A 55,815-nucleotide genomic window follows, 5' to 3' on the forward strand; every position below is an offset into this window, starting at 1 on the left:
CGCCGCACGCTCCAAAGTCCCCATGTCCGTGAAGCACATGAGCACACCGGCGCCGCGATATCTCTCCTCGTCGGTTTTCTGCATCGGCTTTCGCCCATCGCGCGGATAAAGAGCGGCTTTCACCACGGCGGAGAATGGGGCGCAAAATGCGCCAATAGTCGCGGCGACACCAATTGCCGCAAAAAGCGCAAGGGCAATTCCCAAGCCGGCGCGAGGTAGCCGATGACCGTCATTCTGGCTTTCAAAGGCGAAGCTGCGAGGATCTAGCTTGAGCATTCTTCCAATCTTGTACTCCCTTCCCGGATTTTGCCAGAGGCTCGCCGACCTCCATCAACGCGGATGCTCCATGCGTCGCCTCGGCGATTCTTGCGAGCAGACCGACGTGCAAGCGCAATCGGAAGCTTCCGTTTGTCTTCCCGCATTCATCGTTTCCGGGAATGCTTTTCCCGGAATTGCCTGAGTTTCCCGGCGCAACTTACCGATAAATCATGAAGACACCGATTGATCGACCAACATATATGAACTCGGATCGCTTTTCTCCTGAAGAGCCGCACAAGTGCTGCGCTGGAGAGCCGACCATCAAAAACAAGGTGGCTTGCCGCTCGACGGCACAATGCCATCGCTTTCAGGGGCGACGGGGCGTTCGCAACAACTGCCGCAAAGGCGCGCGCGCTCGTCGCAGGAGGACTCGTCCATGAGAAAGCTGGTGAATTCCGTTTCGTTGTTGTGTCTCTGCCTAGCCGCGCCACTCGCGATATCCCCGGCCCGGGCTGAAGATAAGCTCGAGGCCCTGGCCAAAAGCGAAGACAACTGGGCGATGCAAGGCAAGAACTACAGCGCAAATCATTATAGCACGCTGACGCAGATCAATGCCGGCAATGTCAAGAATCTGAAGGTCAGCTGGTCCTTCTCCACCGGCCTGCTCAGCGGTCATGAAGGCGCTCCGCTCGTCGTCGACGGCAAAATGTTTATTCATACATCATTCCCCAACAACACCTTTGCGCTGAGCCTCGACGATCCGACTCGCATTCTCTGGCAGGACAAGCCGAAGCAGAACGCCGCCGCGCGCGCTGTCGCCTGTTGCGATATCGTGAACCGAGGCTTGGCCTATTGGGCCGGAGACGACAAGACGCCGTCGCTCATCATCAAGACTCTGCTCGACGGAAACGTCGTCGCGCTGAACGCCGAAACCGGCAAGCTTTACTGGAAGGTCGAAAACTCCGACTACAAGGTCGGCTCGACGCTGACCGTCGCCCCGCATGTGTTCAAGGATGTCGTCCTGGTCGGCAGCTCGGGCGCCGAGCTTGGCGTTCGTGGCTATATGACAGCCTATGACGTCCGCACCGGCGAGCAGAAGTGGCGCGCTTACGCGACGGGACCGGACTCCGACGTTCTCATCGGCGACGACTTTAACAAGGCCAATCCGCACTACGGACAGAGAGGCCTGGGAACCTCCACCTGGGAAGGCGACGCCTGGAAGATCGGCGGCGGCACCAACTGGGGCTGGTTCGCCTATGACCCGGACACGAATCTCGTCTACTACGGCAGCGGCAATCCAGCGCCGTGGAACGAGACGATGCGTCCCGGCGACAATAAATGGACCATGACCATCTGGGGTCGCGACCTCGAGACCGGCGCGGCAAAGTTCGGCTACCAAAAGACTCCGCACGACGAGTGGGACTTCGCCGGCATCAATTTCATGATGCTTTCCGAGCAGAAGGACAAGGACGGCAAGCTGCGCAAGCTGCTGACGCATCCTGATCGCAACGGCATTATTTATACCCTCGACCGCACCGATGGAACGCTGGTCTCCGCGGACAAGATCGACGACACGGTCAATGTGTTCAAGAAGGTCGACATCAAGTCCGGCCTGCCGGTGCGCGATCCCGAATATGGCACTCGAATGGACCATCTGGGCAAGGACATCTGCCCGTCGGCGATGGGCTATCACAATCAAGGGCTCGACTCATACGATCCCACGAAGGAGCTGTTCTTCCTCGGCGCGAACCACATCTGCATGGATTGGGAGCCCTTCATGCTGCCCTATCGCGCGGGTCAGTTCTTCGTCGGCGCGACGCTGAACATGTATCCGGGTCCAAAGGGCGATCGTCAGAAGGGTGAAGGTCTCGGCCAGATCAAGGCCTACAACGCCATCACCGGCCAGTTCAAATGGGAGAAGATGGAGCGCTTCGCCGTTTGGGGCGGCACCGCCGCCACCGCCGGCAATGTGGTGTTCTACGGAACGCTCGACGGCTTCATCAAGGCCCGCAACAGCGACAGCGGCGAGCTCTTGTGGAAATTCAAGCTGCCGTCCGGCGTGATCGGCCATCCGATCGTCTTTCAGCACAAGGGCGTCGAATATGTGGCGATCCTGTATGGCGTCGGCGGATGGCCGGGAGTGGGTCTCGTGTTTGACCTCCAGGATCCGACCGCCGGACTCGGAGCCGTCGGCGCCTTCAAGCAGCTCGCCAATTACACGCAAATGGGCGGCGGCGTGATGGTGTTCTCTCTCAACGGTCAGGGTCCCTACGACGATCTGAACCTGGGCGAGTACAAGCCAAACTGACGCGCTCGGCTGGCTCGATACAGTCGCCGCCTCACAAGACCCCTCCCCGACGCGGCGACTCCTTCGCCGGCCCAGATAGGCGACATGCCTGTCCGGGCCGGCAAGCCCCTCGCGTCAGCGCTCGCCGAACAGAACTTCAGAAGGTCATCCATGCTGCGTAGCCTCAAAATCCCGGCTGGGATCACCATCGCCGCGATCGCCGCTTCTTGGAGCGCCGTTGCTTTCACCGCCTCCCTCGGTCTTCCTTCGGAGCCTCAGGGCGCTGAGTCCGAAGCGCCGGCCAATGCTCGACAAGCGAGCGACTCGAAGTCATTGCGAATTTGCGCGGCAAGGAAGCAGCCGCCGCTGTCTCTGGAGGACGGCTCCGGCCTCGAGAACAAGATCGGCGCAGCGCTCGCCGAGGCCATGGCGCTCAAGCCGCAATTCGTTTGGAGCGATCGTCCGGCGATCTACATCGTTCGGGATTACCTCGACAAAAAGCTCTGCGACGTCGTCATCGGCTTGGACACGGGCGACCCGCGCGTTGCGACCTCAATGCCCTATTATCGATCTGGCTACGTCTTCATCACGCGCGCCGACAGCGATCTCGACATGAAGTCCTGGTCCGATCCGCGCATCGCGCATCTTGGACACGTCGTTGTTCCCTTCGGATCGCCCGCCGAGGTCTTGTTGAAGGACAAGGGCCTCTATGAAGAGGACATGGCCTATCTCTATTCGCTGGTGAATTTCCGCTCTGCACGGAACGAATACACGCAGATTGAGCCCTCGCGCCTGGTCTCCGAGGTGGCCTCTGGCTCGGCTGGAGCGGCCGTGGGTTTCGCGCCCGATGTCGCCCGCTATGTGAAGTCGTCGCCGACCCCGCTGCGAATGACTCTCATCGAGGATGACGCCGTCAAGTCGAGCGGCGAGAAAGTTGCGCAACGCTTCGATCAATCGGTCGGCGTGAGGCGGGAGGACGCCTCCTTGCTGCAGCAGGTCAACACGGCGCTGACCAGAGCCAAGCCGAAAATCGACGCGATTCTGCAAGCAGACGGCGTGCCGCTCTTGCCGGTCGCCAACTGACGCAATCGACGAACCGCTTTAAGCAGAAAGAAACTGTCGTGAAGAAAAGCATCAGGCCTCTGGTCTCTGGCCTCGCCGGCTTAACCGCCATCTTAGTGTGCGCCGCTTATGCGCAGACTTCAGGAGTTACATTTCACAACACCGTCACCGGCGAAACTCTGAACTTCGATGACGCCCTGCCGGAAGGTCGCGATACGGATGGCGTGAAGAAGTTCATGCAGACCGGCGCCAACCCCTACAATGAAGATCCGAGCTGCCTGAAGAAGGGCGAGCAGATCTTCCTTTCCGCCTGCTCAGGCTGTCACGGTCACCTCGGCGAAGGCAAGATCGGACCGGGGCTCAACGACGACTACTGGACCTATCCCGAGAATGAGACGGACGTCGGCCTGTTCTCGACGATCTTCGGCGGCGCCAAGGCGTCGATGGGACCGCAATATCAGAATCTGAAGCTCGACGAGATGCTTTTGGTCATGGCCTGGGTGCGTCATCTCTACAAGGATGACGTGAAACACGCGACCTGGCTGACCGAGGCGCAAAAGACGGCCTACAAGCCTTACAAGCACGACGAAACCTTCCCCGATAACTCGCCCGGCCTCTGCGCGGGGAAATAGACTGAGTTCGACGCTCGCCTGCAACTACACCTAACCAGGAAATGGGAGGAACAAGCATGAAGAACAGCACAATCGGTCTCCTCGTGCTCGCCGCGCTGATCGGCGCGCCGACGGCTTCCGCGCTCGCTTACGATGGCACCAACTGCAAAGCGCCAGGCAACTGCTGGGAGCCGAAACCGGGCTTCCCCGCAAAGATCGAAGGCTCGAAATACGACCCCAAGCACGATCCCAAAGAGCTCGCTAAACAGCAGACGTCGATCCAGGCCATGGAGGAGCGCAACAGGAAACGCGTCGCCAATTTTAAGAAGACCGGCAAATGGATCTATGAGGTCGATAAGATTCCTGCCGACGTCGCTGAGCCAGCTCCCAAGCCTTCAAGTGAAGCTTCCAGCAGCTCCACTCCCGCTGGATGGACGTCGCCGACAAAGTAGCCGATTTGACGAAATGCGCGGCCGCGGTCGGGAATGATGTTCACGCCATGAGCTCATCCCTCCGCAACCCAAGATCGCGGCCGCTTAGAGCATGTCACGGAAATGTGCGAAGCGGTTTTCCGATCATGCCATGCTCTAACTATTTGACCTGGCGCGCTTTTCCTTGACATGCTCCAGACTCCTCCGCGCAGGTGCGAATTGATCGACCCCCGAAACCGCGACGCCGCCCTCGCGGAGTGGCGAGAGCAGGCGCTCGCCTTTGAGCAGGAGATCGCGAAAGCGGTCGTTGGACAGGCTCAGGCCATCCGCCTTCTCACCATTTCCGTTTTTGCCCGAGGGCACGTGCTGCTCGAAGGCGATGTCGGCGTAGGAAAAACGACACTCCTGCGTGCGGCCTCGCGCGCGCTCGGCGGCGAGTTCAACCGCCTCGAGGGCACGGTCGACATGATGCCGACCGACATCATCTATCACACCTATCTTGCGGAGGACGGCCGACCGCGCGTCGAGCCGACTGCCGTGCTCGATTGCTCTGATCGCTTATCCGTTTTCTTTTTCAATGAGATCAACCGGGCTCGCCCCCAGGTGCATTCGCTTCTGTTGCGCCTCATGGCCGAGAGAACGCTCTCCGCCTTCAATCGAGAATATTGGTTTCCCTATCTTCAGGTCTTCGCCGATCGCAACATGATCGAGCGAGAAGAGACCTTCGAGTTGCCGGCCGCCGCGCGCGATCGTTTCCTGATGGAGATCACGATCGCCGCGCCAAAGGACCCGGCCATCCGCAAGCAGCTCATCTTCGATCCGAAATTTCAGGACGTGGATGCGCTGATCGAGCAGGTTCGCCCGGGAACGATCGATTTTCGCGAGATCCCCATGATCTCGCAAATCCTTCAAGAGAGCGTCTCCGCAAGCGACGCGCTTAAGGACTATGTGGTGAGGCTTTGGCAAGCGCTGGTGGACCCGGCCTCGGCCGGCATATCGCTGGCCGACCTCGACGTCGCCCATCTGGTCAGAGGCGGCGCGAGTCCGCGCGGGCTGGCCTATCTGATCCGCGCGGCGCGGGTGAGGGCGTGGCTCGAAGGACGCTGCTACCTCACGCCGGACGACGTCCGCGCGGTCTTTCTCGAAGTGGTCGCGCATCGGATCTTCGTTGATCCGATCCACGCACTTCGTGGCGACGATCCCGTGAAGAGGCTCTGTCTCGCGGCCTTCGAGGCGACACCTGCGCCATGAACGCTCCCCGCGAAATCCTCTATCACCCGCGCGGTCGATTTCGTTCGAATCATCTGGGGCCGCACGCTTCCACCGAGGTCGGCGGCTTCGGCGTGTTTCGCGACCAGGCTCCGTTCCTGCGCTATCCCGACGCCCGACGTATCGACATCAGGGCCAGCTTGCGCGATCCATTCGAGCAAGTCTACGTCAGACGCTTCGAGCAACGACAATCCATCGACGTCGTCGCGATCGTCGATGCGTCGGCTTCCATGGGATTTACGGGAGCCGGCGACAGCTTCGCGCTCGCCTGTCGTACAGTCGAGTCTCTTGCTTATTCCGCGACGAAGATTGGAGACCGCTTCGGTCTGATCAGCTGCGACGAGCGCGTCAGGAACAATATGCTGCTTCCTCCAACACGGTCGAGAAGCCTTGCGCTCCGCGCCGCCTGGCGACTTCGAGAGGAGCGACCCGACGGCAGAAACGCTGAAGGGTTCCTGGCCGCTGCGAAGGCGCTGGGCGTCACCCGCAAGCTTGTGTTTCTGATCTCGGATTTCAGATGGCCGCGGCGCCTTCTCGAACGCGTCTTCGACGCCTTCGCCCTCCATGACGCATCCCCGCTTGTCATTCTCGATTCGGCGGAAGAATCGCCGCCTGCCTGGGGTCTGCTAGAGCTTATCGATTCCGAAAGCGGCGCCAGAAGGCTATGGGCCATGCGTCCTAGCCTCCGCGCACGCTGGATCGAACAGGAGAAAGGGCGACAAGCGTTCTTGACGCAGCTTGCGGCGGATCGTTGCCGCGCTCCCATTTTTATGCGCGACAGTTTCGACCCGGAGGTTCTCAGCCTTCAGCTCATGGCCGCGTGAGCTCGCGAATGCGCCTCTCGATCCTTCTTCTTGTCTGGATTGTCTTCTCGCCGTCGGCGAGGGCGAACGAGTTTGCGATCGAAATCAGGTCGGAACGCTCCTTCGGCTATTTCGTCGGCGACCTCGTGAAGACTGTCGTCGACATCCGAGGGCCGTCGAACGCCGAGCTCATACGTGGGTCGCTGCCCGATCCCGTTCCCTTGACGGTCTCACTCGACCTTCGAGATGTCTCTGTCGAAGAATTCAAGCAAGGCGATCAGCGATTGTGGCGAATACGCCTAGCCTATCAGAATCTCTATGCAGCGCTGGACGTGAGAAACATCGAGGTTCCCGCTTTCACGGTCAGCTATCAGCTAATGGGAGAGCAAAGCCAGGTCACCGTGCCCGCGTGGCGTTTCGGCGTAGCGCCTCTTCGTGAGATTGCGCCGGAGCCAAAAGAGCGCGGAGAAGACTATCTGCGACCCGACCCCGGTCCGGCGTTCGTCGACCAAGAGGAAAGCCTTCGGCTAACGGCTCTCTTCGCCGCGCTCACCGTCTTGCTCACCATCGCGGTCGCCTGGGACCATGGGTGGCCGCCCTTCCATCGCCGGGCTGCGCGCGAGTTTTCAGTCTTGGTGCGCCGTCTCGAGGCCCTCGCGCGTCGTGACCAAAGCATGGAAGGATTGCGCAAGGCCGCCTGCGAGCTGCACCGCGCCTTCAACGCCGTTGGCGGAAAAAGCCTATTGCGCTCCGATCTGGACGAGTTCTTCCGTCACCGCGCGGAGTTTGCAAGCGTGCAACCGACGACGGAGCGCTTTTTCGAGGCTTCGGAAAGACTCTTTTTCGACCCGGAGCAGGCGTCGAGCGCCTTCACCATGGCGGAGCTCGTCGGTTTCGCCAAGGCGCTCGCCGCGCAAGAGAGGTCGCGATGATCGACTTCGATTATCCGCTGGCCTTGTGGTTCACGCCATTGGCTCTCAGCCCGCTTTTTCGACTGCCGTTTCGCGGCGCAATTGCGCCGTCGATCATGGAGGGCCCCGTCGATCCGCTCTCGCGCTGGATCGCGACCGCGCTGAAGATCTGCGGCGTTTTGGCGATTTCCTCCTTCATTCTCGCTGCCGCAAGTCCGCATCAGTTCGGCGGCGGCGTCGAGCGCGTCGGAGAAGGGGCCGAGATCGTCTTTCTGATCGACCGCAGCGGCAGCATGAACGAGACTTTCGCGGGACGCAGCCCCAGCGGTGGAGAGGAATCGAAAGCTTCCGCAGCGAAGAGGCTGCTCCAAAACTTCATTGCGGGCGATCGTCACGATTTCGTGGGCATCGCGGCTTTCTCGACAGCCCCGATGCTGGTGACGCCGCTCACCGATCGCCGCGCCGCGATCAAGGCGGGCATCGACGCCGTGGACAGACCCGGGCTCGACTACACCAATATTGGCCGCGGTCTCGCGATGGCGCTGTCGATGTTTCCACCCGGGCTTTCGGATAGCTCGCGGGCGATCATTCTCGTCTCCGACGGCGCCGGCGTCATCGACCCACGCATTCAGGAGGACCTGCGCGCTGACTTCAAGAAGGCCAACATTCATCTCTATTGGCTTTTCCTGCGCACCAGCGGAAGTCCAGGGATTTACCAAATCCCCGATGCCGGCTCCGATACGCCGCAGGCGGCGCCCGAGCGTCATCTGGATATCTTCTTCAAGTCGCTCGGCGTCTCCTATCGCGCCTTCGAAGCCGAAGGCGCCGAGCAGATCGGGGCGGCCGTCCAACAGATCGAGCGACTGGAGCGTCATCCCGTTCGCTATGTTGAAGCTCAGCCGCGCGAAGACCTTTCCCCGGGACTCTTCGTCATCGCCGCTGTAGCTGTGCTCATTCTGCTTCTCGCCAAGCTCGCGGAAGTCCGCATGTTTCGTCCCCGAGGCGCCGCATGATCGATCGTAACGCTGCGGCGAAGCTTGGCGCCCCACAGGACCGCAAGCGGTTCCCCCTATGGCAAGAGGCCGGCCGATGGTGGCGACGCTCACGATCGACCCTGCTCGTCCTGGCTGCGATTTTCAGCGCCGCGGCTACGCTCCACGCGGCTTGGCTCAGGCGCGTAATGGAGATGACGAATAGAGAGATCGCGGCGCTACACGCTGGCCATGACAGGCCTGTGGCTAATGACGCCGCGCCGGAGCTCCTCCTGGCGAGGATCGAGTTCCTTGCAAAGCGCGATGATGTCGACAACGCCCGCCCCCTCCTGGTGACGCTCGATGCAACGGCGCAGGATGACCTCGCGGCAAAAGCTCATTATGCGCTCGGCAACGCTCTCCTACGCAGGGCTTTCGAACTGATCGAGCGCGGAGATCTCGATGAAGCGGGGCCTTTTGTTAATTTGTCCAAGCGCGAGTATCGACGCGCTCTTCAGCTGTGGCCGTCATATTGGGACGCCAAGTTCAATTTCGATGTCGCCGCGCGACTGATCCGCGACTATCCGGCGTTCGAGCAAGAGAACGGCGACGTTCTCGAGGCCGAGCCCAAGAAGCTTTGGACCGACGTGCCCGGCGTTCCCAAGGGGCTGCCCTGATGCGCCACTGGGACATGCGCGACCCGCGCTTGCTGCTTCTGGCGCTCGCCCTATCACTGTCGCTCGTCGCGCTGATCGCGCCGACCGCCGAAACGATGCGGAAGAGCTTCGACACGCTGGTCATCGTCGATATCACCGGAAGCATGAACACGCGTGATTACACAGCGAGAGGCAAGCCTGTCTCCCGGCTCGAGCACGTCAAGGGAGTCCTGCGAGATTTCATTGCTGACCTGCCTTGCGGTTCTCGATTTGCGCTCGGCGTCTTTACCGAGCGACGTCCCTTTCTGCTGTTCGAACCGATCGAGGTCTGCGACAATTATGCGCCGCTCACGCACACGATCGAAGCGCTCGACTGGCGCATGGCGTGGGAGGGAGACAGCCGCATTGCCGCCGGTCTCTTTCGCGCCATCGAGATGGCGCGCGACCTCAATACGGACCTCGTCTTCGTAAGCGACGGACAAGAAGCGCCGCCCTTACCCTTCTCAGGTCCGCCGCCGTTCGAAGGACGCAGCGGCGAAGTCCGCGGATTGATCGTCGGCGCTGGCGGCTACGAGCTCTCTCCAATCCCGAAATTCAATGACGAGGGCCGCGAAATCGGTTTCTACGGCGTCGAGGACGTTCCTCACGACAATCGCTTTGGTCTTCCGCCTCCCGGCGCCGACCAAAGAGAGGGATACAACGCTCGCAACGCGCCATTCGGAGCCGCGCTCACGGTCGGCGAAGAGCATCTTTCTTCTGTGCGTGAGCCCTATCTCCAATCTCTCGCGGGAAAGACGGGGCTGTCCTACGCGCATCTCGTCGGTGCGTCGGATCTGCTCCACGATTTCAAGCAGGCGGCCTCCCCGCAATACCGGGCGGTCGCGCTCGATCTCCGTCCCATGCTCGGCGCGACCGCAGCCACGGCGCTGATTGCGATTTTCCTTCTCCTTCCCGCGCTCGAACGGCTCGTCGACAGTCGGGCGCGGCGCATTCAAATCGCCAAACCTCAAAAAATGGGAGACAGAAATGAGAATCATCTGGGCGGCAATCGCTACCCTGCTCGCGGCCCCGGCGCTGGCGCATGGCCCGACGCCCATCAAGGTCGATGAGTCGATCGTCATCGCCGCCGACCCCAAGGTCGTATGGGCGGTGGCCGGCAAGTTCGACAGCATCGCCACTTGGCATCCAGAGGTCGCGAGCGTGAAAGCCAAGGGCGGCGACGCCGTGGGCGCGGAGCGCGAGATCACTTTTCGTAAAGGCGGGGCGCTGAAAGAAGGTCTCGACGAATATGAGCCGTCGTCCTTCAAATACTCCTACCGTATGTCAGATCCCAATCTCGACGTGCTGCCGATCAGCTCCTACTCGACCACCTTCGCGATCACGCCGGCGGCGGGCGGCGGCAGCGAGGTCCACTGGTATGGACGGCTCTACCGCGGCGACACCGGCAATGAGCCCCCGGAGAATCTCAACGATGACGCGGCGCGAACCGCCATGTCAGGGTTTCTTCGCACGGGGCTGGAAGGACTGAAGAAGAGAGTCGAGGGAAAATAGCCGGTGGCCGTGCGCTGGCGAGACTGGGCCGTTCTGTGCCTGATGGCCTTCGGCGCTCAAGCTGCAAGCGCGGAGGATCTATACATCGTCTGTCAGGACGATGCGGCGCTCCTTCACTTCGACACGGAGCGCGCAGAGGTGAGCGGCCGGGTTGGCCTCTCGCCCAAGCCTGCAATGATCGCCGCTTCGCTGGAAAACCAACTGCTCTTTGTTTCTCATCCCGAGTCGGGACGAATTTCTCGACTCGAGATGTCACGCCTCGACGCGCCTAAAAGCCTTGAGATCGGGGGGACTCCTTTCGGGCTCGCCGTAAGCGCCGACGGTCGATTTCTCTATGTCGGCGATTGGAAACGCAATGTTGTGCGCAAGCTCGACGCGGAAACTGGAAAGCCGCTCGCGGAAGCTTCGGTCGGTCGTGAGCCGGCTGGCCTCGCTTTGGACTCGCGGGAGGAGCATCTCTATGTCGCCAACCGCGAAAGCCGATCGGTAACGGTCGTCGAGCTTGCGTCAATGCGCGCTGTGAAGACCATCGAGGTTGGAGAAGGACCTTTCGCTCTGGGCTTCGACAGCGCCAATAATCGCTTGTTCGTCGCCTCCGTCCGGAGCGGCGAGGTCACGGCGATCGACGGCGCAACGCAGGTCGTTACAGCAAAGATCGCAGTAGGAGGCGCGCCTTATGGCGTCGCGATCGACAGCGAAGGCGGACGCGTTCTCGTCACCAATCAGCATGCCAATCGCGTTTCCATCATTGACCCAAGCCACCTTCGTCTGATCGGGAGCATCGGCGTCGGACGCTATCCCGAGGCGGTCGCGACATGGCGCGGTAAGGCCTATGTCGCGAATTGGTTCTCCGGCGACATTTCGGTCGTTGATCTCGCCACGGGTGATCGCCTCGCAACCGTCAGGCTCGGAGAGGGTCCGCGCTCCATGATTCTCTCCGGAGCGAGGGAAGCTCGGTGAATGGTCGGCGCGCCGCGCTCATCGGGCTTGCTTGCCTGGCCCTCTCGTCGCGAGAGCATGGCAAGCCTGAAAGCGCACCAGCGCTGTTTCCCCGCGATCGGGACGCTCTAACGGATTTTAACGCCCTCTCCGCGCCGCGCGATTCTCGACGGCCATGCGGATTAGATCAGCCCGGGAGCGAGCGCCGAGCTTCGCCTTGAGCAGTGTGCAATTATTCGCCACGGTCTTATAAGACACCTTGAGGAGATGCGCGATCTCGACCATGTCTTTCCCCTCGGCGAGGTTGTGCAGGATCTCGATTTCGCGCCCGCTCAGGCTCTCGAAGGGATTGCTTCCAATTTTCTGCTCGGCGAAAGCGAGCTTGAGAGCCAGGCCGCTGGAGAGATAACGTTCGCCGTTTGCGACCGAGCGAATCGCCTGAATGAAAGCCTTGGGATTCTCGTTCTTGGTGATGTAGCCTCTTGCGCCCTGCTCGATGGATCGCGCGGCGAAGGCCGGGTCCTCGTTCATTGTGAAGATGATGATCTTCGAGCCGGGTTGGCGCTTAAGCATCCTGCGCAACGCCTCAAAGCCGGAAACGGCCGGTAGATTCAAATCGAGCACGACGACGTCGGGAAGTTGGGACGCATGCATCTCCAACGCCTCCTCGGCGTTGTGCGCCTCTAATACCTCCATGTCCGCCTGCCCGGAGAGCATCGCGCGGCAGCCCGCGATCACCATAGGATGGTCGTCGACGATCAGGATCCGCATTGGCCTTTCCGCGTTTAAGATTCTTGACCAGACTATGTTGAACGAAGCTCGTTGCTGTCAATCATGCCGTACTTTCCCGACTGTATCGGGAAATTTTGGAGAATGAGCGGCGAAATCGAGATTCTTCTAAAGGCGCCGCTCCTCGCTCTGATAGAGCCGTTGAATCTTCCCCTTGCATCGATTTGGCGGCGCCGTAGGAAGCCTCATCAGGCGCGTCTTTCGCCCCAAAGCCTTCCGGCTTCCACTCCGCAGCTCTTTCTGCGCTCATACTCCAGGAGGCGAATCTTCATGCGCTGCCTGTCTCTAAAATCCGAGCTGAGTTGGCTCATCGGCCTTGTCATGGTCGTCACTTTAGCCATCAACCTGTGCGTTCTGGTCGTGCATGCCGGCCCTCGCATCCGCGCCGAGGACGAAACCAGTGTGCATCTGACGCGTGAGCTGGTGGTCACCGCCATTGGCAGCCTGCAAGAGACCAGCGATCCGCTGCCGGCGCTCAATCGGTTTTATGAGAGCCTGGGAAAGCTTCGCCATGTCGACGTCAAGGTCATGAGTAGCGGCGACACGGGGGTTCCGGCTCCCGGACACGCGGGCGCAAGAAACCAAGGCTCGGTTCCCGGCTGGTTCGTCGATCTCGTTCACACGCCAGCTCGAACTCTGATCGTTCCCGTTATCATTAAAGGAATCGACTACGGCCGCATCGCTATCGTCTCCAATCCGGTTGATGAGCTCGAGGAGGTCTGGTCGGACGTTTCCTGGCTCGCGCTGATGAGCCTCCTCATCACGTCGGTGATCATGGGAGCAGTGCTGCTGCTCGTGCGACAATCGTTGAAGCCGTTCGAGGGCTTGAAGCGCGGTCTGGCCGATCTGGAGGCGGGCAAAAGCAATGTGCGAATTGAACAGCGTGGCGCGAGTGAATTCAGAGCCATCTCGGCTGCGTTGAATTCGCTGGCTCAAACGCTGGATCACGTTAAGACCGAGAATCGCTCCCTGGTGGATAGGCTCATCCGCGTTCAAGATGACGAGCGGAAGGAAATTGCTCGCGACCTCCATGACGAAGCGGGTCCCTGTCTCTTTTCCATCCGCGCCGGCGTGGTCGCTCTCATCGAATTGTCGGCTGACGCGAATCTCGACGCCGAGAAGATCCAGAAGACTTGCAACAGCGTGAACCAGGCCAGCGAAGTTCTACAAAACCTGTTTCGAGCGTTGCTCGGCCGGCTTGCGCCCCGGGAACTGACAGAATTTGGATTACGTGAGGGGCTCATGGGGCTGATCAAGTCGTGGCAGGTCAGTCGATCAGACGTGACCCTTTCCCTGGCCTGTCCTCATGATCTGTCGATCCTCGACGAGCCAACTGCGCTTACGGCCTTTCGCGTGGTGCAGGAGTCACTCACCAATGTATTCCGCCATGCGCATGCCGCCGCGGCCAGGGTTCGTGTCGAGTTCGGCTCGATGCCGGCCGTATCACCAGATCACGCTGTGTTTGAGCGGAATCGCTCAAACGCAGATAACGTGATCGACTCAAAATTAGAGCGCGATTCGCGCGAAAAACCGACTTCCACTTTTTCGCATCGCGCTCTACCGGACCAAGAAGCCGAAGACACGCCTGCGCTGTTGATCGAGATCGAGGACGACGGCGTCGGCATTTCCGAGCACCCCAAGCTCAGCCTCGGCCTCCTCGGCATGAGGGAGCGGGTGCAGGCCTTGGAAGGCACGATCTCTATCGGCAAGCGCCCTGAAGGAGGCACTTGCGTCGCCGCCGCTTTGCCGCTGCCAAAAGACAATGAGGTCGACCCATGAGCACCCGGCAAAAGCGAGCACGGGCATTCGAATAAGCCAGAGACGGCGCCCGCAATCGAAGAAATCGGGAAATTTTCCCAGCCGTTCGGAGACTAATTCAAGATGCGCGAGAAGCGGAGCGCTTCTATGATGCTGTTTATCGGAGCGCTGCGCTCTTCGCGAAGCCTCCATTATAAGGAGCCTAAAACATGACTTGGACGCACCCGGAAATCATCGAAATCTGCGTTGGGATGGAGATCACGAGCTACGAATCCGCTGAAATCTGATTTGCCTATGAACGCCAGTCCGCGGCGCAGTGCGAAAGCGGCCGGTCGTCATCCGACGCCCGCGGACTGGACGTTAGATCACGCTGCGTTCAGGCGGACACGCCTGAACGCAGAAAACGTGATCGATTCTAAAAGCTTAGAGCGCGATTTGTGCGAAGAACCGGTTTCCACTTTTTCGCATCGCGCTCTATGGTGAGCAGCAAAGTCATCGGAACCCCGATCAGCCGGCTATTGGGATTCCGGCGTATTGTCGCGCTGATTGGGGCCCTGGCCATCTCTGCGCCGGCGCCCGCCCAATCTGTTTCGAGCCCCTCCGACTCCTTGCCCATTCGAAGACCGGGATTATGGAGGATATCGACCCTCTCTCCCGCCACAGGCCTTCACGTCAGCGTGACATGTCTTCGGCCGGAAGACAGTATCGTCGGGGAAAGAGATGCTGCATGCGCCGCCCCGCGGGTCATCGCAGCAGGAGCTCAAGTGGTGGTCACGATCGCCTGCGAGGAGAATGGACAGCGCATTGTCAGCAGCCTGCTTTTCACCGGAGACTTCACCACTTGGTACCGGGCGCAGGGAAAGATCACGTCGCAAGGGCCGACGAAAGACTCAGAACGCCATTCCGGCTTCACGATCGACGCAAAGTTCGTGCAATCTGACTGCTCCGAATGACCTTTCGGCCCCGCGATCGGCGCGCGAGCGCGCCAGGAATGGGAAGCGGCTGCCCGCGGCTTACGCATGCTGGGTCACATCTTCCTTGCCTTGCGTGTGATCCGCCTGCCGCCCCATAACGAACAGCAGATCGCTTAGCCGATTGAGATAGGCCAGAACGCTCTTTGGCGGCGCAGGCTCGGCGAGAGCGGCGACGGCGCGCTCGGCGCGGCGAGCGACTGCCCGGGTCATGTGAAGGCGGCAGCTCGGCTCCGCGTCGCCGGGAAGGATGAATTCGCTCAGCTCGGGCAGTTCTGCGGTGAGACGATCAATCTCGACCTCCAGGGCTTCGACTTCGGCCGCGTCGAATTTGACGTCGATGGACCTCAGCTCGGCGCTCACAATGGCGCTGATGACGTAGAGAGCGCGCTGAATCGACCGCAGCAGATCGTTCGACGGCGGATAGGCGATGCGCGCCAATCCGATGCTTGCGGACAATTCGTCAAGGTCGCCGACCGCGGCGACGCGCGGATCGAATTTTTCCGCGCGGCGTCCGGAGAACAGACTCGTTTTTCCGCCGTCGCCCTTCCTCGTGTAAAGCTTTGCCTTCATAGCGCTCCTCGCGTCCTCTGAACTGCCGGGTGCGGCGTCGCTTCCACCCACCACTGAGTCGCGCCCGCGAAGATCGCGTCATAGACGGCGGCGCCGATCGCCTCGCCGATATCGGTGTGAAGCCCCGCGCAATCTGCAGGCCTGCCGCCCTTCGGAGCGGCGATGATGATGCAGTCGGTTCCTGTGCCGGTGACAGGGCGCACTTGCTGCACGGGACTCGTCTCCATGACGGCAGCGGTGCGAGCCTGCGCTGCGATGGAGACCGCCTCGATGAAGGCGCCCAACGCGAGCGGACAGGACACATGCACGAGCGTGTTGATGGTCCCGAAGGCTCCTCGGCACTTGCTCGCACGTCGCGAGCCCACTCTCTCCGCATTGGAGAGGCCCACTGTGGCGACGCATGTCGCTGCAACCGCGCCGACGCCGCAGTGCTTCACGTAATGGCGCCGTATGTCGCGAGACGTCATGAAAGCGGCAGCCTCAACGAGGCTCTCCGCTGCGAGCTTCTCCTTCAAGAAGGCGACGGCATCGACATGGATCGGCAAATCGCCGTCGTGGACCTCCAGCCAGACGATCTCGCGCGCCGAGGCGAAGCCGGGCTTGAGCACCGGCCAACCCAGCGTCTGCATCGGCTCGTCGAAGCGAACGACCAGCAAGGGAGGTTCGCAGGAGAGTCTGAAAAGAGGACGCGTCGGCATGCTGTCACCGGCTTCCCGCGAAGAGCGAAGAGCCGGCTGCCAGCTCCTCGACTGCTTCGAGCTTCGTTCACGCGTGGCGCGCAGAGAGCCCCGCCGTGAGCTTGCGTCCGACGCTCGTGGAGGAAGCGATCGTCTTCAGCGCCCAAAAGCCGCCGAAGGCGCAGGCGTTGATGAGGAAGATGCGCAGCGTGCCGAGGGCGTCGACGCGCTCGAGCAAGCCGATCGCCGCGTCGATGAGGAGCAGCGAGCCCTCATAGGCGACGAAGGCGGCGAGGAAAGCCGCGACGGCGCCGGCGACGCCGGTAAGGCGGCGACTCGCAAGACGCGCCGCCTCGCAGGAGAGCAACGCGATCACGCCGAGCGCGCCGCCCCAGGCGAGCGTTTCGCCCTCGAGCGGATAATGCATGAAGCCGAAGCCGATAGCCTGATTGGCGAGCCACACGGCGCCCGTCGCGACGAGCGCATTTCGCCGGTCGAAGGAGATGGCGGAGATCGCCGCGAAGGCGGCGAGCGGAACCGCGCAGGCGAAGCCGAGCGTGAAGAGCAGGCTGAAGACGGCAAGCGCGCCGATCGACAGTGTCGATCGGGACGCGGGAGAAGAAAGCGCGAAAACGGTCATGGCAGGTCTCCTTCAGTAAGATAGATGGCGGCGCCATCGCTTGGGCCCGTCGTCACGTCGACGACGGGGATTGATGTGGGCTGCGATCAGGGGCTTAGGAATCTTGTCGCTGAGCGGTCGATCGGATCGGGTTCGGTCATTCCGAACCAGCGCTCCCGCAGCCTGTCCCAAAGCGCGAGACGCGACCAGTCGGGCTCCGGGAGGAAGTGGTCGGTGTCGCGGTCGAGGAACGGATTGGGGAGGAACACGGTCATCCTGCGCCGTTGAAGAGCCGCAGTCCCCAGGACATCGGCACGCAGGCGCGTCGCATGCGTCGGTAGAACTCGGCGCGCGCGGTGCGCCGGCGCTGCGCGAGCTCAGGTGGCGTGGGATTGTTGGGGAATCCCTTCGTCTCACCGATGCAGATGTGGAAATGCGGGACACCAAAAGCCACGGTGATGTAACCGTCGAGCACGCCAATCTTCGACGGCGGGCCGTCGGCGCGCATCTCCCAGGCCGCGCCTTCGATGAGCGTGCCGAAGACGATGTCGCGCCAGTGGTTCTCGAAGAGATCGCGAATGAGCTCTTCGAGACTCGCGGGGTCGGTCGGGAGCGGGAACACGTCGAGCGGCGTTCCATCGGGCTCCGAGACGCGTTTCGGGAGAACCTCAGTCGACAGCGTCATCGCCACTCCCTTTCGGTTGATCGGCGCATCGCATCAGAACGCCAGCTTGATCGAGCCGCGCAACGTGCGCGGCGCGCCGATCACGTTGAAGTTATATGTGTTCGTTTGCCACCCCGGCGTCAGCGGGCCGAAAATCTGGCCGTAGCCATTCGGATTGAAGGCGTTGAAAGGCGCAGGCCCTAATCCGCCCGTCACGAAGTAGCTATGGTCGAGAAGATTGTCGACATTGAGCTGAGTGGTGATCTTGCATCCGTTGTAGTTGAACTCATAATCACCGAAGACGCCGACGAGCCCGTAACTCGGGGTCGGCGCGGTGTAGATGTAACTGCCGTCATTGGCGTAGGGAAGGAAGGGCAGATAGCCGGCATAGTCGTAGCGCGCACCAAGCTTCAGGCCTTTGAGATCGCCTTGCTTGAACTCATAGCTCGTGGAGAGCGTCGCGACATTGCGCGGAGAGAAGGGGATCGGCGAGCCCACCGGCAGAATGCTGAGGTTCAGCGGAATCGACTTCGTTGTGATGGCGTCGGTGTTGGCGTAGGCGAGGTTGACGTTCCAGCCGGGCAGCAGCTCGCCCTGAATGTCGAGCTCGGGTCCTTCTGAGCGCCCTTCGCCGATGAGCAGCACCTTATTGAAGTTATGAGGAATGCCCACGGGAATGTTGGTCTTCACCAAATGATACCAGTCGGCGGTGATCTGCAGCTTGTCGTTTAGCAAAGACAGCTTGACGCCTCCCTCGACCTGCTTGCCGAAGCTCGGCGGCGTCGGCTGGTTCGTGCCGTAAACCAGCTGGCCATTGTAGTTCGGGCTATAGGACTCGGTGAAGTTCCCATAGAAGCTGATCCATTCGAGCGGCCACCACAAGAGACCGAAGCGCGGCGTGACCCTCTGATCGATGAATTGGCCTCGCGTGGTGATCGTGTCGAAGTTGCAGGGAATGCCGGTCCAAGGATAAGCAAAGGCTCCACAGACCGTCGAGTCGGTGGCTCCCGTCCGGTTGTTGATATATTGATAGCGCGCGCCCGCCAGCACATTGAAGCCGTAGGGCAGCTTGATCTGATCCTGGATGTAGAGGCCGACGTTATCGGCGTATTGTTCGTTGGCGATAGATGGCACCAGGCCGTAGGCGGCTGTAGGAAGCTGAGCCTGCCCCAGCAGCGTGAGCGTCGAAGGATAGTATGCGGACTGGTCGATACCCCTGAAATTGTATCGATAGTAGTCTCCGCCAAACAGCAAGGTATGCTTGACCGGCTCGGTGGTGTCGAAATGCCCGACGAGGTTGACCTCCGTCGCATATTCCGCCTGCCTGTCGTCGATGGGCAAGGAGGTTTGGGTGAGGACGACGCTGCTCGAATAGGGAAAGGCGCTCGGAAAACAGGCGCCCGGAACGGCGTAGGCCGCGTTAGTGATGCAGTCGGATATATAGCTGGAGCCGCCGACGTTCTGCGAGTCATTGCGCAAGTTCATCATGAAGGCGGTCTGCTGGATAGACCAGTCCTTGTTGAAGTCGTGATGCCAGGTGATCTCGCTGAAATTCTGCTGCTGGTTGTAAGGCGACTTCGCCCCGAAGTTGTAGCTGCGTCCCAGCCAGAGCGGGAGGACGTTGTTGTAGTAGGGGATGAAATACTGGTCCTGGTTGAAGCTGTTCTGCTGATACTGGTCCGAGACTCTGACCCAGCTGCCGGCGTCGACGTTCCATTTCACGACCGGGTTGAACATCAAATTTCGGTTGTAATCGAAGGTGCGGAACGAGCCGTCGTTCTCATAGGACATGGTGAAGCGATAGAGCAGTTCCTTGTTCTGGGTGAGCGGCCCCGTGGCGTCGACCGATGTGCGGTAATTGGCGTAGCTGCCGATCTGCTGCTGGATCTCATAGGCCGGCTTGTCGAGTGGCTGCTTCGTATTGATGTTGACGATGCCGCCGGGCTCCACCGCGCCATAGAGGATGGCGGCGGGGCCTTTCAGCACCTCGACGCTCTCCACATTGGCCATTTCGACGCTGCCCGGCCCCGCGAAGTTGAAGCCGAAGCTGTCGATGCGGAAACCGTCGCGGAAATAGTTCTGCGTCGGGAAGCCGCGGATCATGATCCTCGAGAAGGAATTGCCAACGGCTGCGTTGCCGCCTCCCGAGGTGGTGACGCCGCTGACGTTGCGCAGCGCCTGATCGAGCGTGACGACCTGCTGGTCCTCGAGCATCTGATGCGTGACGGTCGTGGTCGTGACCGGCGTGTCCATGACCGCCGTGTTGACCTTGGTTCCGACCGATTGGATGGGTGCGGCATAGGATTTCGGATCGTTGCAGACCCCGCCAGCGCAGAGCTGGCCGTTGGCGCCCGGCCCTATCTCCGTCCCGTTGTCGCCGACGCCCCCGGCGCTTCCCTGACCGGCGACGCCGGCTCCTTCGCCTGACGCGCCCTGGGCAGGCTGAACGGGCCCTGCGCCCACGTCTCGCTGAGCAGCGTGGCGAAAGGGCTTCGGCTTGCGAAGGAAGATCGTAGGCAGCGTCTCTTGCGCGAGAGCCGGGACCGGGAGAACGGTGCTCGAGAGAGCGCAGAGGACAACAGGGGATGCGCGCCGCAGCAGCGCGCGGAAGCCGCCTGTGGCGGCTCTTGAGGACGGGGATGGCATGAGCCTGGACTCGCAGCAACGTGGGCCGTCACTGCGAAAGGTCTCGCTCCGTTATTGGCGCAACGCGCTCAACAACCGGTCTTGACCGCCTCGGTGCACCCCGCCCGACGCTCTCGCGCGTGACCACGAATGATGGCAGGTCTCCTGGCTCGCGGGTCACCGTCTTGGACCGCCTTCCCAGGGATGCACCCCAGTGGCTTCATGGCCCTAAGACTCACCGCTTACAGTTGCGGGGGCAGCCCCGGCATTGCGCAATTCTGCGCGCACCGGCTTCCCTTTTGATCCCCGAAGGGAACCATCGATTGAAATGTGCGCTCGATGGTTCAGTCTTGTCAAGCTCCAGGGATCGCGCCCCGCTCGCTCCGCTTCTCCAGCGCTCTATTCGCTCAGAACGCGGGCGCGAGTGCTGGGACCGTCCGCTATCGCTTATTGTTCGATCGCGCCGCCGCTGTTCTTCCAGCCGCCCGTGCCCAGCGCATAGTGACAGATGTCTCGGCAACCGGCGTCCAGCGCCTGCTGCAGCGCCTTCGCCGAGCGGCCCCCCGCCTGACAGATCAGCACGACGGGCTTGCCCTTCGGCAAAGCGGCTGGCGAAAATTTCGACAGCGGCATGTTGACGGCGCCCGGAACATGGCCCGCCGCATATTCATGCGGCTCGCGCACGTCGACGATCGCGGCTGTCTTTTGCGAGACCGCTTGCGTGAAGGCGCCGTGCTCGATCGTCGGCAGCGCGCCGCCTCCTTGCAGCTTCGAGAGTAGTCCTCCGAACATCGTCTCCTCCTTGGGAATTTAGACCTCCGCCTTGGCGGCGGCGAACTGCGAATAGGCTGCGAGCGCATGGCTCGCATACATGGCGGAGGGGCCCGCGCCCATGTAGATCGCCATGCCGAGCGTCTCTAAGATTTCATCGCGAGTCGCGCCGCGGTCCACGGCCGCCTTCACATGGAAGGCGATGCAATCGTCGCATCGCGTCGAAACCGCCACCGCGATGGCGATCAGCTCTTTCGTCTTCGCGTCGAGGGCCTTCGCCGCGCTCGCTGTCACGGCGAGGGAACCGAAGGCCTTCATCACCTCGGGCGCGCCCATGCGCAGCTCCCGCAAATCGGCGCTGAGAGATTTCGTCAGCTCCGGCCAATCCTGAATTTGAACCATGGTTTGTCCTCCTTGCCAGGCGGGGGTAGTTCATCGTCGCGCAGCACGACATAGATCGCTGGGATCACCAGCAGCGTCAGCGCCGTGGACGATGCGAGACCGAACACGAGAGAGATCGCCAATCCCTGAAAAATGGGATCGGTGAGGATGAAGGCGGCGCCGATGATCGCGGCGGCCGCCGTCAGGAAGATCGGCTTGAAGCGCACCGCGCCAGCCTCGATCAAGGCGGCCCGCAGGGGCATGCCTTTCTCGCGCAGATGTCGAATGAAATCGACAAGCAGGATGGAGTTGCGCACGACGATGCCGGCAAGCGCAATGAAGCCGATCATCGACGTAGCGGTGAAGGCGGCGCCGAAAATCCAGTGCCCGAACATGATGCCGACCAGCGTCAGCGGCACCGGCGCCAGAATGACCAGCGGCAGCTTGAAGGAGCCGAATTGCGCGACCACCAGGAGATAAATGCCGAGGAGCGCCACCATGAACGCCGCGCCCATATCGCGGAAAGTCACATAGGTCACTTCCCACTCTCCGTCCCACAGCAGCGTAGGCTTCGAATCGTCGAGCGGCTGCCCGTGATATTTGATCGTCGGCGGGCCTTCCTTGCCCCAATCCATCGCCTTGATCTGATCCTCGACGGCGAACATCCCGTAGATCGGCGCCTCGAAACGCCCTGCAAGCTCGCCTGTGATCATCTCCGCAAATCTTCCGTCGCGACGGAAGATCGGATAGGAGCTGAGCTCACGCGTCACTCTGACGACGTCGCCCAACTCCACATTGGCGCCTTGGCGGACGGTGCCTCCCGCGGGCAAGGGGGTTGAGAGGATACGCTCGTTTTCGGCCATCGCTGAACGTGGCAGCGCGACCGTGATGTCGACAGGTTTTGCTCCGCCGCCGCGCTGCGAGTAGCCGATCTTCACCCCGCCCACGAGCGCGGCAATCGTGTCATAGACCGCCTGCTGCTCCACGCCGTGAAATTCGAGCGACTCTTGATCGATGGAATAGCGCAGCCGCTCTTGCCGAACGCCGAAACTGTCGTCGACGTCGACGATGAAGTCGACCGCCTCAAAAGCTTGGCGTACCCTCGTCGCGATCTCGCGACGCGCCTCCGCCGTAGGTCCGTAGATTTCGGCGAGCAGAGTTGAAAGCACCGGCGGTCCCGGCGGGACCTCGACGACCTTGATCGAGGTGCGCGCCGGCCTCTCCAATCCATCGAGACGCTTGCGGATGTCGAGCGCGATCGCGTGGCTTGCCCGCTTTCTCTCGTCCTTGGACAAAAGATTCACCGCGAGATCGCCCATATTGGGCGCATTGCGAAGATAGTAATGGCGCACGAGGCCGTTGAAATTGAACGGCGCCGCTGTGCCGGCGTAGGACTGGATCGAGGTGAGCTCCGGCAAGTCCTTCAATCTTTCCGCCGCGGCCGTGAGCAGCCGGTCCGTCGCTTCGAGCGAAGCGCCACGCGGCAAATCGACGACGACCGCGATTTCCGACTTGTTGTCGAAAGGCAGGAGCTTCACGCGAACGCTCTTGGTCACAAAAAGGCCGAGCGCCGCCAGAGTCGCGAGCCCGACAAAAAGCAGAAAGCGCTTGGAGTTTTCTCGGCCCTTCAACAAACGCGAGGCGACGCCTTTATAGAAGCGCCCCATCACGCCGGGGTCAGGCTCCAAATTCTCCGGCCCCAAGTGCTCATGGGCCTCCATTTTCTCGAAGCGGCTTCGCGCGATCATCATCAAGAGCCATGGCGTGATGGTCATGGCGACGAAGAAGGAGAACACCATTGCGAGCGAGGCGTTTGCCGGGATCGGGCTCATATACGGGCCCATCAGGCCGGAAACGAAGAGCATCGGCAAGAGCGCGGCGACGATCGTGAGCGTCGCAACGATTGTCGGATTGCCAACCTCCGCGACGGCCTCGATTGCCGTCTCGGTCAGGCCGCGGTCGCCTCGCATCTCCCAATGTCGCACAATATTCTCGACCACGACGATGGCGTCGTCGACGAGGATGCCGATCGAGAAGATGAGCGCGAAAAGACTCACGCGATTGATCGTGTAGCCCATCATATAGGAGGCGAAGAGCGTCAGAAGGATCGTCGTCGGGATGATCACGAAGACGACGACGCCCTCGCGCCATCCCACCAAAAATATGATCAACGCGACGATCGAGAGCGTTGCGAGAGCCAGATGGAAAAGCAGCTCGTTAGCCTTCTCGCTCGCCGTCTCGCCGTAGTTGCGGGTAACTTCGACGTCGAGATCCCCCGGCACGATGCGGCCTTTGGTGATCTCCAAGCGATGCAGGATCTCCTCGGCAAGCACGACGGCGTTAGCGCCCTTGCGCTTGGCAATCGCCAAGCTCACGGCGGGGCGCTTCTCCAATTCTCCCTTTGCGCCTTCCCCTTTTGCGCCCTCTCCCTTCTCGCCGCGCGTGAATGTCCAGGCGAAGTGCTCGGGCTGCGCCTCTCCGACGCGCACGGTCGCGACATCCTTGACATAGATGGGACGGCCGTCGCGCGAGGTGAGCAGCAATTGACCAATGTCGGGGACGCCCTGCAGCGTCTGTCCCGCGACGACGGAGATTGATTTATCATTGCCTCGAAAGGCGCCGACCACCAGGGAGCGATTGGCGTTGGTCAGCTTATCGACGAGCTGGTTCAGCGTGATCCCAAAGGCCGACAACCGTTCCGGGTCGGGCTCGACGCGGATCTGGTTGGGGCTGCCGCCAACAATATAGGTCAGGCCAATATTGTCGACCTTGGAGAGCTCGTGCCGCAGCTCCTCGGCGACTTGAAACAGTCCGTTGGCGTTCCAATTGGCGGCGCGTTCGGGCTTCGCCGAAAGAGTTAGGACGACAATCGCCACGTCGTCGATCCCACGCCCTATGATCAGCGGCTCGCCGATTCCTTTCGGTAGTCCCGTGATATTAGCCCGGATCTTGTCGTGCACGCGGAGGACCGCATTGTCCTGGGGAGTGCCGACGAAATATCGCGCCGTGACCACGACATTGTCGTCCTGGGTCTGCGAATAGACATGCTCAACGCCGTTGATGCTCTTGATGAGGTCCTCGAGCGGCCGCGTCACGAGCTCGATCGCATCCTCCGCCTTGTAGCCGTTCGTCGGAACGATGATGTCGACGAGCGGCACGGAGATTTGCGGCTCCTCCTCGCGCGGCAGCGCCTGCAGCGCGAGGAGCCCGACGAGGAGGGAGGCCATGAGCAGAAGAGGAGTGAGCGGCGAACCGATGAAGGTCCGCGTCAGGGCTCCGGATATGCCAAGCTTCATGGCGCCGTCACCACGTCGCCGTCTCTCAGTCCGGAGAGAACTTCGATTTCCTTTCCGCGCGCCTCACCCGTCTGCACGACGATCTCGGCCCCGTCTTTGAGGCGCACGAAGTCCACGCCCGCGCGCCGATAAACCGCTGCGCGCGGGACGAAGATCGCCTTGCGCTTGCCCGTGGGGACATAGATGCGCGTGCGCTCGCCGACGAAGTAGTCGCCGAGGCCATTCACCTCTACGTCGGCGACGACGCGCCCGCCTTGAATCTGGGGATAGACGAGGAGCACACGGCCCGAAGTCCGCGCGTCCTGGCCGCTCTCCTCGACACCGCGCCCGCCGATTTGGACCGTATCGCCTGCACGGATGAAGCGGGCGTGTCGCTCAGGGAGCTGCAAGCGCAGAATATACTTGTCTTCGGTGACCGTTGCGATGGTTTCTCCGGGCATGACGGCGCGCCCGACCGAGACGGGAACAGTCAAAACCCGTCCCGCGCCCGCGGCCAAAACCTTCCCTTCGCTCGCTTGCTGCTCGACGACTCCGCGGTCGCTGCGCATGGCCGCCAGGCTTTTTTCGGCGACATCGAAGGCAGTCCTGGCCTGGTCGCGGAGAACCTTTGTCGTTACGCCATGTTGGAGGAGATCTTGCGCGCGATCGAGATCGGCCCTGGCCTTGTCGCGTTGCGCCTGCAGCGATTGGATCCGCTGATCGATCCCCTGGATCTGCAGATAGAGCTTTTGATCCGTGACGAGGGCGACCTCTTCCCCTGCAGCGACGCGATCGCCTTCCTTCACCTTCAGCGCCGAGATCGTGCCGCCAATTCGCGCGCGCAAAGTCTGGACGTGCACGGGCTCGACGGTGGCGATCACCGATTTGAGGTCGTCGACCGGCGCTGCGCGGACCGTGATCTCGCTCGCCAAGCTGGCGCTTCCGCAAATCATCGGCATCGCTGAGAGCAGGCCCAGGATCAATCGCTTTCGCATGGTCGCCGTCACCCCCCGGTCCCCTCTCATTGCGCTATTGACTCATACATTAGCAATATATACATTAGCAAGTATGAATTTTTCTGAACTCGCCCCCAGAGCAGCGGAAGCGGAACAATTCCTGAAGGCGCTGGGCAACCGGCATCGGCTGATGATCCTTTGTGAGCTCCACAATGGAGAGGCGGGCGTCTCTGAGTTGCAGCGGGCTTTAGGCCTCAGCCAATCGTCCCTGTCCCAGCATCTCGCGCGATTGCGGAGAGACAAGCTCGTCAAGACTCGCCGCGAATCGCAAGCCATATACTACTCGCTCGCCACCGCCGACGTGACACGCTTCATAGCGCTGCTTGCCGACCTGTTCTGCGCAGGGGACGCAGAGCGCGTGAAAGTAGCAAAGCTTAAGCGCCGCGGCGAGGCGAAAGCGAGCTGCTCCCTCGCTCCCGTCGCCTCCAGAGGACAAAGAACATGAGCATCGACCGAATCGTCATGGCCTTCGCGGGAGTCGTGATTCTGCTGAGCCTGTCGCTCGCGCATTATTTCAGCGACTGGTGGCTGCTGCTCACGGCCTTCGTGGGGCTCAATCTCCTTCAATCCGCTTTCACGGGAATTTGTCCCCTCGCGATGCTTTTGAAGAGGTTCGGCTACGCTTCAGGCGCCGCATTTTGACGATTGGCATTGCGACATTGTCGCTTTCGATCACGTAGCGAGCGCCTAATGTCGAGATTGCGATGTGTCGCCTCTGGCGATGGATCGACAGACGCCAGGCGCGACTTTACGACCTGGCGAGATCAACAAGGCAGGGACTGCGCGCCGATCGACTCCTTCAATCGGATGGCGCGCGGACATGGCGTTCAAGCGTGAGACGGCTACCGCGCCAGCCCTCTTAGACACCCTCGTCTCAAACAAACGCCCGCGAAGCGAGAAAGCGAGCGCGGCACGGAGAGAGAAACGCCATGACTAAGATTGTCGTGCTGGGCGCGGGCATCGGCGGTGTGCCGCTCGCCTTCGAGCTGAAGGACATGCTGGGAAAGCAGGCCGAAATCACCGTCGTCTCGCAAACCGACTATTTCCAGTTCGTCCCCTCAAATCCTTGGGTCGCCGTCAAATGGCGCAAGCCGACGGATATCAAGGTCAGCCTCACCGAGGTGTTTAAGAGACGCAAGATCGGCTTCACCTCTGTCGGCGCGAAGCGTCTAAAGCCCGTCGAGAACCGCGTGGAGCTCAATGACGGAAGCTCTTTGCCGTACGACTATCTGGTCATCGCGACAGGCCCGCATCTCGCCTTCGACGAGATCGAAGGTCTGGGTCCCAAGGCGAACACCAAATCCATTTGCCAGGTCGAGCACGCGGGGCCGGCGGGCGAGGAATGGGAAGAGTTTTGCAAGAACCCCGGACCGATGGTCATCGGCGCCGTGCAAGGCGCCTCCTGCTTCGGGCCCGCTTATGAATATGCGCTCACCGTCGTATCGGACCTGCGCAAGCGCAAGATCCGCGACCGCGTGCCGATCACCTTCGTGACCTCCGAGCCCTACATCGGCCATCTCGGCCTCGGCGGTGTCGGCGACACCAAAGGCATGCTCGAATCGCTCATGCGCGATCGCGACATCAAATGGGTGACGAACGCCAAGATCGATCGCGTCAACCCCGATTCGGTCGAGGCGACTGAGCTCAACGAAGACGGCTCGGTGAAAAAGACGCATAAGATCGCCACCAATTTCACGATGCTGTTGCCGGCCTTCCGTGGCGTCGATTGCTTGAAGGACGAGGACGGCAAGTGGATCGACGGCCTCACCAATCCGCGTGGATTCATCGCCGTCGATCGCAAGCAGCGCAGCGCCAAATATCCGAATGTCTTCGCCATCGGCGTCTGCGTCGCTTTGCCGCCTTTCGAGGCGACTCCGGTCCCCGTCGGCATGCCCAAAACTGGCTATATGATCGAATCCATGTGCACCGCCACGGCCCACAACATCCGCGATCTCATCGTCGGCAAAGAACCCACGCATGAGGGCACTTGGAATGCGGTCTGCCTTGCGGATTTTGGCGACAGCGGCATCGCCTTCATCGCGCAGCCGCAAATTCCGCCGCGCAACATCAACTGGTCTTCAAAGGGCTACTGGGTGCATCTCGCCAAAGTCGCCTATGAATTCTACTTCCTGCGCAAGGTGCGCAAAGGGCATTGCGAACCCTTCTACGAGCGCATCATCATGAAGTGGCTCGGCATTGTCCGACTGAAGGGAAGACATGCGTAAGACTGCGTCGATTGGCGACGTCCTTCGAATCTTGATAAAGTCCCAAAGACGATCCGCTGGGAAGGCGACCGCCAGGGGCGGTATTGAGGTCGGATGAACATCGCCGCGCAAAAATTCGCATGGTGCTTGCCGGATCGGAGGATGAAACGCCTGCGATCCGGCGTCTTCGCGAGCTCGCGAAGCGGTGCGCGGCCTTCAATCCAATCGGTCGGCGCTCTGTTAATCCTGGCCGCCGCCGCGAGCAGTTCCTTTCCGACCCAAAACGCTTCGGCTGAGACGATCAATTCCGCGCTCATTCGCGCCTACACCACCAATCCCGAGCTCAATCGAGACCGGGCCGGCGTGCGCATCCGCGACGAGGACGTCGCAAAGGCCTGGTCCGGGTTGCGGCCGAGCGCGGGGCTTCAAGGGAACGTCGGGGTGGAAAACTCCGATTGGAAGTTTCCCATTCCGGATCTGCGGGTTCCCTTCATCTGGACCACGAGCATCGCGCCGGTGAGCCCGATCAACGGCAAGCGCCTCGCTGTGCAGCAGGCGTACTCAGGCGTACCGCGCGGGGGAGCCTTCAGCGTCTCGCAAACGCTCTTCGACGGCGGTCGAACCACGAACGCTGTCGGCGAGGCCGAAGCCGGCGTATTCGCGGCGCGCGCCATGGCGGAGCTCAGCGAGCAGATGATTCTGCAAACTGGCGCCGCCGCCTACATGAATGTGCTGCGCGACACCGCAATCCTGTCGCTGCGCAAGAACAACGTTTCAAATCTCGAGTTGCAGCTCCAACAGACACAGCAAAGGCTACGCGTCGGCGAGGTCACCAATACCGATTTGGCCCAGGCCGAGGCGGCCCTAGCCCAGGCCCGCTCGGAATATGCCGCCGCGCAGGCGCAACTGAAGAACAGCGTCGCCGACTACCACCAGGTCATCGGCGTGGATCCAGGCCGATTGGAGCCGGCGTCCTCTGTGGAACGGTTGCTGCCTGGCTCGGTGCAGGCGGGAATTGATATCGCCATACAAGAGCACCCCGCTGTCAGAGCGGCGATGAGCGAGGTGGATGCGGCGGAATTCGCCGTGCACGCCGCCGAAAGCGCCCTGGCGCCGACGCTCTCGCTCGATGGTCAGGTTGCGCACCAGGACGACTTCTGGGGCTATCACGGGGCGCGGCTCTTTACCGCCGACGTGCGCGCTTCTCTGAAGGTTCCCCTGTACCAGCGCGGTGAAGAATACGCTTCGATTCGCCAGTCAAAGGAAAAGCTGGGACGGGCTAGACTCGAGCTGGACGTTCAACGGAGCAAGGTGCGCGCAAATGTCGTTTCGAGCTACAGTCGTCTCGACGCCGCCAAAGCGCAGATCAAATCCGATCAAGCGACCGTGAAAGCCGCGGAGAAGGCCTTGGACGGCGTACGCCGAGAGGCGGAGCTGGGCCAGCGCACGACGCTCGACGTGCTGAACGCCCATCAAGCGCTGCTCAATGCACGTACCAATTTGCTGATTTCGCAATCCGACCGCGTGGTCGCCTCCTATATGACGCTCGGCGCCATCGGAAGGCTGTCGTCTCAAAGTTTGAATCTCGATGTCATACCGCATGATCCCGCCCTCCACTTCGAAGAAGTGAAGTTCAAGAGCTTCGGAGTCGATTCCAGCTCCAGGTGAATCCCGCGAGCGGCCAGCGCGCAGCGAGTCTCGACGCTTCTAATGCTGCGTCATACGAGTTTCGATTTTCTCCGCTTCAGGCAACGACGCACGCTGTTTCGAAGCATCTCTCAGTTGATCGGCGAGGAAGAGACGCAACACAATGAGCTGGTCAGCTGCGAACTGTCGTGCGCCGATCTCGAGATAGCTGCGGAGGTCGTGAACCAGAAGCGCCTGGACCCTGCGGGCATTGCCTCGACACAATCTCAGATAGCCTCGGAGCGTCGAGTGGTGACGCGGTGACGTGCTGACCCCCAACAGGATCTCCCGACCCGAGAGTCCCGTGAGCTTGCGGCACATCTTGATCCCGACCAGCATGTCGGCGCTGTCCAACAGCATCGACTCCCGGCCTTCCTCGGGGAACGATGGCTCCCTGCAGTCGTCCGTCTTGTTTGGCGAAGCCACATCGATCGCGGACCACAAGAAGCGCGAAACCGATTGTTTCGGCTCGAGGGAGAGCACGTTGGTCTTCAAGGCATGTTCCTCCTTGCAACATTGCGCTTTACCGCGGACGTTACATCGCCCGCGATAGCGTGTTTGCCTGGGCTCGCCCTGCACGCATGGTCGACGGCCTTACGAGTGGTCCGTCTCACTGCGATCGCCTTCACCGGAATTCAGACTTTGCGAAGATAGCGCGTCGAACCCGTCGAGATCATTGGCGACTTTTATAACGCGGGGCTCCGCTCCCGATCCGGCCGCATCGGATTCAAACACGGCTTGGCTTCGGACTTTTTGGAACCCGCGCTGAGCGAATTTGGGCCGACTTTCTGCTCTTGAAGAAGGAACTACTTGAAGGAATTGAAATTGTGGAAAGTACCCGCCTCGTTATACGTATTCTGCCGCATAACCGTCGTGAGTCTCCGCCCAACTTAACCAGAAGACGACGCAATGGTCGGAGGAGACGATGATCCGCCTGTTCCTACTCGCAGTCATGGGTGCGGTCGCGCCCGTTCTTATCGTTGGCGCCATTCCGTCTCTGATTGTCTTGATGGCGGCGCCGCCGGCGTTCATCTACATATTCGCCTTTATCGCTTTGACGCCCATGTGCGGGGCCGTGGTTTGGCGCGTTCTTCCGCCCGTGCGCAACTCAGAGACTTTTGGAGAGCTCATCAATAGGGTGGCCAATGCCGGCGACTGGATTTTCGTCGCTAGAATGGTGCGCCGGTCGAACCGCGTCACCTCGCTCCCTCGCGCTCCCTCTCTGCCCTCCGACTGGCAATGACGCCATCGCTCTTGCATGCTCCTCGCTCGCCCCGACTCGCCGAGATCGAAAGATCTCGGCAAATCTTCCCGACAGCCGTGGGCGTGGATCGGCAATCCACCTTTGTGCAGTTCGACGAATGTCGGACCGGCGACCCCATGGAACAAATGCAGCAAATCTCCTCATGCTTGGCGAGAAGAGCCGGGCTCGCATGCCCGTCTCCGGAAAGTTCCTCAGCGAAAGCAACTGACATGCAGCGCCTCGTGATTGTGTCAAACCGGGTTCCGCCACCATCCGGCGTTGCTGCTGGAGGGCTCGGAACGTGCATTCTCGACGCCCTTCAAGATCATGACGCCGTGTGGTTTGGATGGAACGGGGATCTCGTATCAACCGAGAGCGAGATCACCAGCGCATGCGCACGCTACGACAGGTTGACGCAAATTACGATGCCGCTGACGGAACGCGACTACCGAGAGCATTATCTTGGCTTTTGCAACGCGGCGCTGTGGCCGGTTCATCATTGCCGGCTTGATCTCGCGCGCTTTGCGCCAGGGTGCATCGAGGGTTATCGAAGGGTCAATCTCCGCTTCGCCAAAGAGGTGATGTCGCGCTTGCGTCCCGACGATTTGATCTGGGTTCAGGATTATCACCTCATTCCCCTAGGCTCGAATTTGAGAGCGCTCGGCGCGCGCAATCGACTGGGGTTCTTCCTGCATATTCCCTTTCCTCCGCCGGAGGTGCTGCTCGCAGTCCCGGAACACCTTTGGCTCTTGAACGCGCTTTGCTCCTATGACGTGGTCGGCTTCCAAACAAACGCCGATCGACAGAATTTCTTCCGCTTCGCTTGCGGACACTTGGATGGCGAGCCCATGTCGGGGAACACCTTACGCATTGCCGGGAGGATCGTGACTGCCGTGATCTGTCCGGCTGGGATCGACACGCACTCTTTTTCCGAGATGGCGAAGAGCCGGCGCGCGGCGGCTGAAATCGAGAGATTGCGGAGAGTCGGTGAACCCCTGATCAACATTATAGGAGTGGACCGTCTGGACTATACGAAGGGGCTCCCGGAACGGCTGCGTTCTTTTCGGCGTCTGCTCGAGCTCTACCCCCAGAACCGCAAAGCGACGACCCTGATGCAGATTGCTCCGCCGTCGCGTGAAGACGTTCAGGCCTATGCGCAAATCCGACAGGAGCTCGAGGGGCTTTGCGGCGAGATCAACGGTCAGCATGGGGACGTCGATTGGACCCCTGTGCGTTACATCTGTCGCAATGTGGCCCGCGAGGCGCTCGCGGCGTTATATAGGGGCAGTCAAGTCGGGCTCGTGACGCCGCTGCGCGACGGAATGAATCTCGTCGCCAAAGAATATGTCATCGCTCAAGACGAAGAAGATCCCGGGGTCCTCGTGCTCTCACGCTTCGCCGGAGCCGCTGAGGATTTGCGCGAGGCTCTCATCGTCAATCCATACGACCTGGACGAGGTCGCTCACGCGATACAGCGCGCCATCACAATGCCGCGAGAGGAACGCATCGAACGCCACCAGGCGCTTGCGGTGCGCGTTCGAGAGCGCGACGCCCACAATTGGATGGCTGAATTCTTATGCGCGCTCGACATCGATCGCGCCCCTGCTCTTAGCTTCGAGCTGGCTTCCGCACGCCATCGCCGGGCCGCGCGACACGCTTGGATGGCCCCCCGGCCGGCGCCGGCGATTTCAAGCGCCGTCCTTTAACGCATGAAAGGTTATCGGTGGGACCCTATGCCACTCCGCGCGCGTATTGCGCGGCGACCGACATGCGAACAAGTTCCGCCAGGCTGCCCGCTTTCATCTTATGCATGATGTTGGCGCGGTGGACCTCAACGGTTCTCGGGCTGATCCCCAATTCATAAGCGATTATCTTATTGGGGCTCCCCTTAAGGAGACAGGCCAGAACCTCGTTTTCTCGATCGGTCAAGCTCTCCAGTTTCGCCATGACGGCGGCCTCTCCTTTTCGGCTTTCCGTCCCGTCGTTTTGCATCAAGGCTTCGCGCACCGAAGCGAGCAGGGATTCGTCGTCGAAAGGCTTCTCGAGGAAATCGATGGCTCCGCGCTTGATCGCTTCCACGGCGAGCGGGACATCCCCATTCGCCGTGAGCACGATGACGGGAAAAACGAGCCCGAGCTCCCTCAGCTTCGCCAACAGCTCTATGCCGTCCATTCCCGGCATGCACACATCCGTCACGACGCAAGCCGTGTTATCGGAGTCCACGCGATCGAGGAATTCGGACGCGGAGTCGTGCGTCTGGACGCAAAGCCCGTTCCTGGCCAGCACGAGCGCAACCGAGTCGCGAATGATGGCGTCATCGTCGATAACGTGAATGACATTCGCTTTGCTCATTGGAGCAGCCCTTCTCCTCTCCCTCCTCCGGACCGCGCAAATTAAGGGGCAAGCGATCGCTGTCCCGTCCTCCGCGCGGCCGTTGCCTGACGCGGCTAGCATTCTATTTAAGGCCTCGTTCGGGGTAGTCCAGATGCGGTTCGAGCGAGCTTCGAGCGAGCGTTCCATGCTTAGTCCTGCGCAGGCTCCGCCACAATTCGACGAAGAACCTTGGATTGCCCGCTTTTTGATCGGGCTTGGTTCGACGTGGCAGGGGGTCCTGATCGCGGCGAGCGCAGCAATTCTCTCCGTCAACGTGGCGCTCTTCGCGTGGACGTCGCAGCAGTCGCAATCGCAAGCGAAATTGGCGAGCCATAGCTTAATGGTTGAGAACAGGCTCTCGGAGCTGCTGCTGTTCATTCGTACGGCCGAATCTGAACAGAGAGGCGATATTCTCGCGAGTGGCAACAGCGCCTATCGAGCGTGCTATATCGCTGCGGTCAATGAAATTCCGCGAAGATTGGCGGAGCTCAACATCATGACCGCTGACAATCTCGGTCAGCAAGCGGAGTTAGCTGAGCTTGAGCGCCTGATCAATGACAAGCTCGCAGATTTGGCCAGCAAGCTTCGGCTTCTCGACGAGGGCGATAGGGGTCGCGCGCTCGAGTCATTTGACCGGAACGACAAGGGACGCGCCCTAATGGCGACCATCAGGGAGCGGGTCGCGCGCTTGAAAGGCGAGGAGGAGCGGCTTCTCTCGGTGCGATCAGCGGATTCCGCGCGCGCGAGCCAGCAACTCTTCTTTGTTGGCTTGGGCGACACCCTTCTCATATTCTTCTTGGGTTGGATGGCGATATCCTTTTCGCTTCTCTCGCGTCAGCGTCTCGTCGCGGCGAATGCCGCGCTCGAGAGCAAGGTGGAGGAGCGGGTCGCCGAACTGCGGGCGGCTCATGACGAGATGCAAAGCTTTGCCTATGTCGTCGGCCACGACTTGCGCGCGCCGTTGGTCAATATCATGGGCTTTACGGGCGAGCTCCAAACATTGCGAGACTCAATCTTCGATCATCTCGCGCAAGGAGGCGAGACACCAAACTCCAAATCGTTTGACGCTCAGGCGGCGGCCGCCGAGTTCGACGAAGCGCTCGGCTTCATCAGGGCGGCGACCGTCAAGATTGACCACTTGATCAACGCCATCTTGGCCATCTCCCGAGCCGGCAAGCGCGAGCTGAAGCTGGAGAAAATCGACATGTCGGCGCTGGTAAAAGGAGTTGTGGCCACTCTCGCTCATCAAGCGCAGGCCGTCGGCGCGAAGATGGAAGTGGGGACCTTGCCGCCCGTCACTTGCGACCGTCTCGCTCTCGAACAGATATTTGCCAATCTTCTCGACAATGCGTTAAAATACCTGCGGGATGGAGAGCCGGGGCAAATTCAGGTCACCGGATACGCCGCATACGATCGGGTGATTTACGAGGTCCGGGACAATGGTCGCGGAATCGCCGAAGCGGATCAAAAACGAATTTTCGACCTATTTCGCCGCGCCGGCGCTCAAGATCAGCGCGGCGAGGGCATTGGGCTGGCGAACGTGCGCGCCTTGCTCCGGCGCCTCGGCGGAACGATCGGGCTCACGTCGACGCTGGACTGCGGCTCGACCTTCAAAGTGGTGTTGCCTCGCGTCTGCGCCGCTCAATGAGATGAGAAGCCCATGACGCCCGTGACCATCATCATGATCGAGGACGATGAGGGGCATGCGCGCCTCATCGAAAAGAATATTCGCGCCGCGGGGATCACCAACGCCATCGTCGCGATCGCCGAGGGCTCGCGCGCTTTGCTCCATCTTTTGGGTCCGGACGGATCGGGTCAGATTAGCGCCGGCCTCGCGCTTCTGATCCTCCTGGACCTTAATCTGCCGGACATGGACGGAACCGAGGTTCTGCGGCGCCTCAAGGAAAATCCGCATCTGAGGCGAACGCCGGTGGTGATCCTGACCACAACGGACGACGATCGGGAGGTCCGACGTTGTTATGACTTGGGCTGCAACGTTTACATTACCAAGCCCGTGGACTATTCCCAATTCGTCACTGCGGTGCGGCAGCTCGGCCTGTTCTTCTCCGTCATCCAAGTGCCGGAAGCGCCGTGACCTCCCCTTTGCACATCCTTTATATCGATGATGATCCAGGCGTGACCCTGCTCGTGCAGAGGCATTTGGAGCAGAGCGGCTTTCTCGTGGAAGTCGCCAACGACGGCGGGAGCGGCGTGGCGCGCGTGGCCCAAGGAGGTCTCGACGCCGTCGCTCTCGACCATTTCATGCCACTGCAGAATGGTCTCGCGACCCTCGCGGCGATACGGGCGCTGCCCGACCCCCCGCCGGTCGTTTATGTTACCGGCACCGATGATGGGCGCGTGGCGGTGGCTGCGCTGAAGGCGGGCGCCGCCGACTATGTCTTCAAGGATATCGGCGGTGAATTCATGACGCTCTTAGCGACGAGCTTGGAGCAGGCCGTCGCCAAGCTTCGGCTGCAGAAAGCCAAAAAAGAAATGGAGGCTGAAATCCGCATCGCCCGCGATCGCTTCCAAGCGCTGGCTGCAGAGCGGGAAATTCTTTTGCGCGAGGTCAATCATCGAGTGGGAAACAGCTTGCAGCTGATTTCTTCTCTGCTGGGTATTCAAGAGGCGGGTTCGGCGACCGAGGAAGCGAAAACGGCTCTGCGGCAGGCGCGCCAGCGTGTCCTGGCTATCGCTCAGCTTCATAGGCAGCTCTACGCGTCAAACGAAGTCGCCTCCGTGTCTCTCAATGATTACTTGGCTACGGTGGTCGACGATTTGCGGCGGTCGTCCAGCGATCGCATCACAATCGCCTTACGCTTGCCCGAAGAGACGATCGACGTCATACCCGATCACGCCCTCGCCATCGGCATCGCCCTGACGGAACTCGTTCTCAATGCTCTGAAGCACGCCTATCCCTTAGGAGACGGCGAAATCCGAATCGAGCTTCGCTCGGAGCGCTCGCGATCAATCTCCCTGATTGTCGAAGATGATGGTCTTGGTCGGGATATGTTTGGCGGAATCGCTAAGCCAGGGCTCGGGCAGACGATTGTTTCCGCCATGGCCAGCAAGCTCGACGCCGAATGGGGCTATGACAGCGAGTATCCCGGAACGCGAGCGACGCTCCGCATTAAGCGGAGCCCGATGGCGAAGGAAGCCGGGCCCCAGTCCGCAAGCGCAGCATAGGCGGGGTTCATCGACTAGTTCGACAGTGACGCGTTTTCCGCCTCACCCTGCCCCGCTCACCCCGGCGCTGGCAAAAGTCGCCATGTCGCGATGGCAGGCAAGCGCCGCTTTGATCACCCCGACGGCGAGCGCGGCGCCCGAGCCTTCGCCGAGGCGCATGCCGAGGTCGAGCAGCGGCTTCTTGCCGAGCCGCCTCAGAACTTCGGCATGCGCGCCCTCGGCCGAAACATGGCCGGCGAGGCAATGGGCGATCGCGTCCTCGTTTAGCGCATGCAGCAGGGCGGCGGCCGCGCAGGCGACATAGCCGTCGAGCACGACGGGGACCCTGGCGCGTCTGGCGGCGAGGATCGCCCCCATGAGGCCGGCGATCTCGCGGCCGCCGAGGCGCCGCAGGATTTCAAGCGGGTCGGAAAGGTGCGGCCCATGCAGCGCGAGCGCCGCATCAATCGCCGCTGTCTTGCGAGCAAGCCCCGTATCGTCGACGCCGGTTCCGCGTCCCGTCCAAAGCGACGCCGGGCCCCCATAAAGCGCTGCATAAATCGCAGCAGCCGCTGTCGTGTTGCCAATTCCCATCTCACCCGGGGCAAGCAAATCGACGCCGTCGTCGATCGCCTCCATCCCATAAGCGAGAGTCGCGGCGGCTTCGGCCTCGGTCATCGCCGGTTCTACGGTGAAGTCCCGCGTGGGATGCTCCAATGCGAGCTCGAAAACTTTCAGGCCGAGGCCAAAGCTCTTGCAGAGCTGATTGATCGCCGCGCCGCCGTTGGTGAAGTTCTCGAGCATCTGCCGCGTCACCTCGGGCGGGAAGGCCGAGACGCCCTGCGCGACGACGCCGTGATTGCCAGCGAAGACGGCGACAAGCGGGCGATTGATCTCCGGCTTCCCTTTTCCCTGCCAGGCGGCGAGAAATTCGACGATCTCCTCGAGGCGCCCCAGCGAGCCAGGCGGCTTCGTCAGTTGGGCGTCGCGCTCGCGCACCGCAGCCGCCGCCTCATGCGAGGGCGCCGGCAAGCCGGCAAGCAGCATGCGGATTTCTTCAAACGGAGATATTTTGGAAGGCATGGGACCGAAACAATGATCTGAGCTCGCGCCACCGCGGGCGCAATCTCTTCCTCGGGAGGAAGACAGGCTCAGCGCACGGGGGCGGAAGCAAAGGCGAAGGCGACTCGGGTCAGCATGTTGCCGCCAAATCGCTCTTCGGCGCGACGGATCGGGGTGCCGCCGAGGCGCCTGTAAAAGCCCAAGGCTTTTTCATTGTCGGCGAGCGCCCAGACGATCGTCGACAGGCAGCCGTGCTCGGCGAGCTCGCGCCGCGCGGCGTTGAAGAGGTTGCGGCCGAAGCCCAGTCCCTGATGCTCCGGGCGCAAGTAAAGCTCGAAGATCTCGCCGGCGTAGGGCATGGTCGGCACGCGGTTGCGCCCATAGGTGGCGTATCCCACGATCTCCTTCTCGAGATCGAGCACGAGCAGCCCTGTGCGCTTGAGGATCGCTGACCGCCACCAGCGCGGCCCGCGTCGGGCGATCATGCGCTCCAGCTCGACGCCCGGGATCACGCCGCGATAGGCGTCGCGCCAGGAAACGTCGTGCGTCTCGGCGATCGCCTCGGCGTCGCTCGCTCTTGCCGGTCTAATCGAGAAAGCGGTCTTGACCATGAGCCAATGTTAGGTCTGCAAGGACCCTCTAAGCAATAGCTAGAATCGCGTACGAAAGACAAAAAAGCGCTTGCAAATTTCGCAAGACGGTGGAGCGCTGGCGGCCGAGGCGCCGGTTCATCCGGATACCGACGCGCCGAGGCCGAGCAGCAACAGCACGCCGATGAGCGCGCGATAGGCGACGAAGGGCCAAGTCGAGAACCGCTCGAGAAGGTGCATCAGGCTCCAGATCGCCACCCACGCCGATATCGACGCGACGATAAGGCCGACGGCGAGAATCGACCAACCGTGCATATCGAGGTGCGCTTTGTACAGTTTGTAAAATTCGTGCAGCCCCGCGCCCGCGATGGCCGGCAGACCGAGAAGAAATGAGAATCGCGCCGCCTCCTCGCGCTTCAAATCGAGAAACAGCGCCGCGGTCAACGTCGAGCCCGAACGCGAGACGCCGGGAATGAGCGCGCCGACCTGAGCGACTCCGACGATCATCGCATCTTTAAGCGAGAGGTGGTCGAGCGTTCGCTGATGATTGCAATAAAGCTCGGCCAAAGCGAGCAGCGCGGACATCACGAGGCAGGAAAGCCCGATCACAGTGAGCGAGCGCAAGGGCGTGCCGCAGGCGTTTAGCACCGGCGAGAGCACCAATCCGGCAAGGATGATGGGCACGCTCGCAAGAATGATCCAGACCGCGAAGCGCAGCGACCAATCCTTGAAGTCGCGGCGCATGAGCGCGCTCGCGGAGCCGACGACAAGGCCGCGCACGTCGGACCAGAAATAGGCGATGACAGCAACGAGCGCCGCCGCCTGCATCGCGGCGGAAAAAGCCGAGCCCGGATCGCGCCAGCCGAGCACCGCCGGGACAATGCGCATGTGCGCCGTCGAGGAAATCGGCAAGAGTTCCGTGATGCCTTGGACGACGCCGAGCGCCGCGACCTTGAGATAGCCGAGATCGACGAAACCGGTGTCGAGACCTTGCGTGCAAGCGCTCCCCATGAACCCCCCACCCTCGAAAGAAGCCGGCCGAATCACTCGGTCCGCCGAATCTTCAGGGTGAGACTTTTCCCAAAGGAGAGCGGCCGGATCAAGGCGTGGGGGGCGGCCGATGGCGCGCGGCGCTACCCGGCGGGGCGTAACGACACAGCCGGAATTGTCCATCACGAAATCGCCTGGTAATATGATGCGTTAATTGAAGATGCGCTCACGGCTTCGCCAACCCGCTGCTTGGTCTCGGCCAGCGGCGCGGGCTGTCGGCGAAGATTCTTTAGGCTTTGGGAGTTTGAGCTATGGCCGTGCAACTTTTCCGTATTTCCAAGGTGGACGCGACAGAAGAGCCGGGCGCCGCCAAGGTCCCGTCTTATTTCGTCGAGAGCACGGCCCCGCTCAATTTCGACGACAAGCAGACTCTCCTGCCGACGCCGCCTTACACGAAGCCGTCGAGCGTCGACGACATCGGAGACGCGCTCGCTCGCTCGCCGAGACCCAAGCTGCTGATATCCGTGCACGGTTACAACACGCCCCGCGAAAGCGCGTTGCAGACCTTTGAGAAGTCCTTTCTGGCCTTGAACGAAGACGCCGCGATCCTGGATAGCGGCGCGGTTTGCATCGGCTACCGCTGGCCTTCCGAAGCGGCTGGAACGCCCTGGCGCAGCGCCTTCACGGCCGCGCCCTGGTTCTTGATCGGCGTCCTGCTCTTCGCGATCCTCGCCTCCGTTTTCGTAAGCTACTATTTTTCGGCCCTGGCGGTCGTGCCCATCACGCTGTTCATGCTGAGGTATATCGTCTATTTCCGCGACGGCTACCGCGCGACGAATTACGGCGTGCCCGATCTCGTCGATCTCATTCGCCAGATTGACGAGAAGCTCGACGGAAAGCTCGGGGGCAAGAGAGCCGACCTTTCTTTCATTGGTCACAGCATGGGCGGTTTCGTGGTGACCAACGCCGTGCGCATCCTTTCCGACGTGTTTTCACCGGCGGCGCTCGCCGCCATGGCGGGGGCCGTGGAGCCAGGCAGTCTGGATGAGCGGACGCAGCGCGAGGCTCGGTCCAAGATCGGCAAGAGCTTCCTTCTGCGCCGCCTCGTGCTCGTCTCGCCGGACATACCGGGAGAGGCCTTGCTTTCGGGACGCGGCAACGCCTTGGAGTCTTCGCTCATTCGCTTCCAGGAGGCGCATCTCTTCAGCAATGAAGGCGACGAGATTTTGCGCAACATCTCGACGACCGCCAATTTCTTCTCCCTGCCGACAAAAAACCGCCGCTTCGGCTACCGGCTCGGCAATGTCGGCGTGCTGTCGGGCTGGGGCGTCACTGAAGACCTAACGCTCGGCAAGCTGCGCCTCGGCGTGCGGACGCTTTACGAGCTCTTTGCCGAGCTGGACGCTACTCAGAGCAAGGACTCCTTCGCCGAGCAGCTCGCTTATTTCGACTGCACAGACAGTCTCGACGAACAGGGAAACGGCGTGGTCACGGACGTGACGAAGGGCTCCTCGCGCGATCTTTCATGGCTCGGCCATCTTCGCCTGCTCTGGGCGCATTGGACGGGGAAGGTCGACACGCATTCCGGCTACTTCCACAAACCCAGTCTCGCTCGTAAGCTGATCTACCGTCTGGCCGCCATCGGCTACGGCGATAGCGAAAGGGCGTTCGGCGGTCCCGGGGCTTTTTCGCAGCTCTGCCAGGACGCGCAGATCAAAGTTTTGAAGCAGGGCGCGGAAGCGGCTGCGCCGGAGCAGTCCGCATATGCGACGGCGCCGTGAAGACGATGCTGGACTTCACGGTTTCCCGAAACTGAGGACCCGCTCAGCCGAAGGGGCGCCTCACAAGCTCGTCCCTCGGAAGGGAGCCTGAACGCGCTGCGTTCACGCCGCGTCCCGCCATAGGCCGCTCATTTCCCCGTCAAGAACCGCGCCTTGATCAGGCATTCCGCATATTCCTCTCGCGCGGTCGAATCGGCGACGATCGCTGAGCCGACGTTGCAGACGAGCTCTCCCCCTGGAAAAATCGTCAGGGTGCGGATCGCCACGTTGAAGCGCACCTCGCCGGAGGGGGTGATCAGGCCGAGCGAGCCGCAATAAACGCCCCGCGCCGCGCATTCGAGGTCGCGGATGATCTCCATCGCGCGAATCTTCGGCGCTCCGGTCACCGAACCGCATGGAAAGAGGCCGGCGAAGAGCTCGGCGACGCCGACGTCCTCGCGTAGCCGCGCGGAGATCCCCGACGTCATCTGATGCAGCGTCGGATAGGTCTCGACGGTGAACAGATCCGTGACCTTGACCGAGCCGACCTCCGCGAGCCGCGAAAGATCATTGCGGAGGAGATCGACGATCATCAAATTTTCGGCGCGGGACTTCTCGTCCTCGACCAGATGTTTGGCGCGGTTCATGTCCTCCGGCGGCAGGAAGCCGCGCTGCGCCGTGCCCTTCATCGGCCGCGCGCGGATGTCGCGCCCTTTCGCCTCGAAGAAGACCTCCGGCGACAGCGACACGACGGTCTCTCGGCCCAGGGCGACGACGCCGCCGAATGCGACGGGCTGCCGCTTGCGCAGCGCGTCATAGAGCGCCAGCGGGTCGCCCTCGTATCGACCATGGAGCGGGAAGGTCAGATTGATCTGATAGACGTCGCCTGCGAATATGTAATCTCGGCAGCTTCGAAAGCGCTCGGCGTATTCGGCTTCGCTCCAGACCGGCGTGAGCGCGATCGGTTCGAAAGCTGGCCCCTGCAGCGCTTCGGCGGGAAGCCTTCGCGGCGCGCCGAACACCCCAAAGGCGAGCAAAGGCGTGGGCGAAGCCGGCGTAGCCTGAGCGGAAAATTTGGGCTCCAGCGCATAGCCGAGCTCGTAGCTCGCATAGCCCGCAAGAAAGCGTCCCGCTCTCGTCGCGGCTTCCATGCGCGCGAAGGCCGAGGCGACCTCCTCCGGCGCATTGGCGAGGATCAGCTCGCGCGGCTCCTCGAACAGCAGTGCGCAACCGCCTTCGCGCCCGTCCTCGAACAAGACGAAAGGGCGCATCGGCGGGTCATCCGAGTGCTTCAAAGCGGCGAAAGGGGCGGCGTCGGTCATGGGGCGGGGAACGGGTTTTCAACACTATAGCAGCTGCGCGAGCCGAAGATACGTAGGGGCTCGGTTTTGTTCCCCAGCGGTGGTCCTGGCGATTCCCTAGCGCGTTTCCCGCTCGAACGGAATCGTTCGAGCGACAAGGAATCGCGCCAAATCAAAAGTTTAGAGCATGTCCTGACCGGAAAACCGCTTCGCACTTTTCCGGGACATACTCTAGGCTTCGATCCGGCGAGGGGCGCCCGGGCGCCAGCGCCTGCTTGGACCCTGCGAGAAGGTCCAGTCGATCGAGACGAGACCTTTAATAGAGGGAGGCGAAAATATCCATGAAACGCGCTCTTACAATCGCCTCGCCATATGCCCGTTCAAGCTTGCGAACGATGAAATGCCCTGTTGCGAGATCCTGAAAATATCGAATGAACAGGGCGTTTCCCGCTGCGCCTCCGGCAACGCCGATGATCGGAACCGAGCTCGCGGCCGCGCGTTCCCAGACGACGACGCCGAATTTGGCGCCGACTTGGCCCAAGAAGCCGTTCACCTCCGGAGATCTCGCGGCGTCGACGCCCCGACCCGAGAGCGCCTCCGCCGCATTGCCCGAGAAGCGAGAGAATTCGTCGCGGGCGAGATAATAGCTGGACTGATCGTGTTTTTCTTCCACTGGCGCGCCGAGCGCGAGGACCTCCATGCAGGCGAGGCGCGCCGGGAGGAGGGAAAGGTCCTCGCCTTGTGAGCGGGCAATCTCGGCGATCGACCGCAACATCACCGTGAGGGTCACGGGCAGTTCCGCGGCTAAGCCCGCCAATCCGAAGAAACCGCTCAAACCGCCGGCGAGACTCGAGATGAGCGTGGAGGTGATTTTCTTGGGCGGAGCGGCGTCTTTGCCGTCAAGCGAGGCCAGAGCCAGTTGCAAGCCCTGCTTCAACGCTCCGCTGACGATCTTGTCGATCTTGTTTTTCAGTCGCCTCGGCACGAATTCCAGCGCTTTGCCGGCGGGCTTGCCGGCGACGTTGTTCAGGAGCCTTGTGAAGCCCTGGTTTTCGAGCAGCCTGACCGCCTTGCGAAGGTCGGCGAGGTCTTCCGCGCTTATCTCTTTCTTGGAGGCTAGAGAGCTCATTTGGACTTCCGGATAAGGTTTTGGACAGTGTCTGCGCCCCTGCGCTGGGCCGCCCGATAACTCTGTCAGATCCGTTCGACCCAGCCCGGGAGACGATCGCGCGCGATCAGCTCCTCAATGGTCTCGCGCGGCCGGATGATCGCGAATTTCTCGCCTTCGACGAGCGTCTCCGCAATCAGCGGGCGAGAATTATAGGTTCCCGCCTGCACTGCGCCATAGGCGCCGGCGCTCAGCACCGCGAGGAGGTCCCCGCTCGAAACGGGCGGCATGTCGCGGTCGAGAGCGAGATAATCACCGGTTTCGCAGACGGGACCGACGACGTCGGCAAGGACGCGCGGTCCGCCATTATTTTCCGCGACCGTCACGATTTCGTGGTGCGCGTCATAAAGCGTCGGGCGCACGAGGTCGTTCATGCCGGCGTCGACGATCACGAAAGTCTTCTCCTCGCCACGCTTCACATAGATGACGCGCGTGATCAGCGCGCCGGCGTTGCCGACGATGAGGCGTCCGGGCTCCAGCACGAGCTTCAGGCCCGATCCGGCGAAGTGGCGGCGCACGATCGCGGCGTAGCGTTCGGGATGGTAGGAGTCGGGGTCGTCGTCCTCGCGATAGGGAATGCCGAGTCCACCGCCGAGATCGACGTGCCGGATGGCGTGGCCGTCGGCTTTCAGCACCCGCGTGAATTCCGCAAGCAGCGAGAAGGCTTCGTCGAATGGCGTTAGGTCCGTGAGCTGGGACCCGATGTGCATGTCGACGCCAGCGACGTCGAGACCGGGCAGGCTCTTCGCCTCGGCGTAGACCTCGCGGGCGCGCGCGAGGGGAACGCCGAACTTGTTCTCGGCGCGCCCCGTCGAAATCTTGGCGTGGGTCCGCGCATCGACGTCGGGATTAACGCGCAGCGAGATCGGCGCGCGCCGTCCTCGCGCCGCGGCGATGGCCGAGATCGCCAGGAGCTCCGGCTCCGATTCGACATTGAAGCAGAAAATGCCGGCGGCGAGCGCCGCGTCGATCTCGCTCTCGGTCTTGCCGACGCCGGAAAAGGTGATCCGGCTCGGCGGAACGCCCGCCGCGAGCGCCCGCGCCAGCTCTCCGCCCGAGACAACGTCGGCCCCGGCCCCGAGCCCGGCGAGCAGCGCGATCACGGCCTGATTGGAATTGGCCTTCATCGCGTAGCAGACCAACGCCTCCTCGGGGCCGAACGCCCCGGCGAAGACCTCGAAATGCCGGCGAATCGTCGCGCTGGAGTAGCAATAGAAGGGCGTGCCGACTCGTTCCGCCAGCGCCGGCAAAGGGACTTCCTCGGCGTGGAGGACGCCGTCGCGATAGGTGAAGTAGTGCATCGGCTAGGGGATCAGAGGAGGAAATCGAGGGGGAAGGGGTAGACGGCGGGCGGCCGGTTGCCGGGATCGCCCAAAGCCGGCCCCGGGGGCGGCTTCACGCCCTCCTCGCTCAATTTCGGCCGGCGTCCTTTCGCCCGGGCCTGCGCGGCGGCGGCCTCCTCCGCCTGAGCGGCCTGCGCCTGACGCTCCGCCTGCAGGTCGGCCGGCAGCTCGAGAGGCCCTTTGCGACCGCAGCCCGCGAGGCAAAGGGCGAGGAGGCCGAGAACGATGCCATAATGGGGACGACGCAGGCGCATTGGCGGTCTTTCATCCGTCTTTGGACTGGACGGCGGCCCAGTAGACTCGAAGAGTGGCGAAGATTAGGCCGTAAATCGTTAAGGACCAGCGCTTTTCTGACACCGCCCCGGGCTGACGTCGCCTAGAGCGCGATGCGAAAAAAATGGAAACCGGTTTTTCGCACAGATCGCGCTCTAAACTTTTAGAATCGATCACGTTTTCTGCGTTCGGGCGATTCCGCCCGAATGCAGCGTGATCTAGGCGCGCGCCAGCGCGAGCGTCTTCAATTCGGCGATGGCGCGCGCCGGATCGAGCCCCTTGGGACAGGTTTTCGAGCAGTTCATGATCGTGTGACAGCGATAGAGACGGAACGCGTCGTCGACATAGGCGACTCGCTCCGGCTGGGCCTCGTCGCGAGAATCAACGATCCAGCGGCGCGCCTGCAGGAGCGCGGCAGGGCCGAGATAGCGGTCGGCGTTCCACCAATAGCTGGGACAGGCGGTCGAGCAACAAGCGCAGAGGATGCATTCATAGAGGCCGTCGAGCGCCGCGCGTTCCTGCGGTGATTGCAGCCGCTCCTTTTCAGGATTAGGTCCCGCCTGCAGCCAAGGCTCGATCGCCGCGTGCTGCGCGTAAAAGCCCGTGAGGTCAGGCACCAGGTCCTTGACCACCGCCATATGCGGGAGCGGATAGATTTTCACGACGCCTGTAATCTCGTCGACGCCCTTAGTGCAGGCGAGCGTGTTGGTCCCGTCGATGTTCATCGCGCAGGAGCCGCAAATGCCCTCGCGGCAGGAGCGGCGGAAGGTGAGCGTAGGGTCGACCTTGTTCTTGATCCACAGCAGCGCGTCGAGGACCATCGGTCCGCAATCGTCCCGATCCACGTAAAAAATATCGATGCGCGGATTTTCGGGGGATTCCGGGTCGAAACGGTAGATGTGAAGCTCGCGGATGTTGCCGGCGTCGGGACGCGGCCAAGTCTTACCGGCGAGAGGCCTGGAGTTTGGCGGAAGAGCGAATTCGACCACGGCGCGACATTCCCATTGAGGCGCGGACGAACGAGGACGCGTCCGCGGAAGCTTGCCCGCGGACATCTATCGCGGCGGCGCAAAAATGTCGACCGGCCGCATTCCTCCGAGCGGCAAAAACCGGGCAAGATCAAAATGTCGAAGCGAATTCTGATCGCCCGGGCCTGTCAACTTTTGCGCAACTTCCCGCCAGGAGGCCTATTCGTGCGCCGGCGCCGTTCCTTTCGTCGGCGACGAGACGAGCGTCGCCGGAGTAAAATGTGCTTCGCGCGAGCCGTTCGTGTAGTCGCCCTCAAAATTCATCAAACCGATGAAGACCAGCAGCGCCATCGGCGGCAGCAAGATGGCGACGACCAGCGCCAGCCTCTCCCAGGCCATATGCATGAAGACCGCGATAATGGCGCCCGCCTTCAGCAACATGAACGTGACGATGAGCGTCCAGCGCAGCATTCCCTGCAGATCGAAATAGTCGACGAGATAGGAAAAGGTGCTGAGGATGAAAAGCAGCGCCCACACAAAGAGGTAAAGCTTGAGCGGATGTTGTTGCCCGTGAGCCTCCGCCGCCGGCTTCGCCGTCTTGGCGCTGGCGGCGCGCCCGTGAGCGCCCTCCCCGATCGAGACTTCCGTCGTCGCTGTCATGTCCACGCTCCTGATCCGTCATTTTTTGCCTACGGCGCCTGACGGCGCCGTCTGACCGATTCGATTGCTCACAGCGAGGCTGAGCCCGCTCGCTTTCGCGCGCCAGCCCTCACCAAAGATAGAAGAAGGCGAAGATGAACACCCATACGAGATCGACGAAATGCCAATAAAGGCCAAGCGTCTCGACCACGTCATAAGTGCCGACGCGTCCCGTGAAATAGCCGCGCTTGTCGCTCTCGTAGAGGCCGATCCAGACGTTGCGGGAGAACCACAAGAGCGCGAGCACGCCCATCGAGACGTGAAAGCCGTGGAAGCCGGTGATCATGAAAAAGCAGGAGCCGAATTGCGCCGCGCCGAAGGGATTGCTCCAAGGGCGCACGCCCTCGTGGATCAGCTTCGTCCATTCGAAAGCCTGCATGCCGACGAAGGCCGCGCCGAAGAAGGCGGTCGCCCAGAGCAGATAGGCGCAAAGCTTCCGGTTCCTCGCATAGCCGGCGTTGACGGCAAGAGCCATCGTGCCGGAACTCGTGATGAGGTCGAAGGTCATGATCGCGATCAGGATCAGCGGGATTTTGCGGCCGTTGATCTCGAGCGCGAAAATCTCGCTCGGATGCGGCCATTCGACCGTCGTCGACAGGCGCACGGTCATGTAGGAGATCAGGAAGCAACTGAAGATGAAGGTGTCGCTGACGAGGAAGATCCACATCATCGTCTTCGCCCAGGAAGCGCTTTTGAACGAGCGCTGATCGGAGGCCCAGTCCCCGAAAAAGCCGGTCAAGCCGGCGGGCCGTTCTGGGGCGTGCGGCGCCGGCGCATGGACGGCTGCTGGCGCATGGACGGTTTCGCTCGTCATTTTCTCGTTTCCCATCCCGTCATGAGAGCACCCTGCGGCAGAGCGCGCCGAAGCCATTCATCTCGCCCGCCAGCATGGCGAACATGAGCAGCCAGACGGCGAGCAGAAAGTGCCAATAGATCGTGCACAGCTCGACGCTGGTCTTGAGCGCGGCCCAATCTACTGGCCGCCAGGCCCTGTGCATTGTGCGCGCAAGGGCCACGAGTCCGCCGGCAAGGTGCAGACCATGGACCGCGGTGAGCAAGTAGAAGAATGCGTTCGCGGCGTTGCTCGCGACAAAATAGTGGTCGGCGATGAGCTCTCTCCAGGCCCAGAGCTGGCCGAGCAGAAAGCATCCCGACGTCGCCGCCGCAATTTTCAAGAGCGCGCGCAACCGCCCCACGTCGTCGCGCTCGGCGACGGAGTGGGCCCATTGCAGCGCGACGCTGCTCGCGATCAGGAAGGCCGTGTTGAGCCAGAGGATGCGGGGCAAAGGCGGATTCTGCCAGTCGGGCGAATCCATCCGCATGAAATAGGCCGCCGTCAGCAAGGAGAAGATGCAGAGCGCGACCGCGAGAAAGACGGCGAGCCCTACCTTCGCCGCAGGAACTGGTGGGACAAGATCGACGCGGCGGGAGGGCCTCGAGACGCCGACGGCCTCGCCCTCCTCCAGCCAATTGGCGCTCATGACCCCTTCGCGCCTGAGCCACAGGACGACCACCGACGCGATGAAGAGGAAAAATAGCCCCATGACGCTCATGTGGCGTGCTCTCCCTTCAATGGCGGCGCGTTCTGCGGAAGAAAATCCTCCGGAGCGCCGGGAACGCTGTAAGCGTAGGCCCAGCGATACACGACCGGAAGACTGGGGCCGAAATTGCCATGCCCCGGCGGGGTTTCGGGCGTTTGCCACTCGAGCGTCGTCGCACGCCACGGATTGCCGCCGGACGGCTTGCCGTGCCTCAAGCTCCAGAAAGCGTTGAAGAAGAAGATCGCCTGCGCGGCGCCGACGGTAAGCGCCGCGACCGTGATGAAGACGTTGAGCGTCGCGACCGAGTGCGGAAGCCAGGAAATCTCGCCAAGCTCGTAGAAGCGGCGGGGCACGCCCTGAACGCCGAGATAATGCATGGGGAAGAAGACCGCATAGGCGCCGAGGAAGGTGATCCAGAAATGGATCTTGCCGAGCCTCTCGTCCATCATGCGGCCGGTCATCTTCGGATACCAATGATAGATCGCGCCAAGAATGACCAGGATCGGCGCCACCCCCATCACCATATGGAAATGCGCGACCACGAACATCGTCCCGGAAAGCGGCACATCGACGATGACGTTCCCGAGATAAAGGCCCGTCAGCCCGCCATTGACGAAGGTCACGAGGAAGCCGAGCGCAAAAAGCATCGGCGTCGTGAAATGGATGTCGGCGCGCCATAGCGTCAGCACCCAGTTATACACCTTGAGCGCCGTCGGCACGGCGATGGCGAGCGTCGTGACCGCGAAAAAGAAGCCGAACCAGGGGTTCATCCCGCTCACATACATGTGATGGCCCCAGACGATCAGGCTCAGCACGCCGATTGCGACGATCGCCCAGACCATCATGCGGTAGCCGAAGATGTTCTTGCGGGCGTGCGTCGCGATGATGTCGGAGACGATGCCGAAGGCCGGCAGCGCCACGATGTAAACCTCGGGATGGCCGAAGAACCAGAAGAGATGCTGGAACAGGATCGGGCTGCCGCCCACCGTGTTCTTGAGCTCTCCGAATTCGACGAGCGCCGGCATGAAGAAGCTCGTGCCGAGCAGACGATCGAAGAGCATCATGATCGCGGCGACGAGAAGACCGGGAAAAGCGAGCAGCGCCAGCACCGCGGCGGCAAAAATGCCCCAGACCGTGAGCGGCATGCGCATCAAGGTCATGCCGCGCGTGCGCGCCTGCAGCACGGTCACGACATAATTGAGCCCGCCCATCGTGAAGCCGACGATGAAGAGGCCCAGCGAAATCAGCATCAGGATGATGCCGCCGTCATGGCCCGGCGTGCCGGTCATGATCGCCTGCGGGGGATAGAGCGTCCATCCGGCGCCGGTGGGGCCGCCCGGCACGAAGTAGCTCGCGAGCAGCACGACCACCGCCAGCAGGAACACCCAATAGCTCAGCATGTTGACGAAGGGGAAGACCATGTCCCGCGCGCCGACCATGAGCGGAATGAGATAATTGCCGAAGCCGCCGAGCAGCACGGCGGTCAGCAGATAGACCACCATGATCATGCCGTGCATCGTGACGGCCTGATAATAAAGGTTGGCGTCGAGCCAGGAGAAGGCGCCCGGGAAGGCGAGCTGCAGCCTTATGATCCACGACATGACGAGGCCGAGCAGCCCGACGGCGGTGGCCGTTCCGCCATATTGGATCGCGATATATTTCGCGTCCTGCGAGAACACGTATTTCCCAAGCCAGCTGTGCGCGTGATAGAGATCGAGCTCAGGAACCTCGGCTGGCGGAACGCCGTGCTCTTCGGCTCCCGTCGCGTCGCCTATCGTCGCGTCAGTCATGACTTCTTCTTCTCCCTCGACGACATCGCCGCCCGCGCCTTAAGAAGCGCACGCCTTACGACGACGCGATTTCTCACTGGCTCCTCGCCTCATGCCGGGATTGGCGCTGGGCTTTACGCATCTCTAAAAATGTCTGTTGTGAACTGAGCCATTTTTCGTAGTCGGCCTGCGTGTCGATGAAGAGCTTTCCGCGCATCTGCGGATGGCCAATGCCGCAATAGGCGGCGCAGAGAATGTCATATTCTCCGACCTTGGTCGGGGTGAACCACAAATAGCTCACCATACCCGGCACGAGATCCATCTTGGCGCGGATCTGCGGGATGTAGAAATCATGCAGCACATCGGCAGAGCGCAGGAGCACCTTCACGGGCTTGTCCACGGGCAAATGCAGCTCGCCGTTGACGACGATAATGTCGTCCATGCTCTTGGGGTCGGCTGGACTCACGCCCAGAGGATTGTCCCCATCGATGTAGCGCACGTCGCTCGAGCCGAGCTTCCCGTCGGCTCCGGGCAATCGGAAGCTCCAGTTCCACTGGACTCCGAAGGCCTCGATCTCGGTTGCTTCCTTGGGAGCGTGAATGAATTGGTCCCAGACGACGAGGCCCGGCGCGAGCAATGCGATGACGCCCAGCGTGGTCAGTCCGCCGAGCCAGGCTTCGAGCTTCTGATTCTCGGGCTCGTATTCGGCCCGTCGACCTTCCGTGTGCTGGGACCGATAGAGGCAGTAGGCCATGAACAGCACGACCGCGACGAAGCCCGCCGTCGTCACCGCAAAAGTCAGGCCGAGAGTGCCGTCGATGAAGCCCCAATTCGAAGCGATCGGCGTCGAGCGCCAGGGGCTGACCACATGGAACAGCAACGAGACAGCCACGACTAGGACCATGACGAGTGCGACTGCCATGCTCTTCCGCCCTCCCCGCGTCGGCGGCCTGTAAGCTCGCGCCGATCTCGTTTTTTAACGCCAGTCATATCGCATAATTAGTGGGCCGCGTCAAAAAGTCGCGGATCAATTTGTAGCACTTAATTCTGCGACACCTGCCGCCCATCGAACGCCGCCAATTGTCTGAGCAGCGCGTCCTCGTCGGGAGAATCGGCGACGAGCGTTCCTGACGCTCCCAGCAGACGCAAGGCGTTGGCGGTCTCTAACGAAATGGCGAAATGCCTGAGCGCCCGCGCGGCTGTCAGCAGATTTTCGCGCCGGACGATCCGCACGAAAATTTCGGCGCTTCGGGGCGAGTAATGCAGCGCCGCCGAAAGCTCGCCCTGCGCGAGAGCCTTCGCGGCCTCTTCGGTCAGCGCCAGCGCCTCGCGCGCTTCATAGGTCTCAAGCGCGAAGACTTCCCGCCCCGCCTTGCGCAACGCCGTCTCGATCGTTTCTCGACGCTGCCGGCCGGCAAGATAAAGCAAGCGGTTGGCAGGCGGCCGGTGGTCCAATATTGCGGGAAGAAGCGCGGCGCTTTCCGGCGCGACGCCCGCTACCCGCCAGCCCCGCCGCTTCGCAAGCGCTGCGGTGCGCGCGCCGACTGCGAAAAGCGGTAGAAGACGCAAGCTTTCGAGTGGATCGCCGTGCGCGAGGGCCTTTGCGCTGGTGACGATGACGGCGTCGAACGCCTCCTCGGGGACCTTGGCGCCCGTCGCGACGGTCTCGAGAACCGGCGAGAGCACGCAGGCGAATCCCATTGCGGCGAGCTTCTCTGCGGTTCGCCGAGCGTCCTCGACGGCCCGCAGGACGAGCACGCGTTTCATGAGAGGCTTGCGACGCCGCCTGGCAACCGCCTCAAAATCTCGCGCGCCGCGCCCGCGCCGAGCGACGCCGCCTGGGCCACGCCGCCCTCCTGGCGCGCCGCGAAGGTGCAGCCGCCATCGCTCTGCAACGCTTCGCCATGGAAGCGGAGCGAGTCGCCCTCTACGACCGCCAAGCCGGCGATCGGCGTGCGGCAAGAGCCGTCGAGCGCCTTCAGAAAGGCGCGCTCGGCGTTCAGCGCCGCACAGGTCGCCGCGTCGAGAATGGGGGCGAGCGCAGCATACGTCGCATCATCAGAGGCGCGGCAGGCGATGCCGATCGCGCCCTGCCCGGCGGCGGGAAGAAAGGCGTCGAGCGGCAATATCTCTGTCGCGCGCGACTCGAGACCGAGGCGGCGCAGCCCCGCGAGCGCGAGCAGCGTGCCGTCAACGGCGCCGCTCTCGACCTTGGCGAGCCTCGTCTCGACATTGCCGCGCAAGAGCACGGTCTTCAGATCGGCGCGAAACCGCTTCACCTGGGCGGCGCGGCGCAGCGAGGCGGTGCCGATCACCGCTCCTTCCGGCAACTCGACAAGCCTTGCGCCACCGCGGCCAATGAAGGCGTCGCGTGGATCTTCCCGCGGCAGATAGCCCGCGATCGCGATCTCCTCCGGCAGCTCGGTCGGCAAATCCTTGGAGGAATGCACCGCGAAATCGATCTCGCGGGCGATGAGCGCCAGATCGAGCTCGCGCGTGAAAAGGCCCTTGCCGCCGGCTTCAGCCAGCGCCCGGTCCTGAATGGCGTCGCCGCTCGTGCGAATCACCACAATGCGAAAATGATCGGGCGCGACGCCGTGCGCCGCAGCGAGGCGCGCTCGCGTTTCCTGCGTTTGCGCAAGCGCCAGCGGCGAGCCGCGCGTGCCGATGGTGAGGGATGGAAGGCTCATTTCAAGTCCGGGTTGAGGCGCGCGGACTATAAGGCGGCGCGCCGCAGCAGCAAGGGCCCGCGAGCGTCAAAGCGCGCAATTCCGCGCTGCGGGAAACGGCAAACCCGGGCATTTCGCGGTAGCGCAAGCGTAGCAGTGAAGGTTGACGGCCTTGCCCGCTTCGGTAAAGGCTTCGCAGCCCGCCAGAATGTAAGGGAGAGAATCACTTGGCCGACATCGTTTTTATCACCCCGAAATTCGAAACGAGTTACTGGGGAATGGAGCATGCGCTCGAACTGGTCGGCTTTCGCGCGAACATGCCCGTGGCGGCGCTGCCCCTCCTCGCGGCGCTCACCCCTGCCGAGCACACGGTGACGATCTTCGACGAGAACGTCGAGGAGATCGACTTCGAGCGCTGCGCGCAAGCCGACATCGTCGGCCTGACCGGCATGACGGTGCAGCGGTTCCGGATGACCGAGATTCTCGAAGAGCTCAAACGGCGCGGCTGCTTCGTGGCGCTCGGCGGCCCCTGGGTGTCGGTCAAGGAGGACTACTTCGGCGACCTCGCCGACGTCGTCTTCATCGGCGAGGCGGAAACCACCTGGCCGCAATTTTTGGAGGAATGGCGAAAGGGCGCCCACGCGCGCCGCTACGAGCAGGCGGAGCGGACCGACATGAGCACGGTTCCGGTTCCGCGTCATGAGCTCCTCAAGCTCAAGCATTATGCGCTCGGCACGATCCAGTTCTCGCGCGGCTGTCCCTTCATGTGCGAGTTCTGCGACATCATCGTCACCTTCGGCCGCAGGCCGCGCATCAAGACCGTATCCCAGATCATTGCAGAGCTCGACGCTTTGCATCGGGTCGCGCGCAAGAACATGGCGTTCATCGTCGACGACAACCTCATCGGCAATAAGAAAGCCGTGAAGGAGATCCTGCGCGCGATAATCACCTGGCAGCGGGCCAATAACTACCCGCTCACCTTCATCACCGAAGCCTCGCTCGACCTCGCCGACGATGAGGAGCTGCTGGAGCTGATGGACCGCGCCAACATCCGCTCGGTCTTCGTCGGCGTCGAGACGCCGAATGAGGAGGCGCTCAAGGAGACCAAGAAAACTCAAAACCTGCGCAACTCCAACCGCACGATTTCCGAGAAAATCCACGCCATTCAGGCGCACGGGATCGAGGTGTTCGGGGGCATGATGCTCGGCTTCGACAGCGACGACGAGACCATCTTTGACCGCCAGCTCAAGATGGTCGAGGACGCGCGCATCGTGCATTCATCCGTCGGCATGGTGACCGCGATTCCGAAGACCCCGCTTTACGAGCGGCTGGAGCGCGAGAACCGTCTCGATCACGCGGACCGGACCGAGCACGGCACCAATGTGATCCCCTTGAAACTCGGCCGCGAGGCTCTGCGAGACGGCTATTTACGGGTGCTGAGCGCTCTCTACAGCCCCGCAAGTTTCTTCAAGCGACTGGATGCGCTCTATCTCGAAGGCGGCTTGGGCCATAGCCGTCTGCGTCACGGCGGACACGACGACGGGCCGCTGCGCGAATCCCTGCGCAAGCTCGGCGCTTTTGCAGGCGGCGCCTTCGTCTTCACCATGTTGCAGATGCGGGTGCAAGATCCCGAATTGCGCCGCGCTTACCGCCAAGCCGCCGCGCGAGTTTTACGGCGCCGACCGGATCCCTTCGTGCTCCAGGCCTATGCGCTGAAAATGGCGGCGCACTATCACTATGACACGCTGATCTCGCGGATGAAGAGCTCGGACGGTCATCTCATCAACATGTTCTAGCGGAACTTGACGGGTTCCTTCGAGAGGTCAATCGCCTTGATTCCCGTCACCTCGCGCATCGCGATCGACGAAAGCGAGATCGCCCTGGATTTTGCGCGCAGCTCCGGCGCGGGCGGGCAGAACGTCAATAAGGTGGAGACCGCCGTGCGGCTGCGCTTCGACGCGGCGAGCTCGCCCAATCTACCGCATATGGTGCGGGCGCGACTCCCCGCGCTCGCCGGTCGTCGCATGACGCGGGACGGCGTCATCATCATCTTCGCACAACGCCACCGCACGCAGGAGCGCAACCGCGCCGACGCGCTGGAGCGGCTCCTGGAGCTTTTGCGCGCCGCAGCGGCGCCGCCTCCGCCCCCGCGCCGGCCGACCAAACCGACCCTCGGCTCGAAGCTGCGCCGCCTCGAAGGCAAGAACTTACGCGGCAAGGTCAAGGCGCTGCGCGGGAAGCCGGAAGAAGCTTGAACCTCTCGTCGGGTCGCTCAGCTTTGGCCCGAAGGGTCGAGCCCCAACGCCCGCAGCCTCGCTTTTTCCGCCTCGCTCAGCGGCGATGGCGCTGGCGTTGAAGTCCCCCGCCGCCGAAACGCGCGCCAGAGCGCAAAGCCCCCGGCGCCAAGCGCGATCAACGGCGCGCCCCAAAGCAGCAGCGTCTGCGGCTTCACGGGCGGGCGCAGCAGCACGAAATCGCCGTAGCGCGCGACGATATAGGCCTTGACCTCTTCGTCGTTCGCGCCTTGGCGTAGGCGCTCGCGCAGCAAGATGCGCAGATCCTTGGCGAGCGGCGCGTCCGAGTCGTCGATGGACTGATTCTGGCAAACGAGGCAGCGTAACTCGGCCGCAATGGATCGGGCCCGGGACTCGAGCGCCGGATCGGCGAGCTTTTCCCCGGGATCGACGGCGAAAGCCGGCCCGACGAGGCCCGCAAGCAACGCCAAGGCCAGCAAGCGCCGACGGCCAGCGCGCCGGCGGAAGCCGCCGCCGCGCTCCCGCAGACGCGGGCCGGCCGCACTTTGCCCAAAGCTAACCATGATGCTTCACGGCGCCGCGCATGCGCTCCACCTGATCCTGCAGCTGACGCGCGGCGCGGCTGAACGCGTCATTGAGAGCGAAGTCGAAGTCTTGAAAGCGCTCGTCCTGATGTGGCGTTCGGTCGACGGCGACTTCACGGTCATCGGGAAGGCTCAGATGAATTTTTACTTCGTAGGGATCGCCGACATGCCGATGCCCGCTCGGCGCCTTGACCGTCACCCGGCAGGCGGTGATGCGGCCGAAGCGTTCCTCCAGGCGCGAGAGCTGCTGCGTTATTTTGTCACGGAGCTCAGACGTAGCCTCAATCCCCTGGAATTCAATGTG

At 62.0% G+C, this 55,815-nt stretch carries 55 protein-coding genes, 2 pseudogenes and 1 riboswitch (2 of these 58 cut by a window edge); of the genes and pseudogenes, 27 read left to right on the forward strand and 30 right to left on the reverse strand.

Going from position 1 to position 55,815, the window contains the following annotated elements; genetic code table 11:
• A protein-coding gene (locus QMG80_RS18830) for a trypsin-like serine peptidase (protein WP_342586566.1) crosses the window boundary here: on the reverse strand, positions 1-84 show its 5' portion. It extends 603 nt beyond the left edge of the window; only the first 84 of its 687 coding nucleotides appear in the window; the start codon lies at positions 82-84; the stop codon falls past the left edge of the window.
• Positions 85-694: 610 nt separating this feature from the next.
• On the opposite strand from QMG80_RS18830, the gene QMG80_RS18835 reads away from it, so the two are divergent.
• The 12 genes and pseudogenes from QMG80_RS18835 to QMG80_RS18890 all read left to right on the forward strand — a co-directional run bounded on the left by QMG80_RS18835 (position 695) and on the right by QMG80_RS18890 (position 11,770).
• Complete coding sequence (locus QMG80_RS18835) at positions 695-2,566, forward strand: methanol/ethanol family PQQ-dependent dehydrogenase (RefSeq protein ID WP_085773517.1); 1,872 nt, start codon at positions 695-697, stop codon at positions 2,564-2,566.
• Positions 2,567-2,716: 150 nt separating this feature from the next.
• Positions 2,717-3,628 carry a methanol oxidation system protein MoxJ gene (moxJ, locus tag QMG80_RS18840; protein WP_085770562.1) on the forward strand — a complete coding sequence of 304 codons (912 nt, stop codon included), beginning with the start codon at positions 2,717-2,719 and terminating at the stop codon, positions 3,626-3,628.
• 38 nt (positions 3,629-3,666) lie between these two features.
• A complete protein-coding gene (moxG, locus tag QMG80_RS18845) occupies positions 3,667-4,239 on the forward strand; it encodes a cytochrome c(L), periplasmic (RefSeq protein ID WP_085770563.1) in 573 nt (190 codons plus the stop codon).
• A gap of 56 nt (positions 4,240-4,295) precedes the next feature.
• Positions 4,296-4,583, forward strand: a pseudogene (locus QMG80_RS18850) (methanol dehydrogenase [cytochrome c] subunit); the annotation flags it as partial.
• A gap of 255 nt (positions 4,584-4,838) precedes the next feature.
• Entirely contained in the window at positions 4,839-5,900 is a 1,062-nt protein-coding gene (locus tag QMG80_RS18855) for an AAA family ATPase (RefSeq protein WP_102938056.1), read from the forward strand.
• The gene (locus QMG80_RS18860) at positions 5,897-6,742 is read left to right on the forward strand and encodes a DUF58 domain-containing protein (protein ID WP_085770565.1); all 846 of its coding nucleotides are present in this window, start codon (positions 5,897-5,899) and stop codon (positions 6,740-6,742) included. The genes QMG80_RS18855 and QMG80_RS18860 overlap by 4 nt, the downstream gene beginning before the upstream one ends.
• Positions 6,743-6,750: 8 nt before the next feature.
• A complete protein-coding gene (locus tag QMG80_RS18865; protein WP_085770566.1) occupies positions 6,751-7,653 on the forward strand; it encodes a hypothetical protein in 903 nt (300 codons plus the stop codon).
• Positions 7,650-8,645, forward strand: a complete 996-nt coding sequence (locus tag QMG80_RS18870; protein WP_085770567.1) for a vWA domain-containing protein — start codon at positions 7,650-7,652, stop codon at positions 8,643-8,645. Before QMG80_RS18865 ends, QMG80_RS18870 begins: the two co-directional genes overlap by 4 nt.
• On the forward strand, positions 8,642-9,280 hold the full coding sequence (locus QMG80_RS18875) for an MxaK protein (protein ID WP_245300063.1): 639 nt from the start codon (positions 8,642-8,644) through the stop codon (positions 9,278-9,280). Before QMG80_RS18870 ends, QMG80_RS18875 begins: the two co-directional genes overlap by 4 nt.
• A complete protein-coding gene (locus QMG80_RS18880; protein ID WP_085770568.1) occupies positions 9,280-10,368 on the forward strand; it encodes a VWA domain-containing protein in 1,089 nt (362 codons plus the stop codon). The genes QMG80_RS18875 and QMG80_RS18880 overlap by 1 nt, the downstream gene beginning before the upstream one ends.
• Positions 10,286-10,810 (forward strand): SRPBCC family protein, encoded by a 525-nt coding sequence (locus tag QMG80_RS18885; protein WP_085770569.1) that lies wholly within the window; start codon positions 10,286-10,288, stop codon positions 10,808-10,810. The genes QMG80_RS18880 and QMG80_RS18885 overlap by 83 nt, the downstream gene beginning before the upstream one ends.
• Before the next feature lie 3 nt (positions 10,811-10,813).
• The gene (locus QMG80_RS18890; RefSeq protein ID WP_158658602.1) at positions 10,814-11,770 is read left to right on the forward strand and encodes a YncE family protein; all 957 of its coding nucleotides are present in this window, start codon (positions 10,814-10,816) and stop codon (positions 11,768-11,770) included.
• Positions 11,771-11,887: 117 nt separating this feature from the next.
• Here QMG80_RS18890 and QMG80_RS18895 read toward each other — a convergent pair whose 3' ends face one another.
• Positions 11,888-12,520, reverse strand: a complete 633-nt coding sequence (locus tag QMG80_RS18895) for a response regulator transcription factor (protein WP_085770571.1) — start codon at positions 12,518-12,520, stop codon at positions 11,888-11,890.
• A 288-nt stretch (positions 12,521-12,808) separates the two neighbouring features.
• Here QMG80_RS18895 and QMG80_RS18900 point away from each other — a divergent pair, with 288 nt between their 5' ends.
• From QMG80_RS18900 to QMG80_RS21605, 3 genes are all read left to right on the forward strand, one after another.
• Positions 12,809-14,317: a histidine kinase gene (locus QMG80_RS18900; RefSeq protein WP_085773520.1), complete on the forward strand. Its 1,509-nt coding sequence runs from the start codon at positions 12,809-12,811 to the stop codon at positions 14,315-14,317.
• Positions 14,318-14,505: 188 nt separating this feature from the next.
• Positions 14,506-14,583 carry a pyrroloquinoline quinone precursor peptide PqqA gene (pqqA, locus tag QMG80_RS21765; RefSeq protein ID WP_085773521.1) on the forward strand — a complete coding sequence of 26 codons (78 nt, stop codon included), beginning with the start codon at positions 14,506-14,508 and terminating at the stop codon, positions 14,581-14,583.
• Between the two features lie 189 nt (positions 14,584-14,772).
• The gene (locus QMG80_RS21605; protein ID WP_342586567.1) at positions 14,773-15,249 is read left to right on the forward strand and encodes a DUF3617 domain-containing protein; all 477 of its coding nucleotides are present in this window, start codon (positions 14,773-14,775) and stop codon (positions 15,247-15,249) included.
• 60 nt (positions 15,250-15,309) lie between these two features.
• Here the strand turns inward: QMG80_RS21605 and QMG80_RS18910 are convergent, their stop codons facing one another.
• The 9 genes and pseudogenes from QMG80_RS18910 to QMG80_RS18955 all read right to left on the reverse strand — a co-directional run bounded on the left by QMG80_RS18910 (position 15,310) and on the right by QMG80_RS18955 (position 25,784).
• Positions 15,310-15,840, reverse strand: a complete 531-nt coding sequence (locus tag QMG80_RS18910) for a cob(I)yrinic acid a,c-diamide adenosyltransferase (protein WP_085770574.1) — start codon at positions 15,838-15,840, stop codon at positions 15,310-15,312.
• Entirely contained in the window at positions 15,837-16,496 is a 660-nt protein-coding gene (locus QMG80_RS18915; protein ID WP_245300064.1) for an adenosylcobinamide amidohydrolase, read from the reverse strand. Before QMG80_RS18915 ends, QMG80_RS18910 begins: the two co-directional genes overlap by 4 nt.
• 109 nt (positions 16,497-16,605) lie before the next feature.
• Complete coding sequence (locus QMG80_RS18920; RefSeq protein ID WP_085770576.1) at positions 16,606-17,157, reverse strand: hypothetical protein; 552 nt, start codon at positions 17,155-17,157, stop codon at positions 16,606-16,608.
• 86 nt (positions 17,158-17,243) lie between these two features.
• Positions 17,244-17,821 (reverse strand): annotated as a pseudogene (locus tag QMG80_RS18930) (DUF7676 family protein).
• A gap of 33 nt (positions 17,822-17,854) precedes the next feature.
• A complete protein-coding gene (locus QMG80_RS18935) occupies positions 17,855-20,446 on the reverse strand; it encodes a TonB-dependent siderophore receptor (protein WP_085770577.1) in 2,592 nt (863 codons plus the stop codon).
• A gap of 117 nt (positions 20,447-20,563) precedes the next feature.
• Positions 20,564-20,761: riboswitch (cobalamin riboswitch) on the reverse strand.
• A gap of 111 nt (positions 20,762-20,872) precedes the next feature.
• The gene (locus QMG80_RS18940; protein WP_085770578.1) at positions 20,873-21,217 is read right to left on the reverse strand and encodes a rhodanese-like domain-containing protein; all 345 of its coding nucleotides are present in this window, start codon (positions 21,215-21,217) and stop codon (positions 20,873-20,875) included.
• A gap of 18 nt (positions 21,218-21,235) precedes the next feature.
• The gene (locus QMG80_RS18945; protein WP_085770579.1) at positions 21,236-21,598 is read right to left on the reverse strand and encodes a carboxymuconolactone decarboxylase family protein; all 363 of its coding nucleotides are present in this window, start codon (positions 21,596-21,598) and stop codon (positions 21,236-21,238) included.
• Positions 21,568-24,873: an efflux RND transporter permease subunit gene (locus QMG80_RS18950; protein WP_085770580.1), complete on the reverse strand. Its 3,306-nt coding sequence runs from the start codon at positions 24,871-24,873 to the stop codon at positions 21,568-21,570. Before QMG80_RS18950 ends, QMG80_RS18945 begins: the two co-directional genes overlap by 31 nt.
• Entirely contained in the window at positions 24,870-25,784 is a 915-nt protein-coding gene (locus QMG80_RS18955; RefSeq protein ID WP_245300067.1) for an efflux RND transporter periplasmic adaptor subunit, read from the reverse strand. The genes QMG80_RS18950 and QMG80_RS18955 overlap by 4 nt, the downstream gene beginning before the upstream one ends.
• On the opposite strand from QMG80_RS18955, the gene QMG80_RS18960 reads away from it, so the two are divergent.
• The 4 genes from QMG80_RS18960 to QMG80_RS18975 all read left to right on the forward strand — a co-directional run bounded on the left by QMG80_RS18960 (position 25,768) and on the right by QMG80_RS18975 (position 29,740).
• Positions 25,768-26,313 carry an ArsR/SmtB family transcription factor gene (locus QMG80_RS18960; protein WP_245300068.1) on the forward strand — a complete coding sequence of 182 codons (546 nt, stop codon included), beginning with the start codon at positions 25,768-25,770 and terminating at the stop codon, positions 26,311-26,313. The genes QMG80_RS18955 and QMG80_RS18960 overlap by 17 nt on opposite strands.
• Positions 26,310-26,510, forward strand: a complete 201-nt coding sequence (locus tag QMG80_RS18965) for a YgaP family membrane protein (RefSeq protein WP_085770581.1) — start codon at positions 26,310-26,312, stop codon at positions 26,508-26,510. Before QMG80_RS18960 ends, QMG80_RS18965 begins: the two co-directional genes overlap by 4 nt.
• Before the next feature lie 287 nt (positions 26,511-26,797).
• Positions 26,798-28,093: an NAD(P)/FAD-dependent oxidoreductase gene (locus QMG80_RS18970; protein WP_085770582.1), complete on the forward strand. Its 1,296-nt coding sequence runs from the start codon at positions 26,798-26,800 to the stop codon at positions 28,091-28,093.
• A 141-nt stretch (positions 28,094-28,234) separates the two neighbouring features.
• Positions 28,235-29,740, forward strand: a complete 1,506-nt coding sequence (locus QMG80_RS18975) for a TolC family outer membrane protein (RefSeq protein WP_085773524.1) — start codon at positions 28,235-28,237, stop codon at positions 29,738-29,740.
• Between the two features lie 39 nt (positions 29,741-29,779).
• Here the strand turns inward: QMG80_RS18975 and QMG80_RS18980 are convergent, their stop codons facing one another.
• The gene (locus QMG80_RS18980; protein ID WP_085770583.1) at positions 29,780-30,253 is read right to left on the reverse strand and encodes a hypothetical protein; all 474 of its coding nucleotides are present in this window, start codon (positions 30,251-30,253) and stop codon (positions 29,780-29,782) included.
• Between the two features lie 430 nt (positions 30,254-30,683).
• On the opposite strand from QMG80_RS18980, the gene QMG80_RS18985 reads away from it, so the two are divergent.
• On the forward strand, positions 30,684-31,001 hold the full coding sequence (locus QMG80_RS18985) for a hypothetical protein (protein WP_158658604.1): 318 nt from the start codon (positions 30,684-30,686) through the stop codon (positions 30,999-31,001).
• Between the two features lie 230 nt (positions 31,002-31,231).
• Positions 31,232-32,707 carry an alpha,alpha-trehalose-phosphate synthase (UDP-forming) gene (locus QMG80_RS18990; RefSeq protein WP_085770585.1) on the forward strand — a complete coding sequence of 492 codons (1,476 nt, stop codon included), beginning with the start codon at positions 31,232-31,234 and terminating at the stop codon, positions 32,705-32,707.
• A gap of 25 nt (positions 32,708-32,732) precedes the next feature.
• Here QMG80_RS18990 and fixJ read toward each other — a convergent pair whose 3' ends face one another.
• The gene (gene fixJ / locus QMG80_RS18995; protein WP_085773525.1) at positions 32,733-33,353 is read right to left on the reverse strand and encodes a response regulator FixJ; all 621 of its coding nucleotides are present in this window, start codon (positions 33,351-33,353) and stop codon (positions 32,733-32,735) included.
• 166 nt (positions 33,354-33,519) lie between these two features.
• Here fixJ and QMG80_RS19000 point away from each other — a divergent pair, with 166 nt between their 5' ends.
• Genes QMG80_RS19000 through QMG80_RS19010 form a run of 3 tightly spaced genes read left to right on the forward strand, consistent with a single transcriptional unit; the run spans position 33,520 to position 36,560 of the window.
• Positions 33,520-35,022, forward strand: coding sequence for a sensor histidine kinase (locus QMG80_RS19000; protein WP_158658605.1), 1,503 nt, complete (start codon positions 33,520-33,522; stop codon positions 35,020-35,022).
• Positions 35,023-35,034: 12 nt separating this feature from the next.
• A complete protein-coding gene (locus QMG80_RS19005; RefSeq protein WP_085770587.1) occupies positions 35,035-35,469 on the forward strand; it encodes a response regulator in 435 nt (144 codons plus the stop codon).
• The gene (locus QMG80_RS19010) at positions 35,466-36,560 is read left to right on the forward strand and encodes a sensor histidine kinase (protein ID WP_085770588.1); all 1,095 of its coding nucleotides are present in this window, start codon (positions 35,466-35,468) and stop codon (positions 36,558-36,560) included. Before QMG80_RS19005 ends, QMG80_RS19010 begins: the two co-directional genes overlap by 4 nt.
• A 42-nt stretch (positions 36,561-36,602) precedes the next feature.
• Here the strand turns inward: QMG80_RS19010 and cobT are convergent, their stop codons facing one another.
• The 3 genes from cobT to uppP all read right to left on the reverse strand — a co-directional run bounded on the left by cobT (position 36,603) and on the right by uppP (position 39,202).
• A complete protein-coding gene (gene cobT / locus QMG80_RS19015) occupies positions 36,603-37,586 on the reverse strand; it encodes a nicotinate-nucleotide--dimethylbenzimidazole phosphoribosyltransferase (protein WP_425351453.1) in 984 nt (327 codons plus the stop codon).
• Positions 37,587-37,690: 104 nt separating this feature from the next.
• The gene (locus QMG80_RS19020; RefSeq protein ID WP_085770590.1) at positions 37,691-38,212 is read right to left on the reverse strand and encodes a GNAT family N-acetyltransferase; all 522 of its coding nucleotides are present in this window, start codon (positions 38,210-38,212) and stop codon (positions 37,691-37,693) included.
• 117 nt (positions 38,213-38,329) lie between these two features.
• Positions 38,330-39,202 carry an undecaprenyl-diphosphatase UppP gene (uppP, locus tag QMG80_RS19025; protein ID WP_085770591.1) on the reverse strand — a complete coding sequence of 291 codons (873 nt, stop codon included), beginning with the start codon at positions 39,200-39,202 and terminating at the stop codon, positions 38,330-38,332.
• 290 nt (positions 39,203-39,492) lie between these two features.
• On the opposite strand from uppP, the gene QMG80_RS19030 reads away from it, so the two are divergent.
• Positions 39,493-40,962 (forward strand): alpha/beta hydrolase, encoded by a 1,470-nt coding sequence (locus tag QMG80_RS19030; RefSeq protein ID WP_085770592.1) that lies wholly within the window; start codon positions 39,493-39,495, stop codon positions 40,960-40,962.
• A gap of 128 nt (positions 40,963-41,090) precedes the next feature.
• Here QMG80_RS19030 and QMG80_RS19035 read toward each other — a convergent pair whose 3' ends face one another.
• The 12 genes from QMG80_RS19035 to hemC form a co-directional block, all read right to left on the reverse strand.
• Entirely contained in the window at positions 41,091-42,212 is a 1,122-nt protein-coding gene (locus QMG80_RS19035) for an aminodeoxychorismate synthase component I (RefSeq protein WP_245300069.1), read from the reverse strand.
• Positions 42,213-42,558: 346 nt separating this feature from the next.
• On the reverse strand, positions 42,559-43,371 hold the full coding sequence (locus QMG80_RS19040) for an EcsC family protein (protein ID WP_085770594.1): 813 nt from the start codon (positions 43,369-43,371) through the stop codon (positions 42,559-42,561).
• 65 nt (positions 43,372-43,436) lie between these two features.
• A complete protein-coding gene (gene lysA / locus QMG80_RS19045) occupies positions 43,437-44,711 on the reverse strand; it encodes a diaminopimelate decarboxylase (protein ID WP_085770595.1) in 1,275 nt (424 codons plus the stop codon).
• 11 nt (positions 44,712-44,722) lie between these two features.
• Positions 44,723-45,007 (reverse strand): LPS translocon maturation chaperone LptM, encoded by a 285-nt coding sequence (gene lptM / locus QMG80_RS19050; RefSeq protein ID WP_085770596.1) that lies wholly within the window; start codon positions 45,005-45,007, stop codon positions 44,723-44,725.
• Positions 45,008-45,244: 237 nt separating this feature from the next.
• Positions 45,245-46,015: a succinate dehydrogenase iron-sulfur subunit gene (locus QMG80_RS19055; RefSeq protein ID WP_085773526.1), complete on the reverse strand. Its 771-nt coding sequence runs from the start codon at positions 46,013-46,015 to the stop codon at positions 45,245-45,247.
• 198 nt (positions 46,016-46,213) lie between these two features.
• Entirely contained in the window at positions 46,214-46,654 is a 441-nt protein-coding gene (locus QMG80_RS19060; RefSeq protein WP_085770597.1) for a cytochrome C oxidase subunit IV family protein, read from the reverse strand.
• A 109-nt stretch (positions 46,655-46,763) separates the two neighbouring features.
• Positions 46,764-47,507 (reverse strand): cytochrome c oxidase subunit 3, encoded by a 744-nt coding sequence (locus QMG80_RS19065; RefSeq protein ID WP_085770598.1) that lies wholly within the window; start codon positions 47,505-47,507, stop codon positions 46,764-46,766.
• 19 nt (positions 47,508-47,526) lie between these two features.
• Positions 47,527-48,246 carry a cytochrome c oxidase subunit 3 gene (locus QMG80_RS19070; protein ID WP_085770599.1) on the reverse strand — a complete coding sequence of 240 codons (720 nt, stop codon included), beginning with the start codon at positions 48,244-48,246 and terminating at the stop codon, positions 47,527-47,529.
• Positions 48,243-50,024 (reverse strand): cytochrome c oxidase subunit I, encoded by a 1,782-nt coding sequence (locus QMG80_RS19075; protein WP_085770600.1) that lies wholly within the window; start codon positions 50,022-50,024, stop codon positions 48,243-48,245. The genes QMG80_RS19070 and QMG80_RS19075 overlap by 4 nt, the downstream gene beginning before the upstream one ends.
• 73 nt (positions 50,025-50,097) lie before the next feature.
• Positions 50,098-50,925: a cytochrome c oxidase subunit II gene (locus QMG80_RS19080; RefSeq protein WP_085770601.1), complete on the reverse strand. Its 828-nt coding sequence runs from the start codon at positions 50,923-50,925 to the stop codon at positions 50,098-50,100.
• A gap of 119 nt (positions 50,926-51,044) precedes the next feature.
• On the reverse strand, positions 51,045-51,770 hold the full coding sequence (locus QMG80_RS19085) for a uroporphyrinogen-III synthase (RefSeq protein ID WP_085770602.1): 726 nt from the start codon (positions 51,768-51,770) through the stop codon (positions 51,045-51,047).
• Positions 51,767-52,693, reverse strand: coding sequence for a hydroxymethylbilane synthase (gene hemC / locus QMG80_RS19090; RefSeq protein WP_085770603.1), 927 nt, complete (start codon positions 52,691-52,693; stop codon positions 51,767-51,769). The genes QMG80_RS19085 and hemC overlap by 4 nt, the downstream gene beginning before the upstream one ends.
• Positions 52,694-52,899: 206 nt before the next feature.
• Here hemC and QMG80_RS19095 point away from each other — a divergent pair, with 206 nt between their 5' ends.
• Both QMG80_RS19095 and arfB read left to right on the forward strand, forming a co-directional pair.
• The gene (locus QMG80_RS19095; RefSeq protein WP_085770604.1) at positions 52,900-54,468 is read left to right on the forward strand and encodes a B12-binding domain-containing radical SAM protein; all 1,569 of its coding nucleotides are present in this window, start codon (positions 52,900-52,902) and stop codon (positions 54,466-54,468) included.
• Positions 54,469-54,504: 36 nt separating this feature from the next.
• Positions 54,505-54,927 (forward strand): alternative ribosome rescue aminoacyl-tRNA hydrolase ArfB, encoded by a 423-nt coding sequence (gene arfB, locus QMG80_RS19100; protein ID WP_085770605.1) that lies wholly within the window; start codon positions 54,505-54,507, stop codon positions 54,925-54,927.
• 17 nt (positions 54,928-54,944) lie between these two features.
• Here the strand turns inward: arfB and QMG80_RS19105 are convergent, their stop codons facing one another.
• Together QMG80_RS19105 and QMG80_RS19110 are read right to left on the reverse strand one after the other, a co-directional pair.
• On the reverse strand, positions 54,945-55,490 hold the full coding sequence (locus QMG80_RS19105) for a cytochrome c-type biogenesis protein (protein ID WP_085770606.1): 546 nt from the start codon (positions 55,488-55,490) through the stop codon (positions 54,945-54,947).
• Positions 55,483-55,815, reverse strand: the 3' portion of a protein-coding gene (locus tag QMG80_RS19110) for an HPF/RaiA family ribosome-associated protein (protein WP_085773527.1). The gene runs 15 nt beyond the window's last position; only the last 333 of its 348 coding nucleotides appear in the window; its start codon lies off the right edge, out of view — the gene reads right to left on this strand; the stop codon is at positions 55,483-55,485. Before QMG80_RS19110 ends, QMG80_RS19105 begins: the two co-directional genes overlap by 8 nt.

Source organism: Methylocystis bryophila (assembly GCF_027925445.1).
GTDB classification, from domain to species: domain Bacteria; phylum Pseudomonadota; class Alphaproteobacteria; order Rhizobiales; family Beijerinckiaceae; genus Methylocystis; species Methylocystis bryophila.

Excerpts from the sequence above, each read along its gene's own strand:
- QMG80_RS19035 (WP_245300069.1), bottom strand. The coding sequence starts at position 42,212 with ATGCGCCCTTTCGTCTTGTTCGAGGACGGGCGCGAAGGCGGTTGCGCA.
- QMG80_RS18975 (WP_085773524.1), top strand. The coding sequence starts at position 28,235 with ATGAAACGCCTGCGATCCGGCGTCTTCGCGAGCTCGCGAAGCGGTGCG.
- QMG80_RS18965 (WP_085770581.1), top strand. The coding sequence starts at position 26,310 with ATGAGCATCGACCGAATCGTCATGGCCTTCGCGGGAGTCGTGATTCTG.
- moxJ (WP_085770562.1), top strand. The coding sequence starts at position 2,717 with ATGCTGCGTAGCCTCAAAATCCCGGCTGGGATCACCATCGCCGCGATC.
- QMG80_RS19005 (WP_085770587.1), top strand. The coding sequence starts at position 35,035 with ATGACGCCCGTGACCATCATCATGATCGAGGACGATGAGGGGCATGCG.
- QMG80_RS18985 (WP_158658604.1), top strand. The coding sequence starts at position 30,684 with ATGATCCGCCTGTTCCTACTCGCAGTCATGGGTGCGGTCGCGCCCGTT.
- QMG80_RS18920 (WP_085770576.1), bottom strand. The coding sequence starts at position 17,157 with ATGACCGTTTTCGCGCTTTCTTCTCCCGCGTCCCGATCGACACTGTCG.
- QMG80_RS19080 (WP_085770601.1), bottom strand. The coding sequence starts at position 50,925 with ATGGCAGTCGCACTCGTCATGGTCCTAGTCGTGGCTGTCTCGTTGCTG.
- QMG80_RS18950 (WP_085770580.1), bottom strand. The coding sequence starts at position 24,873 with ATGAAGCTTGGCATATCCGGAGCCCTGACGCGGACCTTCATCGGTTCG.
- lysA (WP_085770595.1), bottom strand. The coding sequence starts at position 44,711 with ATGCACTACTTCACCTATCGCGACGGCGTCCTCCACGCCGAGGAAGTC.
- QMG80_RS19065 (WP_085770598.1), bottom strand. The coding sequence starts at position 47,507 with ATGACGAGCGAAACCGTCCATGCGCCAGCAGCCGTCCATGCGCCGGCG.
- QMG80_RS19030 (WP_085770592.1), top strand. The coding sequence starts at position 39,493 with ATGGCCGTGCAACTTTTCCGTATTTCCAAGGTGGACGCGACAGAAGAG.
- QMG80_RS19060 (WP_085770597.1), bottom strand. The coding sequence starts at position 46,654 with ATGACAGCGACGACGGAAGTCTCGATCGGGGAGGGCGCTCACGGGCGC.
- QMG80_RS18860 (WP_085770565.1), top strand. The coding sequence starts at position 5,897 with ATGAACGCTCCCCGCGAAATCCTCTATCACCCGCGCGGTCGATTTCGT.
- QMG80_RS18940 (WP_085770578.1), bottom strand. The coding sequence starts at position 21,217 with ATGTTCGGAGGACTACTCTCGAAGCTGCAAGGAGGCGGCGCGCTGCCG.
- QMG80_RS18875 (WP_245300063.1), top strand. The coding sequence starts at position 8,642 with ATGATCGATCGTAACGCTGCGGCGAAGCTTGGCGCCCCACAGGACCGC.
- cobT (WP_425351453.1), bottom strand. The coding sequence starts at position 37,586 with ATGCTGCTTGCCGGCTTGCCGGCGCCCTCGCATGAGGCGGCGGCTGCG.
- QMG80_RS18865 (WP_085770566.1), top strand. The coding sequence starts at position 6,751 with ATGCGCCTCTCGATCCTTCTTCTTGTCTGGATTGTCTTCTCGCCGTCG.
- QMG80_RS18970 (WP_085770582.1), top strand. The coding sequence starts at position 26,798 with ATGACTAAGATTGTCGTGCTGGGCGCGGGCATCGGCGGTGTGCCGCTC.
- QMG80_RS18910 (WP_085770574.1), bottom strand. The coding sequence starts at position 15,840 with ATGAAGGCAAAGCTTTACACGAGGAAGGGCGACGGCGGAAAAACGAGT.
- QMG80_RS18835 (WP_085773517.1), top strand. The coding sequence starts at position 695 with ATGAGAAAGCTGGTGAATTCCGTTTCGTTGTTGTGTCTCTGCCTAGCC.
- QMG80_RS18885 (WP_085770569.1), top strand. The coding sequence starts at position 10,286 with ATGAGAATCATCTGGGCGGCAATCGCTACCCTGCTCGCGGCCCCGGCG.
- QMG80_RS18855 (WP_102938056.1), top strand. The coding sequence starts at position 4,839 with ATGCTCCAGACTCCTCCGCGCAGGTGCGAATTGATCGACCCCCGAAAC.
- QMG80_RS18900 (WP_085773520.1), top strand. The coding sequence starts at position 12,809 with ATGCGCTGCCTGTCTCTAAAATCCGAGCTGAGTTGGCTCATCGGCCTT.
- uppP (WP_085770591.1), bottom strand. The coding sequence starts at position 39,202 with ATGGGGAGCGCTTGCACGCAAGGTCTCGACACCGGTTTCGTCGATCTC.
- QMG80_RS19020 (WP_085770590.1), bottom strand. The coding sequence starts at position 38,212 with ATGGTCAAGACCGCTTTCTCGATTAGACCGGCAAGAGCGAGCGACGCC.
- QMG80_RS18880 (WP_085770568.1), top strand. The coding sequence starts at position 9,280 with ATGCGCCACTGGGACATGCGCGACCCGCGCTTGCTGCTTCTGGCGCTC.
- QMG80_RS18990 (WP_085770585.1), top strand. The coding sequence starts at position 31,232 with ATGCAGCGCCTCGTGATTGTGTCAAACCGGGTTCCGCCACCATCCGGC.
- QMG80_RS19075 (WP_085770600.1), bottom strand. The coding sequence starts at position 50,024 with ATGACTGACGCGACGATAGGCGACGCGACGGGAGCCGAAGAGCACGGC.
- QMG80_RS18870 (WP_085770567.1), top strand. The coding sequence starts at position 7,650 with ATGATCGACTTCGATTATCCGCTGGCCTTGTGGTTCACGCCATTGGCT.
- QMG80_RS19000 (WP_158658605.1), top strand. The coding sequence starts at position 33,520 with ATGCTTAGTCCTGCGCAGGCTCCGCCACAATTCGACGAAGAACCTTGG.
- lptM (WP_085770596.1), bottom strand. The coding sequence starts at position 45,007 with ATGCGCCTGCGTCGTCCCCATTATGGCATCGTTCTCGGCCTCCTCGCC.
- QMG80_RS19085 (WP_085770602.1), bottom strand. The coding sequence starts at position 51,770 with ATGAAACGCGTGCTCGTCCTGCGGGCCGTCGAGGACGCTCGGCGAACC.
- QMG80_RS19105 (WP_085770606.1), bottom strand. The coding sequence starts at position 55,490 with ATGGTTAGCTTTGGGCAAAGTGCGGCCGGCCCGCGTCTGCGGGAGCGC.
- QMG80_RS18935 (WP_085770577.1), bottom strand. The coding sequence starts at position 20,446 with ATGCCATCCCCGTCCTCAAGAGCCGCCACAGGCGGCTTCCGCGCGCTG.
- pqqA (WP_085773521.1), top strand. The coding sequence starts at position 14,506 with ATGACTTGGACGCACCCGGAAATCATCGAAATCTGCGTTGGGATGGAG.
- fixJ (WP_085773525.1), bottom strand. The coding sequence starts at position 33,353 with ATGAGCAAAGCGAATGTCATTCACGTTATCGACGATGACGCCATCATT.
- QMG80_RS19070 (WP_085770599.1), bottom strand. The coding sequence starts at position 48,246 with ATGAGCGTCATGGGGCTATTTTTCCTCTTCATCGCGTCGGTGGTCGTC.
- hemC (WP_085770603.1), bottom strand. The coding sequence starts at position 52,693 with ATGAGCCTTCCATCCCTCACCATCGGCACGCGCGGCTCGCCGCTGGCG.
- QMG80_RS19040 (WP_085770594.1), bottom strand. The coding sequence starts at position 43,371 with ATGAGCTCTCTAGCCTCCAAGAAAGAGATAAGCGCGGAAGACCTCGCC.
- QMG80_RS21605 (WP_342586567.1), top strand. The coding sequence starts at position 14,773 with ATGGTGAGCAGCAAAGTCATCGGAACCCCGATCAGCCGGCTATTGGGA.
- QMG80_RS18895 (WP_085770571.1), bottom strand. The coding sequence starts at position 12,520 with ATGCGGATCCTGATCGTCGACGACCATCCTATGGTGATCGCGGGCTGC.
- QMG80_RS18945 (WP_085770579.1), bottom strand. The coding sequence starts at position 21,598 with ATGGTTCAAATTCAGGATTGGCCGGAGCTGACGAAATCTCTCAGCGCC.